Source organism: Leptolyngbya sp. CCNP1308 (assembly GCF_034932455.1).
In the GTDB taxonomy this organism is placed as follows: domain Bacteria; phylum Cyanobacteriota; class Cyanobacteriia; order Phormidesmidales; family Phormidesmidaceae; genus Nodosilinea.
On the sequence record NZ_JAYGIH010000111.1, the window covers coordinates 1 to 54,914 of the forward strand.

Here is a 54,914-nt window from a genome sequence, read left to right on the forward strand (position 1 = left end):
CGAGTGTAGATAGATTGGTGAGCTGGGTAATTTCCGCCGGCAGACCGCTGAGTTGGTTCCCGCTGATGTCGAGCGTAGATAGATTGGTGAGCTGGGTAATTTCCGCCGGCAGGCCGCTGAATTGGTTCCCGCTGAGGACGAGTGTAGATAGATTGGTGAGCTGGGTAATTTCCGCCGGCAGACCGCTGAGTTGGTTCCCGCTGAGGACGAGTGTAGATAGATTGGTGAGCTGGGCAACTTCCGCCGGCAGACCGCTGAGTTGGTTCCTGCTGAGGACGAGTGTAGATAGATTGGTGAGCTGGGCAACTTCCGCCGGCAGACCGCTGAATTGGTTCCTGCTGAGGTCGAGCGTAGATAGATTGGTGAGCTGGGCAATTTCTGCCGGCAGATCGCTGAGCTTGTTACCTCGTCTCAAAGTTCCCAAAGCCAACTTTTCGAGCTGGGTTAATTGGCCAATCTCTGGCGGCAGTTCCTCTAGGTTATTACCCGATAGATCTAGCTCGGTCACCCCGTCTCGGGCGGCTTGATCAATGATGTGCAGCAGCTCGTCTCGGGTCATAGTAGCGCCTCTGGGTTTGCCTCCCCCTTAGATAGCACAGGTCGCGCTACAGAGGGGTTTTGTGGCCAAGAAGCGTTCTTTTTTGGGGTCAAGGGCCGTTTACACCGTGCAGATTTCTCAGGTAGCCCAAATCGGCCCTTGCCCCCTCAGCTAGCCCTAAACCAACTGCCTATGCCGCAGTAGGTAGCTAAACACCTCCCCCTGCTTTGGGGTGATCAAAATCCCTGAGGCGGGGATGGTAAACAGGCGGCTCCACTCCAGACGCTCGGCGTAGTTCAGCAGATGCAGATGGTTAATGGCCCCCTGCACCCCCTCCGTCGAGCCAATCACCAGATGGCGCAATCGCTCTCTCCCTGGCTGGGCAGCCAGATTCGATAGCAGCAGCGGATTGATCGCCTCCCGGTTCTGGGCAGACGACACCAAATATGGCAAACACAACATAATTCAGGGATTCCTTTGCTAACGATGGGTAAGGAATCCCAAAAACTTGGCCGCCCCAGACATATGCAGTTCAGGACGGCCAGGTAAAATCACCTTAGCCTCCGAGACAGCGACTCCTGTCGACGGGGTTAGCCGCTGGTTGGTGTTGGTAGCACCTTCCAGTGGCGTTAGACCAAATTTTTGGGAAGCTCAGACTGCACGCATACAGCCTTAGCCCAGTAAGGTATCCTATTCGGCTACCGGAATCAAGTCAAAATCGCTACAGAGCCTAGAACGCCAGTTCAGTATTCGCTATCCCCTCGTTTCCATGCTCCGTCTGGGCACCCGAGTGGGGGTGGTTATTGAGTCAGCACGTTAAACCCCCTGCCTCTGCTCTGGTGCGATCGCCTATTGCAGCATCCCACCGCTTTATTGTCAGGGCTGCATCATCTAGTGTGAGGCCGCAACGCTTTAGTGCGAAAGCCCAACATTCGATTGCGAGGCCGCAATGCTTTAATGCGACAGCTCAACATTCGATTGTCAGGCCGCAACATCTTAAGTTGCAGCGCGACAATGCTGCTGCGATCGCGCAACCTCTTAAGTAGTCAATACACAATGCTTCTGTCATAGAGCAACTTCGAATAGTCGCCCGCTGCACTCTTACCTGCTCAATGCACAGTGCTGCTGTCATTGCTGCAAATCAATCATTCTAGTTTGACACCACGATTGTTGCGCCACACCTTGCTTCGACCTGCTGCAACATTCATTCAGGCTTCATCAAAACCGCTGGTGTTTGGTCACAATCTTTCAAATTGAGGCTGCAATAGGCTTCCTGCACCGGGCAATCTTGGCAATAGACGAGACAACGCCTCGCCTCAAACGTCGTCTCCGATCGCCTGACCTGAAAGCCTTCGTCGCTGCCCCAACTATCCGTTATCACTCCTGAAATTTCTTCAGGCAGGCTGGTTCAACCTGTCCGCTATAAACCCATTACTACAAGGTGTATCCACCATGCCCATTGTTAATATCACCCGTCGTCTGCCCGTTAAAACGATCAGCAACGATATCGACTCCCTCAACGCCCTCGGCACCGTCGAAGGCTATCTCCCCGTTCGCATTGATGCGTCGCCCGAAGCCCTCAAGACAAATTTCAACACCATGTTGGCCATGCAGCAAAAAGAAACCGAGCTGCAAGTGATGGTCAAAGCCGCCGCCGATGCCGCCCGCCAGGCCGAATGGGAGTTTCACAACTCAGTTTTGGGCATGAAAGAAGCCGTGCGGGCTCAGTTTGGCCCCGACAGCAACGCCGCCCAGGCGATCGGCTACAAGAAAAAGTCTGAGCGCAAGCGCCCCCGCCGTCGCAGCGCCTAGCGATGCGTCTGTGTCGCTGCCACAGCGATCGCCAACAAGATGCCCTCCTAGAGACCTGTGGCCCAGCCATAGGTCTTTTTTGATCGCCTGTTACCTTTGGGCGCACCGCCTAGCAACATCGGTTGAGAGCACAGCGGGGCATACGCAACTTCTGAAAAACTTTCTCTCTACTGGTGGGCAATGCCCACCCTACGGTGGCTACAGTCGCCTGCTCACCATTGGTGTGGCCCTTGGTCTGGCTCCTATTACCGGCATTCCGCCGCTCTGGCTGAGCTATGGGCGATTGGCGCTGCTAAACATAGAGACACAGCGGCTAGTGCTCAATGCTAAACCCGTCAAAATCAGCTAATCCTGTAAAAGGTTCAGTCTCTACCTGGGTAACTCGGGCACCCACCGGTCCCTGATGAGCCCAGTGCAGTAGGGCCTTTAGCTGGTCGCTGGTACCCATTGCCACAATTTCGACGGTGCCATCTGGCTGGTTGCGTACAAAGCCTCTAACCTTTAGCTGTTGAGCTGTCTGGCAGGTGTGATAGCGAAACCCGACTCCCTGCACAGTCCCATGAATCACCGCTCGAATTTGTTCCATAGTCCCTGGTCTGTAGGTTGATCACGCCAAGATTTTCGCATAGTGCGTTTGCTCTACCCCATACCCCTCTGGCTCTGGCGATCGCAACCGCTGTCTAGGAATGCGCCCTCAGCCCACTCGACTGAGGGCCACAGATACCAAGATTGAGGCGATCGCCTCAAAATTCGGCCTAGTGGACTTCGCAATTTGCAATCATCGGTCAAAATAGAAATTCAGGTAAGGTTGAATATTCAACTTTCAGGTTGAATATCCGACTTTGGAAGTCAAGTTAAGTTCAGGTGAGGTTTATCATTCCCCCTGCCTTGAACACTTACTCTGGCTAAGATCCGCTAGATGGTGCATCGCGTTGCGGATGCACCCTACAGTTGACCACCCCCTTACCCATCCACCCACCTACTCACCCACCCTTTCCCCCGTTCCATGGCAAAGTCCCCCACCTCTTCCACTACGATGACCGGCGCTCAGATTCGCCAGACGTTTCTGGAGTTTTACGCGGCGCGGGGGCACGCCATCAAACCGAGCGCATCCCTGGTGCCCGAAGACCCGACGGTGCTGCTCACCATTGCGGGAATGCTGCCCTTCAAGCCAATCTTCCTTGGCCAGCGTCCGGCGGATGTCGATCGCGCCACCACCTCGCAAAAGTGCATTCGCACCAATGACATTGAGAATGTGGGCCGCACCGCGCGGCACCACACCTTCTTTGAGATGCTGGGGAATTTTAGCTTTGGGGATTATTTCAAGGAGCAGGCGATCGCCTGGGCCTGGGAGCTGTCTACCGAAGTCTTTAAGCTACCCGCCGATCGCCTGGTGGTGAGCGTCTTTCGCGAAGACGACGATGCCTTTGCCATCTGGCGCGACCAGGTTGGCATCCCCGCCCACCGCATCCAGCGCATGGATGAGGCCGACAACTTTTGGACCTCTGGCCCCACTGGCCCCTGCGGCCCCTGCTCAGAGATCTACTACGACTTTCACCCCGAGCTGGGCGACGACAAGATTGACCTCGAAGACGACTCGCGCTTCATCGAGTTCTACAACCTGGTGTTTATGCAGTACAACCGGGATGCTGAGGGCACCCTCACCCCGCTGCAAAACCAAAACATTGACACCGGCCTGGGCCTAGAGCGCATGGCCCAGATCCTCCAGCAGGTGCCCAACAACTACGAAACCGATCTGATCTTGCCGATTATCGACGCGGCGGCGGGGCTGGCAGGGCTGACCTATCAAGACTGCGACGAGAAAACCAAGGTATCGCTGAAGGTGATCGGTGACCATGTGCGGGCCGTTGTTCACATGATTGCCGATGGCATTACCGCCTCTAACGTGGGCCGAGGCTACATTCTGCGGCGGCTGATTCGTCGGGTGGCGCGCCACGGGCGGCTGATCGGCATTGAGGGCGCGTTCATTAGCAAGGTGGCTGAAAGCGCCATTCAGCTAGCGGAAGAACCTTTCCCCAACACGCGGCAGCGCGAGACGGTGATCAAAGCCGAACTCGACCGCGAAGAATCTCGCTTTCTCGAAACTCTGGAGCGGGGCGAAAAGCTGCTGGACGAGTTGATTAAGCGGGAGAGCGGGTCGAAAACCCAGCAGATTGCGGGTACCGACGCCTTCGTGCTCTACGACACCTACGGATTCCCCCTAGAGCTGACCCAGGAAATTGCCGAAGAGCAGGGGTTATCGGTGGATGCCGCCGGATTTGAAACTGCCATGGAAGAACAGCGCCAGCGCTCGAAGGATGCCCACGAAACCATTGACCTGACGGTGCAGGGCAGTTTAGATTCGCTGGCGGAACACATTCACTCGACGGAGTTTTTGGGCTACAAAGACACCAGCAGCACCAGTAAAGTAGAGGCGCTGCTGGTCGGCGGAAAATCTGTTGAGCGGATCGAGGCGGGCCAAGAGGGGCAGGTGGTGCTCAACCAGACCCCGTTCTATGCCGAGTCGGGGGGGCAGGTGGGCGATCGCGGCTACCTCTCAGGCGATGACCTGCTGATTCGCGTCCACGATGTCAAAAAAGACGGCGATTTCTTTGTTCACTTTGGCAAAGTTGAGCGGGGTTTCCTCAAAGTCGGCGATCAGGTGTCGGCCCAGATCGATCGCGCCTGCCGTCGCCGTGCCCAGGCCAACCACACCGCCACCCACCTGCTGCAAGCGGCACTGAAAAAGCTGGTCGATCCCGATATTTCCCAGGCTGGTTCTTTAGTGGCCTTCGATCGCCTGCGGTTTGACTTCAACTGCCCCCGCGCCCTCACCGCTGACGAAGTGCAGCAGGTGGAAGAGCAGGTGAACACCTGGATCGCCGAGGGCCACCAGGGCGAGATCACCGTGATGGCGCTGGAAGAGGCTAAGGCTAAGGGGGCGATCGCCATGTTTGGCGAAAAATACAGCGCGGAGGTACGGGTGATCGACTTCCCTGGTGTGTCGATGGAGCTGTGCGGCGGCACCCACGTCAGCAACACGGCAGAAATTGGCCTGTTCAAAATTATCTCTGAGGCCGGGGTGGCCTCGGGCACTCGCCGCATTGAGGCTGTCGCTGGCCCCGCCGTGCTGGAATACCTGAACGTGCGTAATGCTGTGGTGCGGGATCTGTCAGATCGCTTTAAGGCCAAGCCCGAGGAGTTGAGCGATCGCGTCACCACCCTGCAAACCGATCTCAAGACTGCCCAGAAGGAATTAGAGGCGCTGAAGTCTGAGCTGGCGGTGCTCAAGTCTGACCAACTGCTCGCCAGTGCCGAAGCCGTGGGCTCCCTCAAAGTGATTGTGGCCGAGCTAGAAGGCGTCAGCGCCGAAGCCCTCAAAACCGCCGCCGAGCGCCTGCTGCAAAAGCTGGGGGCTGGAGCCGTGGTGCTGGGTTCGGTGCCCGAACCAGAAAAAGTCAGCTTAGTAGCCGCGTTTAGTCCAGAAGTGATTGAGCAAAAGCTCCAGGCGGGTAAGTTCATCGGCGGCATCGCTAAGCTCACTGGCGGCGGCGGTGGCGGGCGGCCCAACCTGGCCCAAGCGGGCGGGCGCGACGCCAGCAAACTCCCCGAAGCGCTGGAGAGTGCTAAGGCACAGTTGCTAGAAGCCTTAGGGTAAGCATAAAAAAGGATAGGGGTAGTTGAAAAATGGTGGGTTGAGTCTGCTAGGGCAGTCTTTATCAACGAATCATTGGCATAAAAATACTGATAGCTAATAGGTTTTCAATCATGGCTAATCGAGAATTTAATGTGCTGATTGAGCGAGATAGGGATGGCTATCTCGTTGCCTCTGTGCCAAGTTTACCGGGATGTCATACCCAGGCTAAGTCTCTAGATGAGTTGATGGTTAGAGTTCAGGAAGCGATCGCCCTCTGCCTAGAGTTCGACCAAGAGGCTGAAGAGTCCTTAGATTTTGTAGGAGTTCAACGAGTTTTGGTACAGTATGAGTCCGCTGCCTAGTCTCACTGGCCGCGAGGTCATTGCAGCACTACAGAAAGTGGGCTTCAGCGTTGCCAGAGTAAGGGGTAGTCACCACATTTTGGTTCACATAGACGGAAGGCGAACTGTTGTGCCCGTTCATTCGGGGGAAACTATTGGTCGCGGTCTGTTACCTCAGAGGATGTTTGAGAAGTCCTATTTCTTGCAGCAAAAGTGGGGATCCCCCTTAATCCCCCTTAAAAAGGGGGACTCTTACCCCCCTTTTTAAGGGGGGCAGGGGGGATCACCAGGTGACTAAAGCTACAGCGACTCACTTTTCAAACGCCCTCTCAAATTTTGCGCGACTGTCAACTTAGCTGAGATGACTTCAGGGCACTTTTGTAAAGTGTAGTAAAAGAAATTTTGGAATACTACTGTGAACAAAAATAATAGCAAGGCCGATCCTGAGGCTAACCATTCTTTAGATCTTGAGCAAAATAAAAAGAAGTCTAAAGACAAAAAGAAGGCCAAGCAGCAGCGCAAGAAAGATCGTGCTAAGGGCTTAGAACCCCCTATCTTTCACCACATCTCTGAGTCGGAAGGCAGCTCTAAATTAAAGAGCAAATTTTACGAAAGCGAGCTGGCTCGCCTTCAGGTGGAGCTGGTAAAAATGCAGTACTGGGTCAAGCACACTGGCACCCGGATCGTGATTTTGTTTGAGGGGCGCGATGCGGCGGGCAAGGGTGGCACCATTAAGCGCCTGACCGAACCGCTGAACCCTCGCGGCTGCCGGGTGGTGGCGTTGGGGACGCCGAGCGATCGCGAAAAAACCGAGTGGTACTTTCAGCGCTATGTGGCCCACCTGCCCGCCGCTGGCGAGATCGTCTGCTTTGACCGCAGCTGGTACAACCGGGCTGGGGTCGAGCGGGTGATGGGCTTCTGCACCGACGAACAGTACGACGAATTTATGCACACCTGCCCCGAGTTCGAGCGTATGCTGGTGCGATCGGGCATTATTCTGCTGAAATACTGGTTTTCAGTCAGCGACGATGAGCAGGAGCGGCGGTTTCAGTCGCGCATTACTGACCCGGCCCGCCGCTGGAAGCTCAGCCCAATGGATCTCGAATCGCGCGATCGCTGGGTCGAGTATTCCCAGGCTAAAGATGCCATGTTTGCCCACACCAATATCCCCGAAGCGCCCTGGTTTACGGTCGAAGCCGACGACAAAAAACGGGCGCGGCTCAACTGCATTAGCCATGTGCTCAGCAAGATTGACTATGTGGATATGACACCCGCCCCCCTGGAGCTAACCCCGCGCCGCAGCGCCCCGAAGGACTATGAGCGCCCCCCCATCAACGAGCAGTTTTTTGTGCCCCAGCGCTACTGAGTGGTGCGGCTTTCTCCCTAAGGAAGACGCTGCGCGTTGGCGTTCGCGAAGCGAGTCACCGTAGGGTGGGCATTGCCCACCATTAGAGAAAAAGTTTTCCAGAAGTTACCTAAGAGAGGCGCTGCGCGTTGTCTGCGGGATGAATGAGTTCGCGTTCAGGGCTCCGACTCAGCTCAGCTACCGGTAGCTGAGCTGAGTCGGAGCGAGGCTACAGCTCGCTGAGCAGGGTTTTAATGTCGGGCACCTCAAAAAACGCGGTGGTGGAGTCGATCAGGCGATCGCCCCAGAGGTTGGTCTTCAAAAAATCGACGTCGGCATAGCGGCTGTCTTGCTCTAGGGCTTCGGTGCCCAGGCGTAGCGCCTCCTGGCAGGCGGCGCTGCTGGCTCTGACTACCGCTACGGCGCAGTTTTCCTGGGCATTCAGGGCCGCTGCGATCGCCAGTTTAGGCTCGGGCTCATTGGCCGCCAGCTCCAGGCTAGAGCGCCAGTATTCTACAGCCCGCTGCGTGTCGCCCTGCTCGTAGAGCACCAGGCCAATGTTGTTCACCGAGGGCCAAAACTCGGGTTCTGCCGCCACCGACTGCTCAAACCGGGCGATCGCCTGGGGATACTGACCCAGCTTGAAGTAGGTGTTGCCCAGGTCAAACAGGGCGCTGGGGTTGTTGGGCTCAATCTGTAGCCCTTGCTCTAGGTAGCTGGCCGCTAGCTGGTGGTTCTCTTGCTGGAGGTAGGCCGAGCCCAGGGCAAAGAGCACCCGCGCATTGTCGGGCAGCAGAGTACGGGCCTGCTCTAGCAGCGGTAGCGCCTTATCGACCTCGCTGTTTTGCAGGTAGAGCCCGCCCAGCAGGGCCAGCACCTGGCCGTCGTTAGGCGCTAGCTGCGCCGCTAGCTGCGCCAGGGCCAGCGCTCGCCCAAACTGCTGAAACTCTGCCAGCTGCTGGGCCTCATTGGCGAGAAACAGCCCCTGCTCGGTCATCAGGTCGTAGTCGAGGGGCAGCACGTAGGGGGTCAAAGCCTGGGAGCGGGCCGGCAGGGTAGTGCCGAGCAATCCACAGAGGGTGAGCAGGGGCAGGAGAGAGAGGCGTTTTAGCACGGCAAACTTCGCAGGTTAGGTAGCAGAACTATATAGAGTGTACGTTGGTTACGGGTCAGCGTTAGAGTCACCCGACCACTTCTGAGCGGCGCGGGCATTGCGCCGCCACATGGCCGGTTTAATGCGCCGCAGGGCCGAAGCCCGAAATCGGCTGTCCCAATCCGCTTCTGATAGGTTAGCTAAGTCGTCCAGGTTTGGGGCCAGGTTCTCGGGCCGAGGTTGAAAGTCATCGACGGTGGTGGGCTGGGCAAAGCGCTGGTTCCAGGGGCAGACATCCTGGCAAATGTCGCAGCCCGCCACCCAGTTTTGCAGGTGGGGCGCGATCGCCTCCGGTATCTTTTCACCCCGATTTTCGATGGTGTGGTAGGCAATGCAGCGGTTGGCATCCACCACGTAGGGCTGGGCGATCGCCCCGGTGGGGCAGGCCTCTAGGCAGCGAGTGCAGGTGCCGCAGTGGGCAGTGTGGGGCGCGTCTGGAACTAACGCCAGGGTGGTCACCAGCTCCCCCAAAAACACCCAGGAGCCGTACTGGCGAGTGATCAGATTGCCGTTCTTGGCCACCCACCCCAGGCCCGCCTGCTGCGCCCAGGCCTTGTCTTGCACCGGCCCAGTGTCGGCGTAGTAGCGCGCCTGAACCGTCCCCTGCCCAGCCGTGGTCAGCCAGTCGGCTAAGGCCTTGAGGCGCTTGTGCAGCACCCGGTGGTAGTCGCGCCCCCAGGCGTAGCGCGAGATCTTGCCGTGGCGAGGGTCTGGGGAATGGCGGTGGGGAGTGTAGTAGTTGAGGGCGACGCAGACGAGCGATCGCGCCCCCGGTAGCACCTGGCGAATGTTCTGCCGACGGGGATTCGCCATCCAGTCCATATCGGCCTGGTGGCCCTGGCCTAGCCAGGTTTGCAGGTGGCCCACGGCGGCGGTTTCAGCAGGGCTCGGCTCAGGCTCCACCGCAGCAATGCCCACCAAGTGGAACCCCAGGGATAGCGCCTGGTCGATTACCGCCTGGCGATCGGGCAAACCAGCCGCTTCAGCCATTTACAAGTTCATCCTCAAAATCCTAGATTCCTTTTAATATTAGCTACCGCTTAGTCCTACTACGGCTGGCTTGAGACTCAGCTCAGAGTAGCCTACCCAGGCTATCTCGGTTGCGAATCACGAACGCCCCTTGACAAGGCTAGGAACACAGCATAGTTTGTACCATGCTGTAGTTAGCGTTGGCATCGGGTGCTAACCCCCATATCTGCTATTGTCGGTTCAATTACCGTCAGCCCAACTCACCCAGGCAAGGGCGCTTATGTTTAAGCTTCTCACCAAGTTCGACTACCTGCTGCGCGAAACCTTCCTGGGGCTGCGACGCGGCGGCTGGATGAACTGGGCGGCCATCAGCACCATTACCGTGCTGCTGTTTTTATTTGGCATTAGCCTGCAATCGACCTGGCAGCTAGAGCGCCTGCTCAACCAGTTTGGCAGCCAGCTAGAGGTGTCGGCCTACCTGCAAAGCGGCTTTCAGGCCAGCGATTTAAAGCCGGTGGTAGAGGGCTTCCCCAACGTGGTGTCGGTTACTCCAGTGACAAAAGAGGCCGCCTGGGAATCTCTGGTGGTCGATCTGGGCCTGTCTGACATCGCCGGGGCCACCGACCAGCTCAAGGGCAACCCCCTGGTTGACGAACTCAAGGTCAAAGCGCAGGATTCTGAGGCGGTACCGGCGATCGCCGCTCAGCTCCAAAGTCTTGAGGGCATCGACGAAGTGCGCTACGTCGACGAAGCCGTCACCCGCCTAGCCCAGCTCAACGACGGCCTCAAGTGGACGAGCCTGTTTGTGATCACCATTCTCACTCTGACCGCCACCGCCGTCATCACCACCACGATTCGGCTGATTGTGCTGGCCCGCAAGCGCGAGATTGAAGTTATGCAGCTGGTGGGGGCCACCCGCATTTGGATCTACCTGCCCTTCATTTTGCAGGGAGCTGCCTTTGGCCTGGCCGGGGCCACCGTAGCCTGGGGGCTGCTGTTCGCCATTCAACGCTTTTTAACCGAGCTAGCCACCCAGCAGGCCGATTTTATTCAGTTTGTGGTGCAGGGACTGAGGCTGACACCTCAGCAGCTGATTCTGCTGCCTGCGGCACTGCTGGGGCTGGGTACCCTAGTGGGGTTGATCGGCAGCTTGCTGGCGGTTCGCAAGTTTTCGCTGCGATAGCTATCCTCTATTCCCTCTGAGATCCCTGTTTAAATAAAGTGTTAGAGTCACCCCAAATTGGCCATAATAGCTACGGAGCAATGGGCGGTCTGCATACCGTCAGCGAGGCATCGGTATGAGTACAGTGCTAATTGTAGATGACAGCTCAACCCTGCGAGAAATGATCGCCGGGCTGCTGATCAAAGCGGGCCTAACCGTAGTAGAAGCCAAAGACGGCGTAGAAGCCCAGGAAATGATCCAGGCCACCCTTCCCGATCTGGTGGTGCTCGATATTGTCATGCCCAACATGAACGGCTACGAGCTTTGCCGGTGGATCAAAAACACCGCGACTACCCAAAATATTCCGGTCATTATTTGCTCTAGCAAAGCCGAAGAATTTGACCGCTACTGGGGCATGAAGCAGGGGGCCGATGCCTACATCACCAAGCCCTTTCGCCCCGCCGATATGATCAGCACCGTCAAACAGCTGCTGCGCTAGGGCGCGATCACGTGTCCTCTAGGGAAATCTCTTCTTCAAGATTCTCCTTTAGCGCCTCCAGCACCGCCAGGGGATCGGTGGAGATTTGCATGATTGCGGCCTCGTGGTCGTAGCGCTGCACGATATCGGGCAGGTCTTCCCGCAGCTCTTCTAGCAGCGCAATGATTTTGGCAATTTTCTTTTCTGACAGCATGTTGAGCTGAAGCATCAGCTGGGTGCGCTGTTCGGCAAAGCTTTCCTGGCGGTTTTGGCGAATCAACACTCCGGTCGAAATCAGCAGCGCCGCCGCATCTAGCCCCTGATCTGCCCAGCTAAAGGTGGGTAACTCAAAGGGCAACAGGCTGGTGTGGTTGAGCGCATCGCCCCCGAGCCACAGGCCTAGACCTAGCAGCAGCAGGTACAAAAAAGCGGGTCGACTAAACCACGAGGCCACCACTTCTAAAATTTGCTCAGCGGCAGAGGCCTGTTCGGCCTCCTGGCGATGAATGGCAATGATCGCCTCAATATTTTCGGCAATGGGGTCGGGTAGAGGGGCGGTTAAAATGCGCTTTCGAAGGCGACGGTTAAACCACGCCTTGGAGGCTGGGGCGGCTGCCGCCTCGGTGGAGTTAGCCATGGGAAACAGGGTAAACAGCAGGGACAATCACGCCATAGGAGGTGTCTATCTCGATCGGGCGATTTTGTAGCCAGGCAAAAAAGGCGGCGGCACTGGTGAGTACCAGGGTGGTAGCCACGACCAGTTGCAGCATGATGCTATAGCGCATGGGGTTATTCTCTGCCGGGGTGGCTGTATTTTATCAGGGGGTGGCGGGGTGGATGAGTAGCTAGGGAGATAGGGATCTGGGGTGATATTTAGAAAATAGGATAAATCTGAATAGGCCGTTCGAGTAAGCTTGCAGTACTATTCCGTAGGTTGGAGCGGTGGCGTGGCGTCGTAAAACGAACATGGCCGCGTTGGTGCTGGTTTGTCTGGCCTCAAAAAAACCGGCCCGAAAAATTCTGGCAGACCGTTTGCTATAGGCTTTGGCCGCATCTCCTAAGGAGGATCTTCGATTGGCTAGCCCGATTGTGTTGGCGGTGTTTAACGGCAAGGGAGGGGTGGGCAAAACCACGACCGCCGTTAATTTGGCGGCAGTGTTTGCGGAGACGCGATCGGTGCTGCTGGTCGATGCTGACCCCCAGGGGTCGGCCCTGTGGTGGACGGGGCGTAGCCCGGTTGACCTGGGCTTTGAGATAAAGCCAGAAACCAACCCAGCTCGGCTAAAACGGCTGAGGCAGGAGCATGCCCATGACCTAATTGTGGTGGATACCCCGCCAGCGCTGGGGTCGGCGACGCTGGCGGCGGTGATTCCAGCGGCGGATTATTTGCTGCTGCCCACGCCCCCCGCACCGATGGATCTAGCCGTGCTGATTACTACAGTGAATGAAGCGGTATCGCCCAGCGGGGTATCCCATCGAGTATTGTTGACGAAGGTGGATTCCCGCAGCGTCGGCGAAGCCATTGAAGCCCAGAACACCCTGCTGGAGCTAAAAATTCCCGCCTGTAATGCGTTTATTCGGGCCTACAAAGCCCATGAGCGGGCCGCATTAGAGGGGCTGCCGGTGCTCAAGTGGCGCGGCAAAAACAGCCAGGAGGCCCGTTCTGACTACTGCCGAGTTGCCGAAGAACTACAGCGAGACTGGATTCAGCCATGACGAAAAAAAGCCTTTCCGACCTACTGAAAGAAGAAGTGAATAAGGCTGACGCCTCAGACCCTGCGGCTACTCCCCAGGCTGAATCTGACGAGGCCACCCCGGCGGCCCCTAAGGCCACCGCTAGCCGCCGCGCGTCTCGCTCTAGCTCATCTCGCCGCACCGCCACCAGCCGCCAATCGGCAAAGACGGCCAGCAAAGCGAAGACTGAACCTAAGGCAAAAGTCGAGGCAGAAGCTGCTCCGGCTAAGCCCAAGGCCGAAGCAACAGCGCTAGCCGTTGCCGATGCCGACCTCACCCAGCAGGTGGACGCTCTCGAAAAAGAATTGGCCGCAGCTCAGAAAGACAAGGCCCAGCTAGAAAAAACCGTTGCCGGGCTGCAAAAAGACTTAGAAACCCAGCAGGGGCGGCTGTTTGAGTTAAAAGACAGCCTAGACCAGGCGGAGGCGGACACTAAGGCCAAGGCTGAAGCGCTGGCTAAAACCCAGGCAGAGCTAAAGGAGGCGAAGGCAACCATTTTGAAGTTAGCGGAGGCCCCGGCCCCGGTGGCGGCACCGCCTGCCCGCCGCAGCTCTGGAGTGGACATTACCCCCCGCCGCCCGGCGGAGACTAAAGATAAGCCCACCTATCACCGAGGCGTGCCAGAGTTAACCCCGATGACAGGGCAGCCCAACCCCATGCTGACCGATGCCGACATTGGCTGGGTTGACTAGGCCGTTTTAGGAAGTGTAGTCGAACAGGGCATCGAGGTAGATGCGGTTGACATCGCGATCGCATTTACTATCCTGCATCAAAAACAGCGACAGCGCCGCGCAGAAGACGCGGTGCTGGTTCCAGGCGGGGTTGCCGTCTAGGTACACCTGAAGCGCGTTGAAGAGATCTTCGGGCACTTCGGCCATCAGACTAACCTTGGGGGTGGTCGTGTTGAGGGTCATGGGGCGATGCCTTGGTAAGGGGAGAGGGACTGTAGCGATCGCGGCGGGGCACAACAGCGTAGACCGGCACTTAGGCCAGTCGTTGGGGCGGGCAGCACCATAGCCGCCCGCAACCGCCGGGCGTGAGAGCCTCAACGCCCGCCGATGCAACATTTTGTCTAGTAAAAGAACACGGGAACTCACCTGGGCAAACCTCAGCCCAGGGCAAAGCGGCTGTACTACACGCTGACCTGTAAACCACCCAGAGACGGGCTTTTCAGGTCCGGAGGCGCGGTACTCAGCTCTGCCAGTCGCACTATTCTGCCGAACTCTCTGGATACTGTCAATCTTGCCCTATGGGCCTGATTGAGCTACCGGCAGTAGGGCACCGACGATGGCATAGGGGTTCTAGCGATCCCCAGGGGTAGGCGGGCGGGTCGGCACGGGACTGGGCGATCGCCCCTGGAATAGATGCCGTTTTCCCCAGGGTTGCCTCAGCCTGCGCCCCGGCGTAGGTGCCTGGGGAAAACCTGGGGAAAAGTCGGCTAAGCCTGGGGAAAACCTGGGGAAAACACCCCCGCAATATTTTGTTTTGTAACATCTTGCCGGAAGAGTGGTTGACAGTTTGCTGAGGTGCTGCTCTATCTGATGGCTGAGGCGTTTGGGCGATCGCGCCCAGTTAATCCTTTTTATCAATGGCGCGGCGTGCGGGCAGCGCCCCATCGAGGGCCAGGGGTGACGGCGGCACAGGCGGCCAGCGCACATCCCACAGTGCCCAGGTGGCGACTAGCAGCAGTAAGGCAATAGCCAGAGTTCGCCAGGGCAAGCCGCCGCCGGAGCTAGACCAGCTCAGGCGCGGGCTGCCCTCACCGTTCATAAACTGGCGTAGCTGCTCCTCTATAGCCGCCGCCGAAAGCGGCGTGCGCACCTCGGGCAGCGTGACCTGACGCGCGTTTCCTATCAGTGTCAGACGGTGGCAAAAGCGTACGCCGCCGCGCGGATTGTTGTCGCACAGCTCTGAGGTCATAGCAAAATCGTCGAGCAAAAAGCTCTGGCTTGGCAGCCAGGCCCAGGGGGGCGGTAGCGTGGCCCGGCAGTAGACTTGGCCCGGAGCGGTGCGATGGTCAGAGACCGGCACCAAGGGGCCAGCGCATACCACGGCACTGGGGCCGGGCCGAATGACCCACCCCAAGCCCCCCAGTACCAGGCAGAGCACTACCACCACCGGTATTTGCCGCAGTCTCAAGATCCAGTTGTCCATTGCGGTTTTTCCCTGCGCCCTATCCCTGAACTGGGCTGTGTCCCAAGTTCATTCCATCCTGCCATAGGGCCTGCCACAAGGCCTGCCGCTCGCCCCTTGCGCCTGTGGCCAGATTAGGGCATGCTCAGCCATAGTCGGGGCCGGGGTGCTCCGGTTGTACTGTCCTGCACATACTTTTGCACGCGTTATGGGCAAACATATCGTCATTACTGGGGTGAGCCAGGGGCTGGGTCAAGCGATGGTCGCAGGCTTTGTCGCGGCAGGCCACAGGGTATCGGGCTGTGCTCGCCGGGCCGAGGCGATCGCCGAGCTGTCGGCCCAGTACCCCGACCCCCACCAGTTCACGGCGGTCGATATCCGCGATGACGCAGCGGTGGCGGCCTGGGCTAAGGGGGCGATCGCCGCCAACGGACTGCCCGACCTGGTGATCAACAATGCCGGTCTGGTCAACCATCCGGCCCCGCTGTGGAGGGTGCCCGCTGAAGAGTTTGACGCTGTGGTGGCGGTCAATCTCAACGGCACCGTCAACGTCATTCGCCACTTTGCGCCGCCTATGGTCGAGCAGCGATCGGGCATTTTCGTCAACTTCAGCTCCGGCTGGGGGCGATCGACCTCCCCAGAGTTCGCCCCCTACTGTGCGACCAAGTGGGGCATTGAGGGGCTTACCCAGGCCTTCGCCCAGGAGCTACCCGCTGGCATGGCGGCGGTAGCCCTCAACCCCGGTATTATTCACACCGCCATGCTCGAAACCTGCTACGGCGACGATGCCGCCGCCTACACCCCGATCGCCACCTGGGTCAAGGCAGCGGTGCCCTACATTCTCAGCTTTCAGCCCTCGGATAACGGGCGGGCGTTGACGGTGCCGGGGTAAGCCGTTAGCGAGAGATGAGTCAGTATGGACGGATAATGCCCTATCTCCAGCCTGGAACTGACGGCCACCGGGCTGAGTCTGTGAAATTAATTGATCCGCACCCCTCCCTAGGCAGATGTCCTGGGAGCAAAAGATGGTGCTATATGATTAAGCCTTGGTGAGAGTGGAGAATGCAGGGTGAACCAAGTTTTACGCATCAACCGGGCTACGATGCTGGTGTTGCGGCCAGAGCCGCCGGGGCAGCTGGCCGCTAACGAAAAGGTGGCGATCGCGGCGGGCAGCGTCTATCCGCTGCAATCCTACGCTTATGCCGATATTGACGGTGGGTTTAATGGCCATATTAAAGTGGCCTTTCGCGACAGTGCCCCCAACGGCTTTAATACTTGGTTTGTGCCCAGCCGCGATGCCCAGGTTGAGGCCGGCGGCGTTGTGGTCTACCCCCACGAAGACCAGGAGGGGATGCCCGTGCTGTGGATTAACACTAGCACCCTGCTCAAGCGCCGCCCCCTTGACTCGGGCCTGCTCGACCCCAGCGAAACCGTAGCGGTGTCTCGGGGCCAGACCTACAATCTGCACTCCTACGCCTTTGCCGACAGCCAGGGCAACTTTAATAACCACATCAAAATTGCCATTCGCAACCCTGAAGACTTCGTCAATGGGTTGAGCACCTGGTTTGTGTATACCCCCCACGCCTTTGTCACCCTCGATGAGGATGTGGTGTTTCCGCGCCCAGACCCCAATGCTTTTGTGCTGCGGGTAACCGCCAGTACGCTGTTCAAGCGTCGCCCAGTGGATAGTGGCCAACTGGCCCCTATCGAGCGGGTCGCCGCCGCACCGGGCACCACAATCGTGCTCAGTGCCTACGCCTTTGCCGATGCCCAGGGGTCGTTTAACGGCCATATTCGTTTCACCATCAAGTACGTCAAAGACGACATTAATGGGCTGAATACCTGGTATGTGTTTCAGGGCCATGCGCGGGTCGAGCGGGCTGGAGTAGTTGTATATCCGCCCCCAACGGCACCGCCGCCGCCCCAGTACGTGGGCCGTCCCTTTCGCCTGCCGGGCAATACCTCGACGTTCTACACCGACCAGCCGATTATTCCCGGCGGCAGCTTTACCTGGGGCGAAGCCACGCGAGATGCCACCCGCATTCCCGAAACCCAGGCGATTGTTGACAACATCATTGGCCTAGCTCGAGCGCTTCAGGGGGCGCGCGATCGCCTCAACCGACCCTTTCAAATTACCTCCTGGTATCGGCCACCAGCGGTAAATGCGGCGGTGGGAGGGGCTTCCCGAAGCCAGCACCTGTTTGGCCGCGCCGCTGATATTCAGGTGCAGGGGCTGAGCGGTCGCCAGGTGGCCAACGCGCTGATGCTGAGCTGGCCGGGGGGCATGGGCATCTACGGCAATATTCCCAACATCATTCATCTCGATACCGGCCCCAAGCGCACCTGGGGGTTTTAATCAGTCTGGGACGCGCGTCTGCCTCGCTGCTCAGGTCGTCGCGATCGGCTCGGCAGCGGGCCTCTTTCTCTGGTTTATGATGAAAAGCAGCTCACTATTTTTATTTAACGTTCATGCCCCAGCCCAAACATACCCAGGCCCATCTATCGCGCACGGTGCCCAAGGATCAGTCTGAGTTTTTCAAAAAGCGCACCCGTGACTCGATGGAATACTACATGGGGGCCAAACTGCTAGAGGTGGGGGTGAATCCTAAAAACACCGTCTACCGCTGGACGTCGGAAATCAAGGGCGACCAGGAAGTGATTACCGTAAGCGCCTACTGGGGCGATTCGCGCGAAAAGCTTGAGGCGTCAGAATAACGGTTTTCTGAGGGTCGTATTAGACCTGCTGAAGCCTCACCATAAAGAACCCGTCCATGTTTTGGCGGTGGGGCCAAACGCGCACCCAGCCTGCGGGGGCAACCTCTAGCCCGTTCCCAAAGCCGGGTGTTGGCGGCTGCACCTGCCAGGTAGGATGGGCGCGGCAAAACGCTTCAATTACAGCCTCGTTTTCGGTGGGGTGCAGCGTGCAGGTGGCGTAGACCAGAGTGCCACCGGGTTTGACGCAGCGGGCGGCCTCAGCCAGCAGGGCGCTTTGCAGTGCGGCTAATGTTGCTATGCTGTCTAGATTCTGCCGCCAGCGGGCATCGGCGTGGCGGTGCAGGGTGCCCAGCCCCGAGCAGGGAGCGTCCACCAAGACCCGGTCGGCCTGACCGTGGAACTGGGTGAGGTCGGTGCTGTCGCCAGCGTGGGTGTGCAGGTTGGTGAGGCCCAGGCGGACGGCATTGGCGGTAATTTTTTTGAGGCGAGAGGGGGCGCGATCGCACGCCCACACCCTCCCGTGTTCTCCCACAATCTCTGCTATTTGGGTTGCCTTGCCTCCCGGAGCCGCACAGACATCTAGCACTGTTTCGCCCGGCTGTGGGTTGAGCAGTAGCCCCACTAGCTGAGCGCTGGCATCCTGCACGCTCCACCAGCCCGCCTCATAGCCGGGTAGGTCAGTGAGCGAACCCTGGTGGTTCACCAAACGCAGCCCAAAGGGAATCCCTGCCAAAGGGTTCACGGCAATGCCCGCCGCCTCAAAGGCAGTGTGTAACGCTGCGACGGTGGTGCGATCGCGGTTCACCCGCAGATCGATCGAGGGCACCTGGTTAAACCACTGGCACAGCTGGTCAGTTTCTTCTGCACCCAGCTGGTCGAGCCATAGATTAATCAACCAGTCGGGGTAGCTGTGGCGGATTCCTAGGGCGATTGTGGACTGGTCGGGCAACTGTAGGGGATCTGTACCCTTTTCTGCCTGGCGGATGTACTGGCGCAGCAGGCCATTTACCACCCCAGAAAGTTTGCCTAGCCCATTGGCCTTGGCCAGATCAACGCTGGTATTCACGGCCGCCGAGTCGGGTACGGCGGTGAGGTAGCGCAACTGATAAAGCCCCAGGTGCAGCAAGAGGCGCAGCACCGGGGGCTGTCTGTCTGCGGGGCGAGTGCCCAGCTGATCGATAAGGGCATCCAGGGTGCGCTGGCGGCGAACGGTGCCATAGACCAGTTCGGTGGCAAAGCCGCGATCGCTTTCGCTCAGCTCTGCCTGACCTAGGGTGCGGTGTAGGGCAACATCGGCATAGGCCCCTGCCTGCACCTGAAGTAGCACATTTAAGGCCAGTTGCCGTGCCCCAGCGGGGGCAGCAGCCCGAGTAGTCACGAGTTTAGCCAAGCTACGATTTTGCGCGGCGCTTGCCGATCTGCGGATCACGCTTAGCGGTCTGCTGGTCGTTTTTGCGGCGGCGGCGATCGCGCCAGTCGGCGGCGGTTAAATAAACCACGCCACCGGTCACCACGACCATTAGCACCAGGGCAATGGTGGCCAAAATACCAAAGGCTTGGGCTTGTACAGTTGCTTCCATAGCTTATAGACGCTGGGTTTAGAAACCGTTGCGACCCCAGATCACCATCGACAGAGAGAAGGTAAACACCACCAGCAGCGAAACCCAACCAAACGACAAAATATCCATAGGTGCTTTCTACGACTCAAGACGACACAGCTATTTTTATCATAATGCCACGGCGTTTCCCCGCTTCAACGTCTTGCTCGTCTAGGGGGAGAGATTTATGGTGAGGGATCCTCGCAGCCCTAGGCAGCTCTCGGCATCCCCATGAGGCAGCACAGCTTGTAGACCGCCCTGGCCCCCACGTTGCCATCCCACTCGCCGTCGCCCACCTCCGAGAGATCAAAGCCGATGATCTGCCGCCCGCTGCACACCACCTGGCGTAGTAGACAGAAGACTTCCTCCAGTTCCAGCCCACCGGGGACGGGAGTACCAGTGTTAGGACAGAGCTTGGGGTCGAGGCCATCGGCATCGAAGCTGACATAGACTTTCTCAGGCAGAGCCGCGACGATCGCTTCGCACTGGCTCATCCAGGGAATGCCTCGGTAGGTGTTCTCTTTCACCACCGAGTCGTAGTGGGTAACAATGCGGCCCTCAGAGTGTTTGATCAGCGACACCTCGTCGTGGCATAGGTCGCGAATACCGACCTGCACCAGCCTGCTCACCTGGGGCAGCTCTAGCAGGTTGTACATAATCGACGCGTGGGAGTAGCGAAAGCCCTGATAGGCGTGGCGCAGGTCGGCGTGGGCGTCGATGTGCAGTACGCCAAAATCGGGATGGCGATCGGCCAAGGCCTGCAGGTAGCCCAACGGCACGCTGTGGTCACCGCCAATCACCCCTACCCGTTTGCCAGCGTCAAGGGCGGCGGCGGTCTGGGCATAGAGCCAGCCGGTCATCTGTTCGCAGGCGTGGTTGACGTTGTCGAGGTCGGTTTGGAGGAGGGGCTGGGTGGCGATCGCCACGCCCTCCTCCGTTGCCTGAATGACGCGATTTGCCGCTTCCCGCACCTGCTGGTTGAGCTTAAGCAAATGCCGGGGAATTGGCGGCATGAAGATGCCCTGACGCCAGCCCTCGGGGTTGTCGCGATCGTACAGATCGAGCTGGGGAGAAGCCTGTAGCACCCGCTGAGGCCCCTGGGCGGTGCCCTGGTGGTACGACACCGTCACTTCCCAGGGCACGCCAAAGATGACGATGCCCGCCGTGTCGTAGTCGCAGGGCAGGCCGTAGAGGTTGCCGTTGTCAAGGCCGACACCATTGGGGTCAAAGGTTTGTAGATTGATGGTTGAAGTGGTCATAGAGCAGATACTAGCGATAGCGTAGGGTTAGCGGTACTGAACTTGCGGGAGAATTGTATGCAAGCGGTGGAATTTGAAACCAAGATTGAAAATGGCGCGATCGCAATCCCTCCTCAATACCAGCAAACCTTTGGCAACAGCACTCAGGTCAAAGTCATTCTGCTCATGCCAGAGCCCTTAGTCCTCGACGAGGAAGAAGATATGATTGCGAACTTGCTCGATCATCCCCTTGATATCGACAACTTCATGCCCCAAACCCGTGAAGACCTCTATGACCGGTGATGCGCTACAGCCTAACAACTGCTTTGTCGATTCCAATATTTGGCTCTATGCATTCAACCGCCGCCAAGATGAAGTTAAGCACCAGACCGCGAAAACTATTGTTGCAGAACCAGGCTTGTTAGTCAGCACTCAGGTAATTAACGAAGTCTGTAAAAATTTGCTTCAAAAAGCTAGCTTTAATGAAACTCAAATTTCAAAAGTCGTTACAGCGTTTTACAAGCGTTGTCAGGTAACGCATCTATCCAAAGAAATTTTGCTTCAGGCCTCAGCTTTAAGAACCCGATATCAGCTCTCCTTCTGGGATAGCCTCATTTGCGCTGCCGCAGTAGATTGTGGCGCAACGATTCTCTACAGCGAAGACATGCAGGATGGATTGATCATTGAGAATCATCTCACAGTTACCAATCCATTCAGCCAGAATTAACTGCTATTGGCAACGCAGAATCTAAGAGAAAAGATAGGAGAAGCTTGGCCTCTCCTATCTCCTACAAGTCTCGCTACCCCTTCAACATGTTTTGCACAAAAGTAGGCAGCGCAAAGGCCGCCTGGTGCATGCCCACGTTGTAGTACTGCAAGCTGTGCTCAGCAGCAAACGATTCGGACTTCGCTGCGTCCATGCCCTGGAGCGGGTGGGCCGCGCCCTTAGTAGCGTAATTAAAGCTCCACATGCCCGTTGGGTAGGTGGGGATAAACGCCAGATAGCAGTACACGTTATCGTCGCCAAAAATGCCCTCTAAACAGTGGTGAATATCCACAAAGGCATGCTGGTTAAACCGGGGCGACTCGCTTTGGGCCGTAATCGCCCCGCCGGGCTTAAGAATCCGATGCACCTGCTGATAAAACGCGGTGCTAAATAGCCCCTCTGAAGGCCCCACCGGGTCGGAGGAGTCGATCACAATTAGATCGTAGCTAGCATCGGGGGCGTTGGCTACAAAGGCGATGCCATCTTCAATGCGTAGGTCGAGCTTGGGGTCTTCGAGCGCGCCTGAGAGCGAAGGCAAAAATTCCTTCGAGGCTCGCACTACCGCTTCGTCAATTTCAACCATAGTGACCTTTTCCACCTGGGGATGGCGCAGAATTTCGCGCACGCTGCCGCCGTCGCCGCCGCCGATTACCAGCACATCTTTAAAGGCTGGGTTGAGCAGCATGGGCACGTGGATGATCATCTCGTGGTAGGCGTTTTCATCCTTTTCGCTGCACATCACCATGTTGTCGATGGTGAGCATTTTGCCGTAGGCAAAGGTGTCAAAAATTTCGACGGTTTGGTAGGGCGATTTTTCGCGAAAAATGCGATCGCCCTTGTGGCGAATCGACAGCGCAATGTCGTCATTTTTGTCGGTAAACCAGACGCTGCGGCTCTGTTTTGGGGTGACTAGCTTGTTGGTGGCCTCGTCGCGCAGTTCGCCTAGGTCAACGTCAATCCGCTCCAGCAGTTCGAGCTGACCCCGGTTCATCTCCAGGGCCGAACCGTAGTCGGCCTTAAACGCTGTCTTGAGCTTATCGAAGGAGATCCAGGGGTTGACGGTATCACCACAGGTAAATAAATCTACCGCAGCGTAGCGATACTCAGGCCAGGTGTGGATAGCCAGGTGACTTTCTTGAATCACCACTACCCCAGACACCCCAAAGGGTGAAAAATGGTGAAACACTGAGCTAATCACCGTGGCCCCGGCATCGGCAGCGGCCCCGACCATACTGCTCTCAATCAGCGGCACGTCGTTGAGAATGTCTGACGAACAGCCAAAGAACTCAACCAAAATATGTCGTCCGAGCGAATTCATGCGCCCTTTCCCCCTTAGAGTTGGCCCAAATCAAAGATCGATTACTGTATCACTGTTTCAGAGTCTATTTCCCTAGGTCATGGGCAGTGCCCTGCCTTAGGGATCTTGTAATGGTGTAGACCCCGAGGGTCGTTTTTGCATGTAGGGCAGATCACATTGGGGTAGGGGCGTAGGGGGAGGGGGCGATCGCAATCCGCCGACAACAGGTATACACTGGCTGACAGTTTACTGCATACCTCAAAGCGGGCTGGGTGCGGTGGTCTAAAGACCAGTCCAAGGGCGATCGCGCCGCCGCTGGGCCTAGGACTTTGCCTGCAACTCATCCAGCGTCGCCAGCACCTCTCGACTGTGAATCACCGGCTGCACCCCCAAAAAGCGGGCCTGCATGGTGCCATCGGGGCCAATGATGTAGGTGTGCCGCAGCGACATTGCCCCCAGCCACGATCCATAGGCCTTGCTCACCGCCCCTTTGGGGTCAGACAAGAGCGGAAACTCCAGCCCTTCAGAATCGCAAAACTCAGCATGGGACTCAACGCTGTCGGCGCTGATCCCAACAATCTGGGCATTGCGAGCCTTGTACTCGGCTATATCGCGCTCAAATCGCTGGGCCTCAATGGTGCAGCCTGAGGTGAAGTCGCGCGGATAAAAATACAGCACCACCCACTGATTGCGAAAATCAGCCAGAGAAATTTCCCCATCGCCCGCGTTAGTCGGCAACGTGAACTCAGGAGCCAACTCCCCAATCGGAATCTGGGTACCCCCCAGGGCCAGGGCCGGGGCTGGCGATATTATCCAGCTCAGCCAGGCGAGACAGAGACCCAGAGCGGCCCGCAGTAAACGACGGCGATTCATAGAGAACTGATCCTGTGAAATAGAGGGCGTAAGGGAAGGGCAAAACGGGAAACATCTGCCTTGAGGTCATCCGACCGATAGGGGTTTCTGAAAGCTTTTTAACCAAAGTTTACAATATTGCTGTCCCCTCCCCTCCAGCCAACGGCCCCTTCAAGGAACCTTTACTATGTCTCCTACTGCTGACCTACAGACCATTACCCTTGGCCCCGATGGCCCCACGGTACCAGCGCTGGGAGTGGGTACCTGGGCCTGGGGCGACTCCCTATTTTGGGATTACGGCAAAGCCTATAGCGACAGTGACCTGCACGCCGCCTTTGACGCCTGTCTCGACGCTGGGTTGACCCTGTTTGACACCGCTGAGATCTATGGGTTTGGCCAGTCGGAGCGGCTGCTGGGTCGATTTATGCAGCAGCGCCCTCAGCCGGCCGCCCAGGGCGCAATAGTGGCTACCAAGTACTTTCCGCTGCCCTGGCGATTTTCTAAGCAGTCGGTGGCCGATGCGTTAGCTGCCAGCCTCGATCGCCTCCAGGTAGCCTCAGTAGCCCTCTATCAGGTGCACTGGCCGCTGAGTTTTTTGCTCAGCCAAAAAGACCTCATGCAGGCCCTGGCTGCTGAGGTCAAGCGGGGCCGCATTGGGGCCGTGGGGGTGAGCAACTATTCAGCAAACCAGATGCGCGAAGCCCACGGCTACCTGGCCGAGCAGGGCGTGCCGCTGGCAGTAAACCAGGTGCAGTATTCATTGCTCAACCGCACACCTGAAACCAATGGCGTGATCGCTACAGCCCGAGAACTGGGGGTAACCATTCTGGCCTACAGCCCCCTGGCCCAGGGGTTGCTGACGGGCAAGTATACCCCAGAGGCCGACCTCAAGCCCGCCGGAGCGCGCTGGCTCGACCCGCGCTTTAGCCAAAGCGGCCTCACCAAACTGATGCCGGTAATTCAAGCGCTCCGAGACATGGGTGAAAAAAGAGACCGCACCCCCGCTCAGGTCGCCCTCAACTGGCTGGTGAGCCAGGGCAATGTGCTACCCATTCCTGGCGCTAAAAATGCCCACCAGGCCAGCCAAAATGCCGGTGCCCTCGGCTGGCAACTCACCCCTGAAGAAAAGGCTCAGCTTACCCAACTCACCCAGAGCCATTGCTAGACAACTTCAGGTCAAAATCTGTCTTTAGACAAGTGGCCTTAGCGACAATTTAGCGTAGCTAAGCTGTCGCTAAAGGGGCCAAAGCTAAGAGATCCTAAAAGGATTTCATACCGCGCTAAAAAGCCCAACGCAAAAGTACCTATACCAGCAGATAGAGCGGGTTATTCAAACTGAAATAATGGGTTAGAGAGTGCATGAACCTGCTTGACATTCTCCGTTACTTGCATCTAGACTTCATCTAATCGAACAAGTCAGCCTAGTCTATCGGCACTAAGTGCCCATAGAGCGGGGGAACCAGTAAAGGGGCTAATCTCCGAGTTCTAAATACCCAAATGAGGGTAATCGGAGAAGGACATCTCTCAGTCCTAGCCCGTCAGCTAACCTCGTCGGCATTGAGGGGAGATTGAATCGTCAGCATTTTTAGTAGTGCCTGGCTGTTTCAGTGTCCTAAGTCGTGTTAACACGGCTTGTTCGCTGTCCATGATTAACCTCTAGGAGGGTCTCATGCAGCGTAAGTTGCGCACTCGTGCGGTTGCCCGTTTGGGGCGGCCCGAATCTGTCAATCCACCATTGCGTCTGCCCTTAGAGCGAATTGTCTTGCCGGCGATCGCGTTTCTCGTCGTGCTGCTGGTCTGGTGGGTGATCGCCAGCTTTTTTACCACGCTGATGCCTACGCCCTGGGAGGCCTTCGTCGCCAACCTCGACTATATTTTCAACCCCTTTTTCCGGCGGGGGCCGGGCAATTTGGGCATTGGCTGGCTGCTGTTAGCCAGTTTGCGCCGGGTGCTGTTGGGGTTTTTGCTGGGAACTTTAGTGGCTATTCCAGTTGGCTTTTGGATTGGTCTTTCGCCCCGCGCCATGACGGCCATCAACCCCCTGGTGCAGCTGTTTCGTCCGGTGTCTCCGGTAGCCTGGTTGCCCATTGCCCTGTCGATTTTTAATCTGGCTAACCCATCGGCCATTTTCGTGATTTTTATCACCTCCCTGTGGCCCACAGTAATTAACACTGCCCTGGGTGTAGCCAGCGTTCCCAAAGATTATTTAGACGTGGCACAGGTGCTAGAAATGCCGCGCTGGCGGCAAATGACCAAGATTATTTGGCCCGCTAGTCTACCCTACATTTTCACGGGTTTGCGCCTGAGTTTAGGAATTGCCTGGCTAGTAATTGTGGCAGTTGAAATGCTCACGGGCGGCATTGGCATTGGCTTTTTTATCTGGGATGAATGGAACCGGCTCAGCCTCAGTTCGGTATTTCTGGCGGTGGTTGTTATTGGCCTTACCGGCCTGTTGTTGGACTACGCCATTACCCTGATCGAGCGATGGGTCACCCATCGCCCCACCAAAGCCGTATAGCCCTTAAGCTGGCTGGCAAAGCGGCTCAGGCCACTGCTGAGCAAAGCCTTTGCAAAGCAAATTTTGGGTCGGCAGTCAACCACTGCCGACCTGTCTAAATCACCTCGTGACACCTCACTGACAAAAGGATTAAAGCCATGACCAGGATCAATCGGCGATCGCTCTTGCAGGGGGCGGTTGGGTTTACGGCGGGGCTAGCGGCTTCGGCCTGTAGTCAGGCGCTGCGCCCCAGCGATCGCTCAAGCAGTCCACCCTCCAGCGGGGCGGCGCAGGCCGCCGACATCGAGCAGGTGGTTGACCCAGCCAGTTTAGAGCGATCGCAGATTAAAGTGGGCTACGTGCCCGTCAATGACTGCGCTCCCTTTGCGATCGCCCAGGCCAAAGGGTTTTTCTACAAATACGGGTTGACGGTCACCCTCAACCGCGAGGCCAGCTGGGGCACCTCCCGCGATGGCATCATCTTTGGGCGAGTCGATGCCGCCCCCGTAGTTTCTGGTGCGGTGACCAATGCCCGGGTTGGGGCTGAGGGTGCCCCCCAGGCTCCCATGTGTGCCGCCATGACCATTCACCGCCACGGCAACGCCATGACTATGAACCGTGCCATGTGGGACTATGGTCTGCGCCCCTGGCGAGAATACGAGGGCGACCTGGAGGCCTTTGGCCGCGACTTTCGGGGCTACTTTGACGGGCTGCCACCGACGCAAAAGGTGTGGGCCACGGTACTCAGTTCGGCCATCTACGAATACTTCATTCGCTACCTGTCGGCGGCGGCGGGGGTTGACCCCCTAGAGTCTTTTCGCATCATCATCAATCCGCCGCCGCAGATGGTGTCTAACGTGCGGATTGGGGCGATGCAGGCCTACATGGTGGCCGAGCCGTGGAATACTCGCGCCATCTCTGGCAACGAGGACGTGGGCTTTACCTTTGCCCACGGCAAAGAGATATGGCGGGGCCACCCCGACCGAGTACTGGCGGTAATGGAAGACTTTATCAATGAAAACCCCAACACCTACCGCTCCCTCGTCAAGGCGATGATCGAGGCCTGCCGCTACTGCGATGACCCAGCCAACCGCACCGAAGTAGCGGCAATTATCTCGGATCGATCGTTTACCGGGGCACCGCCCAAATTTACAGAACCCGGCCTGGTGGGCAACTACAACTACGGCGGTTTCGACGGCAAAAGCCGCAAAGTTCAAATACCAGACAGCACCATCTTTTTTGAACTACCCGAGGATCTACCCCATCCCCCTGGAGACCACTCCACCTTTATGTGGCAGTCTCAGTCGATCTGGCTAATGACTCAAGCGGCTCGCTGGGGGCAAATTGCCGAGTTTCCAGCCGATGCCGAGGCCAAAGCTCGCCAGGCCTGGCGCACCGATCTCTATCGAGACATTGCGGCTGAAATGGGCATCGACTGCCCAGCAGAAGACTACAAAGTAGAGCCTGGGGAACTGTTTATTGATGGTGTTGCCTACGACCCTAGCGACCCGGTGGGCTATCTGAATGGGTTTGAGATTCGCGCTAATCGTCCCCAGCGGATTTTTATGGGGTGAGGGTTGGTGGGTTAAAAAGTTGGCACGTTGGAAGGTTGAAAAGTTGGAAGGTTGAGAAATCCTAACCTTTCAACTTTCTAACCTTTAAACCATTTAACCCAACCCCTTTGCGGCGAAACAGTCTTCCGTTATTTAGATGCACTATTCAGGAGAAAACCATGGTTAAGTCAAGTCAATATTCGCAGCCCTCTGATCAACGGCAGGCTGAGTTTGAAACCGATTTTTTGGTCGTTCAAGACCTGGTGAAAGCCTACCCTAGCGCTGGCGGCGACCCCACGGTGGTGCTCGACAACATCAATCTCACCGTTGGAGCAAACGAGTTTATCGCCATTATTGGCCACTCGGGCTGCGGCAAATCGACGCTGCTCAAAATTGTCAGTGGGCTAGAGCAGGCTACCTCTGGCGGGGTGTTCTTGGAGGGTTCACCCATTAAAAAACCAGGGGCCGATCGCATGATGGTGTTTCAGCAATACTCGCTGCTGCCCTGGCTGACGGTGCGCGAAAACGTGCGGCTAGCGGTAAATGAGGTGTGCGATCAGCTCTCTCCCCGCGATCGCACCGACCTCGTCGAAGAACACCTGGCGATGGTGAACCTCACCGCCGCCGCCGAGAAATACCCCGATGAGCTGTCGGGCGGCATGAAGCAGCGGGTGGGCATTGCCCGTGCCCTGGCCATTCGGCCAAAAATGCTGCTGATGGATGAACCCTTTGGTGCCCTCGACGCCCTCACCCGCAGCCACCTCCAGCGCCAGGTGCTCGACATTTGGGAGCGCAACCCCCAGGCGGTGATGATGATTACCCACGATGTGGACGAGGCCATCTATATGGCCGATCGCATTGTGATGATGACCAACGGCCCCAATGCCCAGATTGGCGAAATTCTGACCGTGCCCTTTGACCACCCGCGCGATCGCACCGCCCTGCGGGAGTCGTCAGAATATTACGATCTGCGCAACCACGCCCTGGGGTTCCTCGACAGCTACTTTGAGCAAATGGCCAGCTAGCAGGCTTTTGTCAGGTCAGGCTTGCAGGCTACTGAGTAACAGCCAGGCAGGATTAGCCAGACTGGCCTACTGCACCTTAACCTAGCTGCCACCATAGCTATGGCTATGACCCGAAGGGGGAAAGAGGGTGGCGATCGCCGCCCTCTTTTTGGTTACTTTAGCAACCGCAAAATACCTCCAGCGGAAGATGTTTTTAGGGGAAACATGCCGACTAAAACATCTTTTTAGGCCAGCTCAAGGCCTTCTATTAGAGTCGAGAAATTTACCTAAAAAATAAAAATATTTTCTTCCTTGGACTATCTGTATCTAGCGATACAAATAGTCACATAACGCAAAGAATTCGTTGACGCTTTTCATTTTCCCCTTCTACAATTTAGGAGTCGAACAAGTCAGCCTAATCTAGTTGTCCCAACGGCTAGAGCGGGGGAACCAGTTAAAGGGGCGTGTTTCCGAGTTCTTAATACCCCATGGAGGGTAATCGGAAAAGGGTATCTCTCAACCCTAGCCCGTCAGCTAACCTCGTCGGCATTGAGGGAGACTGAATCTCACCATTTACGCCAGTGCGTTGGTTGTTTCAGTGTCCTAAGTCGTGTTAACACGGCTTGTTCGCTGTCTATGACTAGGCTCCAGGAGGGTCTTATGCAGCTCAAATCACGTGCCACTGCCCCATCAAGGCAGCCATTTTCGATTGTTCCTCAGGTTTCTCCCGAGGCGGCCATCAAGCCCATGATTATGCGGTTAGAGGCAGCCCTGGGTCGCCGCGATCTAGCGAAGAATATTGTTTTACTGCTGCGGCCTAAACCGCCTACTTTAGGCCCTAATGTAGACGAGCAAACAATCAACTTCGTCGTCGGCTACAGCGGTTCAGCCCACAGTCAGGCTGCCCTCGATTTGGCTTTGTGTGTAGCCCACCAAACCCGTTTAGCTAAGCCTAATCCGGTGATGGTGCACGTGGTTTACGTGGTTGATAAAACCCGCCCTAAAACCATTGCCAATGCCGATCGCATTCTTTGGCAGGCTCGCTGCCTGGCCAGCGAGTGGCGCGGGTCGCTCAACGCCCACCTGCGGGTAGGCCAAGTGGCGACCGAGCTCAGCCAGGTGGCTAAGGAGATTGGGGCTGAGGTGCTGCTAGTGGGTTGCCACACGGCCAAGCACCAGCTGGTGCGACAGCTAGATTCCCAAACTCCGTGCTCTGTGCTGGGGCTCCCCAAGTAACGGGGCTAGCGTCGTTTTTCTAGACGAGCGCTAATGAATACTGCAAAAGGTGCTCTACAGCACTAGGGGGTTACCCCGATTGGTAAAGATGACGGCCTCAATTTTCCAGTCAGGCTGGTTGATCAGGGTCTCGCGCAGACTGCCCAGCAGCGCCTTTTGCTCGCATACCGACAGCGAGTTGAGCACTCGGCGAGAGTTGCGGGCCACCCGTAGGTCGATGGTGACGGTTTTGGTCTCGGGGTCAAAGCTGGTGCGGTAGCCCGACAGGGTCAGATCCGGAATAGCCTGCTCGGCCATGATCAGAGCAACGGTGTTCTCCATGCTTTGGGAGCGGGGCACCTGAATGGCTTGGGTTTGGTAGCTTTCGCAGCGATCGTCGAGGGTATGGAGATCCACGGCGACTGGGTCGGCGGGCATCACTAGCCGCCGGGCACTGGCCTGCATGGAGCGGTTGGCGCTGACCAGGGCATCGGCGGGGTTGGGGGCTAACTCTAGGGATTGGAACAGGGGGGCGATCGCCGCTTCCGCAGAGTCCGCAGGTACCACTAAATCCGTCGCCTTGGGTATCGGCTCTACCTCAGTCCCTTTCCCAGAACAACTCCCCAGCAGCCCCAAAAGCGCCAGGAAAATCGCGCCCGAAATTATCCCTTGGCCTCCCAGCCAGGTATGGTGGGGACGGTATTTAACAGGGTTGAGACAACGGGCCATGGCGAGTGCTTCCTGGAATCGACGACACGTGCTGTCGCTGGCTGATTTTACGGCGGCGGAATTTGAAACGGTGATGGAGACGGCGGTGAGCTTTTGGCAGGTGCTGTCGCGCCGTACCCGTAAGGTGCCCGCCCTGCAAGGGTTGGTGGTTACCAACATGTTTTTTGAGCCCTCGACCCGCACCCGCAGCAGTTTTGAGCTGGCCGCCAAACGCCTGTCGGCGGATGTGCTCAATTTTGCCCCCGGCACCTCGTCGCTCACCAAAGGTGAAACTATTCTAGACACCGCCAAGACCTACCTGGCTATGGGCACCAACCTGATGGTGATTCGCCACCAGGAGGCGGGGGTGCCGGGAGCGATCGCCGCCGAAATGGATCGGCTAAATACCGGAGTCGGCGTGCTCAACGGCGGTGACGGGCTCCACGCCCACCCCTCCCAGGCCCTGCTCGATCTATTCACGCTGGGACTGACCCTCGATCCGGATCAACCCACGGCATCCCTAATAAAAGGCAAGAAAATTGCCCTGGTAGGCGATATTCTCCACTCCCGCGTGGCCCGCTCTAATCTCTGGTGCCTGACGGCCTGCGGCGCTGAGGTTCACCTGGCGGCCCCGCCCACCCTGCTACCCCCCGGCTTTGCCGACGCCTTTATTACCCAGTCGCCGATCGACATTCCCCGCGCCATTGTGCAGCACAGCACCCTGGCCCCAGCCTTAGAGGGGGCCGATTTTGTGATGACCCTGCGCCTACAAAAGGAACGCATGGCCCAGCACCTGCTGCCCAGCCTGCGGGAGTACCACCAAGGGTTTGGGGTGACGCGCGATCGCATCGCCCACTGCCAACCTACCGTCAAAATACTGCACCCCGGCCCGGTGAATCGCGGCGTCGAAATTAGCTCTGACCTGATGGATGACCCCGACCTGAGCCTAATTGGCGACCAGGTGACCAGTGGCGTCGCCGTGCGGATGGCTTTGCTGTACCTGATGGGGGTAGGGGATAAGGGTGCGGCGGGGTGAGGAGATGGATAAATTCAAAGTGCAAAATTTTGAATTTTCAATTTTGCACTTCCCCTCTCTCACCTTCCCCACTTTCTATCCCGCCCTCACCCCAAACCCTGGCTCCCCCGTTTTGCGTGCAAAATAGCGCCCCATCATGCCATAGCCGATCAATCCGGCCCATTCCCGCAGCACTAGGAATTGTCGTCCGCGATTGCCTAGGCTGCTGGGCACAGGGCTGGGGTGGGGAGTGACCTCAAAGCCTAGACTGCGGAAGGTGAGGAGCGATCGCGCCATATGGGGCGGGTCGGTGACCAAAATCAGCCGCCTGATGCCCTGGGGCTGTAGCATTGCCGCCGTAAACAATGCGTTTTCGTTGGTGGTGGCGGAGCAGGGTTCGCCGTCAATAGCGGCGGCAGGTACCCCAGCGGCCGCCAGCATCTGGCCAATTTCTGTAGCGTCGCCGCGACCGCTGGCAAAGATCAGGGGTGCCCGCTGCCGCCGCCACAGATCGGCGGCGACCTGCACGCGGCTGGGGCGAAAGTCTGGCCCACGACCCAGCACCACAATGGCATCGGCGGGCTGATCGCCATCCTGGGGAATTAGGAGGGCCAGGGCTTCTCCCCCCAGGTGAGTTCCTAGGGGAGAGATCCCCAAACCATAGATCAGCACGAGCAGCACCCCGGCCAGACTCATCCGACGCTTCCACCGTCGGGGGCGCACAATCCAGGGGGCGGCGATCATCGCGGCCAGCATGGGTAGCACAATGCCCGGCTGTAGGAGCACATTGAGCAGTCGCCAGAGCGATCGCGTCAGATCACCTGCCGACGTAATGTGGCCGGCCGATAGATTCACCACGGTATACCTCCAGCTTGGACTTCAGAAGCTGGGTCGCCCACCCTATAATGCAAGGCATTGGCCGCAGGGGATGTCGGCCCCAATGCCAGACAGGCTCGACCCTGGTGCATGACAGCTCGTTTAGGGATGGACTTTCCGCCCAGCGTAACCGTTCATCACGATAGACGAATTTTTGTAAAGCCTGTGCTGCCTTTGTTGTTGTTTATGGGTTCTTTATGCAGCTTGCTACACCTGGGCCTGTTGTAGCCTCCACCGCCGATAGTCTGCGGGTGACCTTTGCCTCCCTCTCTGTAGAGGAGGTCTATGGTTTGGCCGATGACTCCGCCAACGGAGCGGTGGTGGTGATGAGCGGCACGGTGCGCAACAACAGCGAGGGCAAAGCCGTCGTGGCGCTGGAATACCAGGCCTACGAACCCATGGCCCTAGAGGTGTTTAAGCAGATTGCCGCGCAAATTCGCGCCACCTGGGCGGAGGCCACCCGCGTCGTGATTCATCACCGCACGGGCAAGCTGGCCGTGGGCGAGATCAGCGTGCTAGTGGCGGTGGGCTGTCCCCACCGGGCCGAGGCGTTTGCGGCCTGTCAGTATGCGATCGACACTCTCAAGCACAATGCCCCGATCTGGAAGAAAGAATGGTGGGAGGATGGCTCGACAAGCTGGGTGAGTATTGGCAGTTGTGAAGATGAGCGAGAAGTATCGACAGTCGAGGTCTAATCGCTACAGACGACGCGGTTGCGTCCGGTCTGCTTGGCTTGGTAGAGCGCCCGGTCGGTGATGTCGATTAGGGTTTGGGGCGAGGTGCCGGCAGCAGGAATTTGGCAGGCCACTCCTACGCTCACGGTGACATAAACCGTCTCGGTGGCCGTCTCAAAATTCACGATATTGAGATTGCGAATGCTGTGGCGCAGGGTCTCGGCAATGGTGAGGGCACCCGCGAGATGGGTATTTGGCAAGACTACAGCAAACTCTTCCCCTCCGTAGCGGGCGACTAAATCGGTGGGGCGATTGACAATCCGCTGGCTAGTTTGAGCCACCGTGGTCAGGCAGTCATCTCCAGCCGGGTGCCCGTGGCGATCGTTGAATTGCTTGAAGTGATCGACATCAAACATGACCAGCGAGAGGGGCGACTGGCTGCGGCCCAGACGCTTCCACTCTTGGCGGAGTACGGTGTCAAAATGGCGACGGTTGGCGATTTTAGTCAGGGCATCCTGGCGGTTCAGTTCGTTGAGGCGTTGGTTAGCCTGCTCTAGGGCCTGGTTGGCCTCGGCCAGCCGTTCGGCTTGGCACTGTAGTCTCGCCAATAGATCGGCCTGCTGCACCGCGACCGCCAACTGATTGGCCACCTGCTCCAGCAGTTCGGCTTCCCCGGCGCGCCATTGGCGGTAGTCTTGACTGTTTTGAGCAATTACAACCCCCCAGAGCTGGGTCTCCGCTTCACCTTGCGACTGGAGCACTGGGGCAATCATTGCTGACTTGGCGGCGATCGCCCGCAGCCAGGGGCTGAGACACTGGTCTGCATCCTGCGTCTCCAGGTTAGAGATGGTGCTCACGGTGCCCTGGCCGTAGTGTTGGTAGCAGGTTGACCGCAGCCCTTGGGCCTGCCACTGGTGGGCGGCGGGGTCTATGGGGCAATCGGTTTGGGTCGTGAGCTGAATCACCCCGCCCCTATGGCTAGAGGTGAACTGAAAAATCAGCGTGCGATCGACGCGCAGATGACGCTGTAATTCTTCCGTGGCGGTGGCTAAAATGTCTTGCAGGTCTAGGGTTTGCCGAATGCGCTGGGTAATCTGCCAGAGGGTGCGATCTCGATCGGCTTTGCGCTCTAGGGCGAGTTCTGCCGCTTTGCGATCGCTCAGGTCTTGAACCAGGGCAAAGTAACCTTTCACTGCCCCTTCAAGGTCGCAGTCAGGGGCCAGGGTGGCCTGCACGTAGCGAATCCCCGCCGCATCATAGGGTAGGGTGGCTTCGTAGACCACCGTTTCCCCTGCTAACACTCGATCGATATAGGGTTTGGCCTTTGCGTAGGCGGCAGTGCCGATGACCGACTCTAGCGATCGACCATAGATATCCTCTGGCTTGATGCCAAACCAGGCGTGATACGTGACATTGACATACTGGTAACAGAGATTTTTGTCTACGTAGGAAACACAGGCGGGCAGCGCATCCACAATCTGTTGCAGCAGATGGAGCTGAGCATAGACCTGAATCTGCCGATTCACGGTCGCCTCGTGTCGCCACGCCGTCGAGGAGAGGTGCATCTCTGATGACTCTGGGGTAATTTCGTTCCAAAATCGGGGAGATTGTTGTTTATCTCTAGGCACCTTGGCCATAGAGAAAGTCCTCGAACGGTAGAGCGGGCATTAGAACGAAGGAACAAACGACAGAAACAAGTTATCCTCTGTGCAATGTTGTTCTAAGCCAAGTTAGCAAAAGCCCAGCTTGAATACGATCTGTCTAAGGGGTTAAATTATCGCCGCTTCGGTATGAGGGTCGAAGAGGTGCAGAGCTGTGATGTTCAGGACTAATTCTACCGTCTCACCCAGGGCTAGGGTTGAGCGGCGGTCAACCCTAGCCGCGCAGGTCTGCCCGTCGCCCAGGGTGAGGTAGACAATCACTTCATTGCCCATGCTTTCGGTGTGGCTAATGGTGCCTTTGAGCGGGGTGGTGACAATGGCGGGGGGCAGGTAGCGGGCATCGTGAATATCTTCGGGGCGAATGCCGCAGATCACCCGCTGGCCGATGTAGCGCTGGTACTGGGTCGGAGTCGGCAGAGCCAGTACCAGCGCGTCAGATTTAAACCAGAGCTGGTCGGCCATTTCCACCAGCGCTCCGTCGAAGAAATTCATCGCGGGGCTGCCGATAAATCCGGCCACAAACTTGTTTTTAGGGGTGCTGTAGACGGCCTGGGGCGTGTCGATCTGCTGTAAGACGCCCTGGTTCAAAATGGCGATGCGGGTGCCCATGGTCATGGCTTCGACCTGGTCGTGGGTAACGTAGATGAAGGTGCTCTGTAGATTGCGATGGAGGAGACTGATTTCGGTACGGGCCTGCACCCTCAGTTGGGCATCGAGGTTAGAGAGGGGTTCATCCATCAAAAACACCGCCGGGTCGCGGACGATCGCCCGACACACCGCCACCCGCTGCCGCTGCCCCCCCGATAAATCCTTGGGCTTGCGCTGGAGCAGGGCTTCGAGACCCATTTGCTGGGCCGCCCGCTGCACCCGCTGCTGAATGTCGCCTTTGCTGAGCCCCTGGAGTTCCAGGCTAAAGGCCATGTTGTCGTACACCGTCATGTGGGGGTACAGCGCGTAGGACTGAAACACCATAGCAATGTCGCGATCGCGGCTAGCCAGCTCATTCACCCGGCGATCGCCAATGTAGATATCGCCCGTGGTCACGCTATCTAACCCTGCCAGTAGCCGTAGGGTAGTGGTTTTGCCGCAGCCTGACGGGCCAACGAAGACAAGGAATTCGCGATCGCCAATCTCAATATCTAAATCGCGCAGAGCCACAAACTCGCCATAGCGCTTGGTAACAGACTTGAAAGTGACCGAGGCCATAGGGGTAAGGACGTGAGGGGGCTGTTTTTCCGTTTTCTATCTTCGCTTTTCAGTCTTCCTTTTTTCTGCTGTCCTATCCCTTCACCGAGCCCGCCAGCAGCCCGCGCACAAAGTACCGCTGGAGGGCAAAAAACACCAGCAGCGGTACCGTCATGGTAATGAAGGCCCCAGCGGTGAGCAGGTGCCAGTCTTGGCCCCGTGAGCCAACCAGGTTGGTGAGGGTAATTGTCAGAGGTGCGACGGTGGGGGTACCGCCCAGGAATACTAGAGCAATTAGCAGATCGTTCCACACCCAGAGAAACTGGAAGACCGCAAAGGAGGCGATCGCAGGCATCGACAGCGGTACCACCACCCGCGTAAAAATCTGGATGTGGGTGGCCCCATCCATCGCCGCCGCTTCGATGAGATCGCCAGGCAGCGCCCGGATGTAGTTGCACAGCAGATAAATGCCCAGGGGCAGACTGTAGCCCGTGTGGGCCAGCCACACCCCGGTAAAGGTGCCCGTCAAGCCCAGGTCGCGGTAGGCCCGCAGCAGGGGAATAAACGTCATCTGTAGCGGCACCACCAGCAGCGCCACGATCGCCAAAAACAACCACTGCCGCCCGGGGAACTCCATCCAGGCCAGGGCGTAGGCGGCAAAGGCGGCGATCGCGATCGGTATCACCGTCGCCGGAATGGCAATGGTAAAACTGTTCAGCAGCGCCTGCCCCATGCCCGCCGCGCCCAGCACCGCGCGGTAATTTTCGAGACTGTACTGGGTGAACTCAAAGGGATGCTGAAACACAGTCCACCAGCCCGTAGAAAGCACGTCAGCGGGCGGACGGATGGAGCTGATCAGCAGGCCCAAGCTGGGTAGCGTCCACAGCAGGGAGAGGGTGATTAGGGCGAGGTGGACAGGGGTGCGGGTGAGCCAGGAGGTGAGGCGGGGCATGGGGTGGGGAAGATGGGGAAGGTGAGGAAGGTGAGGAAGTGGGGGAGTTAGCGGGTGGCGTTTGGTTGGCGGAATTCGCGGATGTTGACGACCATGATAGGGATGACGGCGAGCAGCAGAATCACGGCGATCGCACTGCCCTGGCCGTAGTGGCGAAAGCTGAACATCTCCTTAAACATGCGGCTGGCGATTACCTCGGTGCCCTGGTTGCCCGCCGTCATCACGTACACAATGTCGAACACTTTGAGCACCAGCAGCACGGTGGTAGTCGAGACCACCAGAATAGTGGAGCGAATCATCGGCACGACAATACGCCAGAAAATCTGTATCTCGTTGGCCCCGTCCATACGTGCCGCCTCTAGAATTTCGTGGGGAATGCCCTTGACCGCCGCCGAGAGCAGCACCATACAAAAGCCCGTTTGCAGCCAAATCATAATGGCGATCAGGGCAAAGTTGTTGAGCGATCGCTCAACCAGCCAGCCCACCGGCTCAAAGCCCAGCGCGGTAATCACTCCATTGAGCAGGCCAATCTGGGCCGTCCCCGCCGGGCGAAAGGCGTAGATAAACTTCCAGATCACGCTGGCTCCCACAAAGGAGATCGCCATGGGCAAAAAGATCAGTGTCTTGGGCACTGCTTCGTAGCGCACCCGGTCGGCCAGCACCGCAATCAGCAGCCCCAGGCTGACGCTCACCCCCGTCACCCCCACCAGCCAGAGAATGTTGTTCCGAAAGGCCTCGCCCATACCCTTGTCGGTAACGAGGGAGATGTAGTTGCTGAGGCCGACGAAGGTTTGGGAGCGTGCGTCCAGCAAGCTGACATAAACCGTCAAAATTGTCGGTATGACCAGGTAGGCCAGCAGCAGCAGCAGGGCCGGAGCCAAAAAGACCCAGGGCAACAGGCGCTGCTTGAGCTTGCCTTGGGCAAGGCGCTCTACTAGCGCGATCGCCCCGTAAAATAGCGCGATTACTCCACCGCTACCGACCAAAATGGCCAGTACCGCCATTCCTATCCTTGAGAAAACAGCCATAGACTTGCGGGAGCTTTCGTTAGTTTTGACGTTACCTTGCCCTGGGCCTCATACCAAATCCGCATCATATAATCCCGATTCCCGACAGGCCAAACTATTGAACCGCCCGACACCCCTCAGAGAGGCTATGCTGAGGCTTGTTTTTATTTTGGGCAGGGCAATGGCGCGGCAGCGAGCATTTTCGGGCACTCCGTGGGAAGAAAAAGTCGGCTACTGCCGGGCACTGCGGGTGGGCCAGCAGATTTTTGTCTCGGGCACCGCCCCCAGCGATGGCCAGGGGGGTACCTTTGCCCCCGGCGATGCCTACGCCCAAACCAAGCGCTGCTTTGAAATCATCCAGCAGGCCTTAGCCGACCTGGATGCCAGCCTCAGCGACGTGGTGCGCACCCGCATCTACCTCACCGATATGAGCCGCTGGGAAGAGGTTGCCCAGGCCCACCACGAGCTATTTGCCGATCATCCCCCGGTCAATACCACCGTCGAAATTCCAGCCCTGATGAACCCCGATATGCTGGTCGAGATTGAGGTTGATGCTCTGTGTGAAGGGGCTCAGCCAGCGCCAGCGGCTCGCCCCCAGGCGATGATTCTAGGTCGTCCCGTTCAACCTGCGGCCTTTCCTTCGATGACGGGTACAGACCTAGATGAGGGCTGCCTGGACTAGCCAAACTCTAATCTTCGTAGGCCACCGGAATCAGCCCCTGGTCTGCCGCTTTCACCAGATACTCATAGTCTCGTTCGTTTTGGTCGGCGTAGGCTTCGGCAAAGGTGGTCATGGCTTTGGCCAGAACGTTGCCTTTGCCCACATAGCCCGAAAGCATGGCGGCATCCCCCGACTTAGCATGGGCCAGGGCTAAGGCCCAGCCGCAGAGGGCGCAGTAGTCAGGTAGGTTAGCCGCCTGAAATTTGCCGGGTTCTAGCTTAAAGCCGCCCTTCATATCGCGCAGCTGGCGAATGTAGTATTGAATTCCATCCAGCTCACCCCAGCCCAGAAAAATATCGGGAGAACCCTGGATCAGCTTTTGGCCAATCACCACCCGCCGTCCCTCGTGGTTGTCGGGTAGGCGATAGTCGCACAGCTCCTTTGAGTAGGGGGCCAGTACCGAACCTTGAGCCTCTTTGACCTGCAAAAAGAGGGGGTCGCTGGCGTCTTTGCCCTCTAGGTAAATCACCCAGCAGCGGGTGCCGACGCTGCCCACCCCAACGACCCGGCGAGCCACGTCGATCACCCGGTAGCGCGACAGCAAAAACCGGCGATCGCCACCCAGCGATTCAAAGTAGTCTTGCAGCAGTAGTTCTAGAGATGCCGCCATGGCCGACTCTTTTAGGGTTTCGGCCCGGACTACAAGCGGAGGGTCTTCAACAATGTGGTGGCGATCGTCCACCAGATCGGTCATCTGATCGAGCACTTGCAGGTGGTTGCGATCGCGGGCCTTGTCCAGCATGCGCTGGGTATATTTCTCGGCGCTGTCGGGCAGCTTTTGCAGCAGTTCCTCATCGGTAATGGTGTCGTACCACAGATCGAGGTAGCCCATATCGGCATAGGTACGCAGGTGTTCAGCGTAGGAGATTACCGTGGCCTGTACCGCCGCTTCGCAGAGAGGGCCATCACACCCCAGGTGACGTCCGGCCACCACGGCACTGGTCGCCAGTCGTTTCAAATCCCACTCCCAGGGGCCGGGGTAGGTGTCGTCGAAGTCATTGATGGCAAACACCAGGTTGCGCTCCGCCGAGGCAAACACCCCAAAGTTAGACACATGCATATCGCCACAGGTCTGAACCTGGATGCCCGTAGTGGGGGCCGAGGCAGTGTCTGCCATCATCACTGCGGCTGAACCCCGCAGATAGGCAAAGGGAGAAGCCAGCATGCGTCCGTGGCGAATGGGCACTAGATCTGGTACGCGATCTTTGGCCTGGGCTTTGAGTACACCGACCAGATCGGGGCGATTTTGGGGCGGCTCGTAGACCCCTAGCTCAGAGCGCTTAACCCGCTGTCGTAACGCTTTGCCAGCCGCTATGCGATCGGTCACCGACGGGTAGTCTTGGGCGGTTGTCTCAACCAAGGGCAGCGTAGCCGGTTTTTTGGCAACTGGCATAGGAGTGCAGCGACAAAGAGATAAGCCTAAAGGTTAGCACTGGAATATAGCCCACCACCGCCTCAGGAAAGATTTTGCCTATTCCCTCCTCCCGCCGAACAAACCAGCCTCAGCAGGAGCAGCAAGAGAATCCACTGGATCCCTCTAGAGAGACCCAACCGGCAAATCTACAGCGGTTTGAAAGGCATCCCAGGTCAAAATGTCGTGCAGCAGTGCCCGGTAGCCCGCCACATTGGGGTGCAGGCCGTCGGCAGAAAGCAGCGGCAGCCACCAGGGCTCCCCCCGGCCCAGCCAAAGGTTTAGCACATCGAGGTAGGGAATATTATGGCTGGTGCAGGCCAGGCGGGTGGCCTCGCGGTAGCGCCACTGGTCGCTGTGGGTGTAGTACAGCACCTCTGAGAAGGGCATGGCCTGCTCATTGACCGGCGTCATGCCCACAAACAGCACCGGGCACAGCCGCCGCGCCTGGTTCAGCAGGGCTTCCATCTGTTCTTGAAACTCGTCAAAGTCGGTGCGGTTGCGACCCAGGGTGTTGCCCACCCGAGCCGAGTCGTTGAGGCCCACCGACAGCACCAGCAAATCGGGCACTCGGTTACGCAGCTCACCCCGGTTGCGAAACTCATCGTCGAGGCGCCGTTTCACCTGGCTGACCCCATCCCCCCGCACGCCTAGGTTATAAAACACGGCCCCCTCACGGCCTGGGGCCATGGTCAACCGGCGCAGACGCTCAACCCAGCCGCCGCCTTCGGGGTCGCCAAAGCCGTACACCAGACTATCGCCCAGCACCAGCACCTTTTGGGGGTGGGGCTGCTTGAGAGTAATCCCTGAGGTGGGGCTGGGATGGGAAGCAAGCATAGGTTATGTAGCTTAGAGAATGAACTGAGCTAATTGGAGGTGACTGGGCTGGGTTTGTTTAAATTGTTTACATATTACCCTTTGGGGTGTCCAATGCCAGAGGCAATCTTGACCCCGCCAACAAAAAAGAGCGATCGCCCAAGTCTGAAATCCGCTGCTTTGCCTTAGGCTGTAGATGGCCGTAACGGCCGCGCCTCGATTGACCCTAGCCAACCCTAAGCAGACGTATGGAGTACGGTGTAGCCCACGGTGACGAGCCCATCGCCAAAAGCTGGCTAGCCCGCTGGTGGGAAGAGCTGAGCCCGATGGCACAGTCAGCCCTAGTGCTGCTGGCCACCCCGCTGCTCGTCCTCAATGTATGGGCGGTGTCGATTATTTTTGGCTATTTCCGCTCAATTTTAGTCACCGTGCTGATTGCGGGCCTGCTGGCATTTTTGCTCAGCTACCCCATGGGCCGTCTCGAAACCCTTGGCCTCAAGCGCGGCCTGGCTGCGGGCCTGGTGCTGGTGCTGGCCCTCGTTGGGTTTTCCGGGCTGGCCATCATTGTGCTGCCCTTTGTTATTGACCAGGGGCAGCAGCTCGTGGTGCGCCTGCCCGACTGGTTTGACTCGGGCAAAACCCAGCTCATGGTGCTCGACGGTCAGATGGCCGAATGGGGCTGGCCCATCAACCTCGACGGGCTGATTACGCAGACTAGCGATCGCCTCAAGCGCGAGATTCAGTCGATCGCTGGGGAAGCCCTCAACCTCACCATCAACGTGGCGGTGTTTACCGCCAACAAGCTGCTCGACGTCGTGCTGACCGTGGTGCTCACCTTCTACCTGCTTCAGCACGGCGAAGAGGTCTGGGGAGGGGTGGTGGGCCTGCTGCCCACCCGCCTGCAGCAGCCGTTTTCAGAGACGCTGCGCCAAAGCTTTCGCAACTACTTTTTAGGGCAGTTCATTGTCGCCAGCTGCTTTGGCACCGCCCTGACGATTATTTTTGGGCTGCTCAACGTGCCCTTTGGCTCACTGTTTGGCCTCACGGTGGGGCTGCTGGCGCTGGTGCCCTTTGGCGGCACCGTCGGGCTAATCATTGTCACCCTGCTGGTGGCCCTGCGGGATATCAAGATTGCCATCCCCATGCTGATTGCCGCCGTGATTGTGCAGCAGCTGGTCGAAAATGGCATTGCCCCTCGGGTGCTGGGTAGCGTTACCGGGCTCAACCCCTTCTGGGTTTTTATTGCCATTTTGTCGGGGGCTAGGGTTGGGGGGCTGCTGGGGGTAATTGTGGCCGTCCCCGCCGCCGTCATTATTAAAGAAGCGCTGGTGGCGCTGCGCAATTCTCGCCAAGCGATTCCAGAGGCTGAAACCGGCGTCAGCCCCGGCGCAGGCTCGACCCAGGCGGCAGCGCTGCCCTAGAGCACCCCGCGGCGACCGTTGGGCATTACCGTAGACCAGTTGGTGCGCGCCGACGCCAGCTGGTCGGCAGAGATCAGCGCTCCCGTCAGGTCGGCTCCGCAGAGGTTCGCCCCGCGCAGGTTAGCGTTTGACAGACAGGCGTGGGCCAGGTTCGCCCCGCGCAGGTCGGCTCCCTCCAGGTTGGCGTAGTGGAAGTAGGCCTTGACCAACTTGGCGTTGCGCAGGGTTGCTTTACACAGGTTGGCGCGGCCAAAGTTGGCGTTGCTGAGGTCAGAGCCCTGGAAGTTGGCGCTGGGCAGTTTCGACTGGTTGAAGTTGGCTTCGATCAGCAGGGTGCGCTGTAGATCGAGGTCTTTAAAGGTCTGCAGCGAAAAGTCGCGCCGCCCCTTGGTGTACTTTTGCTTGACGTCTTCGGACGACAGCGCGGCAGCGGCAGGGGTAGCTTTCCGCGGGGTGGGTGACCCGTTTTGAGTTGGCACTAGGGGAGCGACGCTCCTGGCTCCCGAATGCGATCGCTCCCGCCGGGCCCGAATGGCCGCCGCCATGCGAGACGACGGAGAGCCGCCCCCTGAGTTGCCGATAGCGGGAATCGAGGAGCCACTGACCGGCCCCTGGCCATTGCTGTACCCGCTGGTGGCCGGCCCCGATGACGTTGGAAAGGCCATGTTCTGGGCCAGGCTTTCCATGTAGGGTTCTAGGTCTAGATCCCGGTGGATGGCCTCAATGGTTTGGTAGCGATGCTTGACCGAAATCTCCAGCATCTTTTGCAGCACGCCCGCAAAGTGGTCGCTGATGTGGACATGCTCGCGCCACAGCAGCTCCCCGGTATTGGGGTCGTAGTTGAGGTCTTTAGGAGCCTTCGCCGCCAGCAGATAAATGCAAGTTACCCCCAGGGCATAGATGTCGCTGGCGTAGACGGGGCGCATGGCCATTTGCTCGGGCGGCGCGTAGCCGGGGGTGCCAATGGCGTAGGCGGTCAGGGCGGTCTGGTCAGAGTTGGCAGCCTGGATTGGATTGACTTTATCTTTTACCGCCCCAAAGTCAATCAGCACCAGTTTTTTATCCTGGTCGCGGCGGATGATGTTGGCGGGCTTAATGTCGCGGTGAATGACGTGGTTGTCGTGGACGTACTGCACCATCGCCAAGATTTCGCTGAGGAATTGCTTGACGCCAGCTTCGGTAAACGGGCCACCGCGCTTGACCTCCTGCTGAAGGGTGAGGCCGTTGATATATTCCTGCACCAGAAAAAACTCTGTCCCGCTCTCAAAGTAGTCGAGCAGGCGAGGCAGCTGGGGGTGGTTGCCGATCATCCCCAAGATTTTGGCTTCTCGTTTAAATAGATCGCGCGCCATCTCGAGCACGTGGGGCGCTTCGGCGGAGGGGCGCAGCTGCTTAATCACGCAGGGCGGTTTGCCCGGCAGCAGCTCGTCGCGGGCCAGAAAAGTTGCCCCAAAGCCACCCCGGCCCAGGGCGCGAATCATCCGGTAGCGGCCCCGCAGCAGGAGATCTGCCCCGCACGTTTGACATTGGTTAACCGTGGGGGGGTTCTTAGGCTTAGAACAATCAGGGTTGATGCAGTAGCTCATGCGGCCCAGAATGGTGGATATCTAGACGAGGCCCGAAGGCCACGGCAGGCGGTTAGTTAACCAGCAGCGGGGCAATGACAGGGAAGCCCCAAGGCCGCGATCGCGACGCTTGGGAGGGCCGACCCCTTTCGGTAATGCCACATTACCCCAATTATTCCCTGTTTCAGAGAGGGGTTATAGCATTCACCCAAAGGGATATATACTTTCGCCCGAAATCTAGGGGAAATGTAAAAAGTCGATGAACTCCTGATCCCCATTCTCAACAGTGAGCCAGGGTTGCAGCGGGGCGGTGGGTCACCCTTGGGTAGATGCAATGCCCACAGGGTAGAATGTTTGGGCAATAAACCACAGTCTTCTAGCTTTTTTAACGGTCAAGACAGCCCCACCATGCGCATATCCCTGAACTGGCTCAATGAATATGTCAATGTCCAGCTTTCTGCCGAAGAGCTGGCCGATGCCCTGACCATGGCCGGGTTCGAGGTTGAAGATATTGAAGATAGACGCACCTGGGCCGATGGTGTAGTCGTGGGCCGAGTGGTAGATCGCACCCCTCACCCCGATGCCGACAAACTCAGCGTCTGCCAGGTCGATATTGGCGAGGCCGATACTTCAACTATAGTGTGCGGGGCCGCCAACGTGCGAGCCGACATTTACGTGGCAGTGGCCACCGTAGACACCTACCTGCCGGTGGTTGATTTGACCATCAAGCCCCGCAAGCTGCGCGGTGTACCCTCCTCAGGAATGATCTGCTCCCTGGCGGAGCTGGGCTTGGCGAAGGATTCTGAGGGCATTCATATTTTTGAAGCCGACAGCCTGGAGCTGGGGCAAGACGTGCGCCCCCTGCTCGGTCTCGACGATGTGATTCTCGATGTCACCTCCACCGCTAACCGGGCCGACGCCCTGAGCATGGTGGGTATCGCCCGCGAAGTGGCGGCGATTACAGGGGCCGAGCTGCATCTGCCGGTGACCCAAGCGCCTGCGATCGCGAAAAGCACCACGGCTCCGGCGATCGCCCTACCCGACGAGAAAGCCTGCCCGATCTACATCGGCACGGTGCTGGAGAACATTGACCTCGGCCCGTCGCCCCAGTGGTTGCAGCAGCGGCTGGTGGCGGCGGGTACTCGCCCCATTAATAATGTGGTGGATGTGACGAACTACGTGCTGCTGGAGTGGGGCCAGCCCCTGCACGCCTTCGATCGCGATCGCCTGCTGACCACTGGAGACACCCTCAACCTCGGTGTTCGCTACGCCCAGCCCGGCGAAACTCTAGTGACCCTGGATAGCCAAAAACGCCAGCTTCAGCCCGAGACTCTATTAATTACCGCCAACGACCAGCCCGTGGCCCTGGCGGGGGTGATGGGCGGCGAAGCCACTGAAGTACACGAGGGCACCGTAGCGGTGATGCTAGAGGCGGCCTTTTTTGACGCGGCGGCGATTCGCAAGTCGGCACGCAGTCAGGGGTTGCGCACCGAGGCTTCGGCCCGCTACGAGCGCGGCGTCAACCCGGCGGAATTGGGGCTGGCCTGCGATCGCGCCCTGCAACTCCTGCAAGAACTGGCTGGAGCCACCGTCGTTGCCCAAACCACCGGCACCACTTCCCTCGGGGCAGCTATCCCCGAACGGGTGATCACCCTACGGCTAATCCGAGTAACCCAACTGCTGGGCCAGGTGATCAATCTGGGCGACCAACCCCAAGACCTACCTCCTGAAACCATTCAAAAGCTGCTAGAAACCCTGGGCTGCCAGGTCGCCCCAACCGACGAGACGGGTGTGTGGGCTGTAACTGTCCCCCCCTACCGCTACCGGGATCTGGAGCGTGAGGTGGACTTAATTGAAGAAGTGGCTCGCCTCTACGGCTACAACCACTTTGCCGATACCTTGCCCCACAAGGCGATCGGCGGCTTTTTGTCGGTCGAGGCGGGCCTGCGCCGCAAGGTGCGGGAGACGTTTCGGGCTGCTGGGCTGACGGAGCTGCTGCACTATTCGTTGACTAAACCGATTAGCGATCGCCAAGTCACCCTCGCCAACCCGCTTTTTCCTGAATACTCCGCGCTGCGCCAAGATTTGGTGGATGGGCTGATTGACGCCTACGAATTTAACCTTAACCAGGGCAACGGCCCCCTCAATGGCTTTGAGATCGGCCATATTTTCTGGCAAGACGAGAGCGGCATCCACGAGGCCGAAGCGGTGGGCGGCATTGTCGGCGGCGACGGGCGATCGAGCCAGTGGGTGACCAGCGGTCAAGATCAGCCCCTCACCTGGTACGAGGCCAAGGGCATTCTCGACGGGGTGTTTAATCGCCTCGGTCTGGCGGTTGACTACCGCGCCGACAGCACTGACCCGCGCTTTCACCCCGGTCGAACCGCATCGCTTTGGGTGCGAGGGCGCTTAGAGCTAGGCCGCTTTGGCCAGCTCCATCCCCAACTGCGGCAGCAGCGGCAGCTGCCCGCTGAGGTGTATGTGTTTCAGCTCAACTGGTCGGCGCTGGAGACCTGTCTGGTGCCGGTACTGCAAAAGTCGGTGAAGTTTGCGGCCTATTCCACCTTCCCGGCCAGCGATCGCGACCTGGCCTTCTATGCTCCCCTAGAGGTTTCCGTTGCTGACCTAACCACAACCATGACCAAAGCCGGGGGCAAATTGCTAGAGTCCGTCGCACTGTTCGATGAGTACCGGGGCGAAAGCGTGCCCCAGGGCCAGCGCAGCCTCGCCTTTCGCCTGGTCTACCGCTCCCCCGACCAAACCCTCACCGATGACGCCGTTGACCCGGTGCACAAAAAGGTGCGCGTTACCCTAGAGAAACAGTTTGGCGTCACCCTGCGGAGCTAGGAGGGCAATCGAGATGGCAAACGCTGACTTTCTGCTCTATGTTGATGCCCAGTTCATCAGCCCTTACGCGCTGTCGGCGTTTGTGGCACTGCACGAGAAGGGGATTGCCTTTGACATGCAGACGGTGAATCTGGCGGCGGCGGAGCATAGAGCACCGTCTTTTACGGCAGTTTCTCCTATACAGCGAGTTCCCACACTGGTGCAGCAGGGGTTTAGCCTGGCTGAGTCATCGGCGATCGCAGAATATCTCGAAGATCTGTTTCCAGACGATCCTATCTATCCCCGCGATTTGCGCGATCGCGCCCAGGCCAGACAGATTCAGGCGTGGCTGCGCAGCGACCTGATGGCCCTGCGGGCAGAACGGCCCACGGAGGTGGTTTTCTTGCAGCCCATCGAGACACCGCTGTCTGACCAGGCTAAGGCGGCGGCAGAAAAGCTGTTTGCGATCGCCGATACGCTGCTGCCTCACGACTCCCTAGCGCTATTTGGCGAATGGTGCATCGCCGATACCGATCTGGCTCTGATGCTCAACCGGCTCGTTTTCAACGGCGACCCGGTGCCAGAACGGTTGGCCGACTATGCCAGGCACCAGTGGCAACGACCCTCGGTTCAAACCTGGGTCAACCGCCAGTGCTGAGCATTGGCTTCGAATCAGCGCAGAGCCTAATATTCTCGTTAGCGCGTCTGAACCTGCCAATGTTTCAACGTGCCAACGAGTGATTCAGCCGAAGTATCCCCCTTACCCCGACCAGACTAACCATTCTCGGCGTCAGCGGTCTCTGGCCTTACGGTGTGGTGGTGCCACAGCCGATAGCCGCCGTAGCCGAGCGCTGCCAACAGCACCCAATAGGGGCTAAAGGCCAGCAGCCAGAGTCCCAGCTTTAGCCCGCTAACGGTAAACGCTTTCACCGACTGAGTTGCCGATTCCCAGGTGTTGCCTAGGGTTTCTCCGACAGGCCGCAGCGGGGTTACTTGCGTCACGGGGCTTTGCAGGGTGAGGTAAATCTGTGAAAAGGCCACCTGCCGCTTGAGGTTTTGCTGCTGAGCAGCCATGCGCTCGATCGCCTCGCGCACAGTGCTAAGCTCCCGCGCTACCTCTAAAACGTGGGAGATTTCGCCCGATCGCTCCATAATTTTCAGCAGCGCCGCTTCCGACTGGCGCAGATTCTTCAGCCGAGCGTCGAGATCCACCAGCTGGCTCGACACATCTTCAGCGGTGAGCGACTGCTGCTGCACAGTACCTAGGGGGCGAAGGGCATTGAGCACATTGTCTAGCTCTGCCTGAGGTACTCGCAGTGTCAGCGACACCTGCTGGGCAGTCCCTTCGGGAGAACGGTTGTCTTGCAGGCTCAGCATATCTCCCTGGGCCTGCCGAAGAATGGTTTGTACCTGGTCTACGGCAGCGTCAATATCTGTCAGTACCAGCACTAGGCTGGCCTGCTTCACCAGCTGAGGCGCAGGCTGCCCGATGTCGTTGGGGGCTGGTTCAATAATGCCACCACCCCTCGCCACATCAGAAGCCGCTGATTCTGCCTCGGGGGCGATCGCCTGGTTGGCAGGCGCTCCAGCATCGCCCAACACTGCGCCAGATTCTGGGGCCATAGCCTCTGGCTGGCTGGCCATATTGGGCGCGCTGGCGCAGCCACCTACCAGGGCAGCCCCCAGGGCGATCGCTAAAAACTGAGCACGGTGAGCGCGGAGAAAGGTAGAACAGGTCATCGGGTCGCCTAAGCCAAACTCGGATGGCTTTACTATGGCCTAGACATTTAGAGGCCAGGGCCGAGGTTACCAATAGTGAAACCAACTGGGAACGCTATGGTCTGTCGCCCTGCAAGCCGGGGTACTTTGGCTTAAAATTTGAACTATAACAGGAGCGCCCATGACCACAACCCCTGACAGAGAGCTCACCTTAGCTGATATCGCTCAACAGATAAGCGACCTACAGGCCGATATGGAACAGCGGTTTGAGCAAAGTCGCCAGGAGCTAAAAACCGAGGTGCAGCGCTGGGATGAGCGGTTCTTTCAGTTTCAGCGGGATAATTTGACCACGGCGCGCACCATCATCATTACGGCGGGGAGTGTGGTCATTTTGTCGCCAGTACTCCAGGCTCTTGCCCCGGCGATTCAAACGGTAGTTTCTCGCCTGGCTGGCGGGGACATGGCTCAGTAGCCCACGGCAGGATTTTAGGATTTCATGGATAGGAGCGATCGCCCCCAGTGCCAAACGCCATTACCGTAACCGTCAAGCTCTTTGCTATTTACCAGGAAGCCTACGGCCAGCCTGAGGTGCAGTGGCAGCTTCCTGAAGAGGCTACAGTTGGAGCCGTACGCGATCGCGCCCTAGCCGAGCACCCAAAGCTGGAACCCTGGCGCGATCGCACTCGCCTGGGCCTCAACCTTCAGTTCGTGGCCGACGATACCCCACTGCACGACGGCGACGAAGTGGTGCTGATTCCTCCAGTGAGCGGCGGCTAACGCCAGTACAAACGCTCTAAAGCAAAAGTTCTGTTTCGCGCAGAAAACTTAAAGAAACGTTAGAGTCGCTGCATCACAGGAAGGGCAGGCGATCCCCAATTTTTTTGTTTTTAAAGGATTGCAAAAGCTCCCAAAAGGTTCATTACACTCCGGACATTTCCATACCCATGGCGTAGAGTTGATTGTGTTGGCCCCATATCTAGCGTTTGTGTTGGAGCGCCCGCTATGGACTGGTTTCCTCGCCGCCATGCCGTTGTCTTAGCCCGCAGCAGCCCCGGTCGTCTCGCCTACCTGGAAAAAACCGGCATCATCGTGCCCCAGCGAGTGGGAGACTCGCCCCGGACAGAGGTGCTCTACTCTTGGGAGCAAATTCTCGAAATTCGCGCAATTAGCCGCCTGCGCCTGCATTTGTCATTTCAAACTATTCGCAAGATTCTACAGTACTTTGACGACCACGGCGTGGGCCGAACCCTACGTGATAAGCACCTAATCATCAACCACCATGGGGTCAGCTGGGTACAACCGGGGACGGCGGTGGCTCCTCAGGTGATTCATCTGGTGGGTCACGGGTGCAGCTTTATGGGTCAGTTTGTGCTGATGCCCGTTGAGGCTAACGCTTCAGAACTGGGGTTGGCTACCGGTCTAGCTAGCTCCGCTGCTCCTAAAGTGGTGGATATCGAGCATTTTAGGCAAAAGGTGCGCCCGCGCTAGCTCCTAGTTGAGGCCGGTAGACCGATCCCTATCGGTCTATGGGTATGTTAGGGAAGCTATCTGTTCACTGGTCAAGCGATGGAAAAGCCTGAGCTACCTAAAGGCATGCGATCGCGCACCTACCGATGGGTCACCGCTATGGTTGGCCTGTTGTTTATCGTCTTAGCGATCGCCATACTTGCCACCGCTGAGGGCGATCGCAAACTGGGAGCCACGTTGGCCGCTGTTGTCGTCGGAGGCCTCGGCGTCGATGCTGTGGTCAGCGCCGCCCGCAACCGTCTATCGATCCTGGCGCGCATTGGCCCCCTGCCCTAAGACTTTCGGCCAATTTAAGCTGCTGGATAGAAAAAAGCCGCTGGATCGATTAGATCCAGCGGCCTTCGCTTAGCTCACCATTTCGCCAGTTTCTTGGAGCACATGCAGGCGGTGGTAGATGCCACCGTGGGCCAGCAGTTGTTCGTGGTTACCCACTTCGGCAATGCGGCCCTCCTCTAGCACCACGATCTTGTCGGCTTCGCGCACCGTACTCAGGCGGTGGGCAATGATGATCGTGGTGCGGGTGCCCAAGATAGAGCGCATCGCTAGCTGAATCGATCGCTCCGACTCGTAGTCAAGGCTAGAGGTCGCCTCGTCAAACACCAGCACGTCGGGGTTGACCAGCAGGGCGCGGGCAATGCCCAACCGCTGTCGCTGACCGCCCGAGAGCCGCACCCCCCGCTCACCCACCACGGTGTAGTATCCCTTGGGCAGGCGATGAATGAACTCATCGACCCGAGCGATGCGGCAGGCTTCGTTGACCTGCTCCATGGATGCGGTGGGGTTGCCGTACTTGAGGTTGTCGAGTAGGGTGCCATTAAACACGTCCACTTCCTGGTGAACGATCGCCAGCCGCTTCCGATACCCCGTCACATCCAGCTGGCGAATGTCTTCGCCATCGATCAAAATGCGGCCACTGTGGGGGTCAAAGTAGCGAAACAGCAGCTTCACCAGGGTTGACTTACCCGAACCCGATCGCCCCACCAGGGCCACCGTTTGGTAGGGCTCGATCAGCAGATCAATGCCTTGCAGCACCGGCTTTTCGGCATCGTAGCCAAAGCTCACCTGGTCAAAGTGCACCTTGCCGGTGAACTGGTAGGTGGGCAGGCTTTCGGGGGCGTCGGTCAGGTTCACCGCGTCGGTACCCAGGGGCTCTTCCATAAATTCATGGAAGCGCAGCATTGAGGCGTAGCGGCGGGCAAAGACCTCGCCAAGGTTGCTAATCGGCTCTAGTTCGGAATAGGCCATGCTCGACACCGTCAGGGTGGTGATAAAGTGCCCCAGGGAAATGTGCCCCCGCAGGGTGGCCAGCAGGGTGAGCACCAGCAGACCAAACACGCAGCTTTGAATGATGAAATCCTGCCAGGTGCCCAGAATGACATAGCCCTTGTGAATCACCCGAATCACCACAGCGAACTCGCGCTGCAAGCGCTGGCTCTGCCGCCGCAGTTCATTCCCCTCCGCCGCGAAGGCCTTCACCGTTTTGATGTTGGTGATGATCTCCGAGGTGCGGCTTTCGGTGTTTTCCATGTAGGTGTCGAGGGCCTGCTCTTTTTTGTTCAGGCGAATCAGATCCTTCAGGCTGAAGCTGAGAATGCCGATGAACGATACCAGAAAGATCAGCGCGATCCGCCAGTCAATCCACCAGATGATCACGAAAATGCCCGTAATGCGCACCAGCTTAGGAATCAGCTGTCCGGCAATTTCAGGATAGGTCCAGGTGTGGTTAGACAGCCCCCGCGCCACCCGTCCGGAAATGCGACCGGGGTTGTGCAGGTCGTAGTACCCCAGGGGCAGGGTCAGCAGCTTGCGAATCACCGAGTGGCTGTGGTCGCGCCGGGTGCGCAGGGCAATATCCCAGTGGAACCAGTCGGCCAGCCAGGGCTGGATGGGGGCGCGGATTACGGTGGCCAAAAAGATAATGGCTAGAAAGAGGGCGATCGCCAGTCCTGGCCCAGCCGGATACCTCACCACTGCCGCTACCCGATCGACCATGCCCTGACTCAGGGGGTCAATGGGCTGGTCTGAGAGCACGTTGAGCAACTGGCCAATGCTGTAGGGCACCGCCAAATCCACCACCTGAAACAGGCTGCTGGCGGTAATGCTCCAGATCGCAGCCCGGTGGTAGCGACTGTAGTATCGAAGCACGTGTTGAAAGGAAGCCATGACGGTAACCGTCCTGCGGGCGAGTATTTTGTAGTATACATACTACAACACAGGATTCCGGATTCTGCAAGGCTTTTGTGATCAGAGATTCGCTTCGGCCTTGCGCTTGAGATTGTTTAACCAAGCCACTAGGGAGGTGTCGAGGGTGGTTTGCATCATGCCCTTGGTTAACCGCACCAGCCAGCCCTCAAAGGATTCTGCGGTTGTCACCACCACAGCATCGCCCATGGGCTCTAGATCCCAGGTGTGGATGGCATGGGTGCCGATGACTTTACCCGTCCAGCTCAGGTGGCGGTGGGGCTCAACCGTTTGCAGGGTTGAAAAAATTCCGGTCCCGTTGGCCTTCCAGCGAAAGGTGGAGCCGGGTTGTATTGGCCCCGCCAGGGTAGCCGCAGAAATATGAGCGTTCCAGGTTGGCCACTGTTCGATGTCGGTCAAGATTTGCCAGACAGTCTCAATGGGAGCATTGATAGTGATCTGGTGGCGGGCGCTGACGGGGGCGTTGGGGTTGATATCCATGGGTGCTTCACTTGCAACATCCCCATAGTAGGAAGCTCCTCACCCGGCGCGCCTTGACGTGGGTTAAGGCTTTGACTGTTCAGCTAGTCGCCGCTCGTACACCCGACGCTTAAGGCGGCTGAGCGATTCGGGCTCTAGGCCCAGATACGAGGCGATGTAGTGCTGGGGCACCCGCTGCAACAGGTCGGGCTCCGCCTCCATCATCGCTAGGTAGCGCTGCTCTGGGGTATCGCGATAGAGCGACAGCAGGCGATCGCGCAGCCGAAAGGCCAAAAATTCCACCACTCGCCGCATCAGCTGTGGCCCTTCAGGGGCGTTCTCCAACACGGCCAACACCTGTCGGTTCAGCATCAGCACGTCAGAGTCTTCGATCGCCTGGCAGGAAAAAATCGCGGGTCGCTGTAGCCGCAGATTTTGGTAGTCGCCCAGGGGAAAACCCTCTGGGCAAAAAAACAGCGTCAGCTCTTTGCCGTCCTTCAAAAAGAACATTCTCAGACAGCCGTGCAGGGTCAATCCCACAAAGTCGCAGGGGTCGCCTTCTTGTAGCAAAAAATCGCCTTTTTTGAGCGATCGCTTCTCCAAATACGGCTCCACCAGCGACCAATCCATGGTGAACTGGGGAAAGATGTTGTGAATAAATAGACCTAGTGGCTCACGCATGAGGCAGGGGTTTCAAAACTGCTATTGCACAACGTTCTGCTGACTAACCGACGAGCGTTTTTCCTAAAAACAGCCAGGCCAACCAGGCAATGTAGTGAATGACAACAATCGCCCAAAACTCGGCTTGGTAAGACGGTTTTTGGCTCTTATGACGCAGTACTTGCTGAGCGACAAACCCGCCAGGCCAACCGCCAATCAATTCACAGAAATGCAGTGTTTGTTCAGAGGTTCGCCAAACTTTTTTCTTAGCCCGTGTCTTGTCGTCGGCATAGACAAAATAGGTGACGATACTCATCAGAGGATAGAGCACCAGCGGCAGCGGGTTACCTGTTAGCCCAGCAAAATGAGCTGCACCCGCCAAAGGAAACGCCAACAGCAGCAGTAGCTCAGCGATTGGCAGGCGTGAGTATGACCTTTCGCTTGGCTTGTCATTGCCCTTAGCGGCAGCCCTTGGCGAAGTCCCCGATGGCCCTTTTGCCCCGGCAATAAACGCATTGACAGCGCGGGGCTTGCCCTCTGAGTTAAGCACGCAGTAGTAGCAGATCGTGTCATTTTCCCGAGGGCGGCGGGTTGTATTTTTTAGCTCAGAAACATGGAGAAAAACATCTTTACCGCCGCCAGCCGGTTGAATGAACCCAAATCCGCGATCGTCATTCCATTGAGTGAGTTTTCCGCTGCAAAGGTTAGATCTCATAGGTGAATTCTAACCTTCAGGAACCATCCCTTGAAACTGCTACGCAGAGCCACGTTGCACCAGCGTTGCGATCGCCTCAACCAGCTGGGCCGACTCCATGGGTTTGGGCAAATGCTTTTGAAACCCGGCAGCTAACACCTTTTGCTGGTCGATCTCGCTAGTGTAGGAGGTCAGGGCGATCGCCGGAATTTGCTGGGTACGGGTCACCGCTCGAATTTGCTGCATCAGCATGTAGCCATCCATGCCGGGCATGCCAATGTCGCTAATTAAAATGTCGGGTTTCATCTGAGAGAGGGCCGTAATCGCAGCGGCAGCTGAGGGCAGAGCCGTTACCTGAGCGCCCAATTGCTGAAGCGTCGTGGTGATTAAATCGCGGCTGTCGGCGTCATCCTCAACGATTAAAACGTGAATGTTTTGCAAGTTGCCCATCACCACGGGAGGGCCAGTCTCCGCTGGCATATCTACCGCATCAACCATGACTGGGAACCGCACCGTAAAGGTGGCCCCCTGATTTTCGCCGGGGCTGGCGGCCTGAATGGTGCCGTGGTGCAGATCTACAATCTGGTGGGCGATCGCCAGCCCCAGCCCCAGCCCGCCAAAATCTCGGGTGGTGGTGCTGTCGGCCTGCCTGAAGCGATCGAATACATGGGGGAGAAACTCAGGGGCAATGCCTTTGCCAGTATCGCTCACCTGAATCTGCGCCCAGCTGTCTCCATAGTCTAGCCGCACTGTGACGTGCCCGCCCTGAGGCGTAAAC

The 54,914-nt window shown here is 58.0% G+C and carries 59 protein-coding genes and 2 riboswitches (1 of these 61 running past the window's edge); of the genes, 29 read left to right on the plus strand and 30 right to left on the minus strand.

What is annotated here, in order from left to right; translation table 11 throughout:
* Together VB780_RS28840 and VB780_RS28845 are read right to left on the minus strand one after the other, a co-directional pair.
* The coding region (locus VB780_RS28840; RefSeq protein ID WP_323354642.1) for a leucine-rich repeat domain-containing protein at positions 1-559 on the minus strand (559 nt) is incomplete at its 3' end.
* A 156-nt stretch (positions 560-715) separates the two neighbouring features.
* A complete protein-coding gene (locus VB780_RS28845; RefSeq protein WP_323354643.1) occupies positions 716-1,000 on the minus strand; it encodes a hypothetical protein in 285 nt (94 codons plus the stop codon).
* A 990-nt stretch (positions 1,001-1,990) separates the two neighbouring features.
* Here VB780_RS28845 and VB780_RS28850 point away from each other — a divergent pair.
* The gene (locus VB780_RS28850) at positions 1,991-2,350 is read left to right on the plus strand and encodes a hypothetical protein (RefSeq protein WP_323354644.1); all 360 of its coding nucleotides are present in this window, start codon (positions 1,991-1,993) and stop codon (positions 2,348-2,350) included.
* A 313-nt stretch (positions 2,351-2,663) separates the two neighbouring features.
* Here VB780_RS28850 and VB780_RS28855 read toward each other — a convergent pair whose 3' ends face one another.
* Positions 2,664-2,936: an acylphosphatase gene (locus tag VB780_RS28855; RefSeq protein WP_323354645.1), complete on the minus strand. Its 273-nt coding sequence runs from the start codon at positions 2,934-2,936 to the stop codon at positions 2,664-2,666.
* A gap of 420 nt (positions 2,937-3,356) precedes the next feature.
* Here VB780_RS28855 and alaS point away from each other — a divergent pair, with 420 nt between their 5' ends.
* The 4 genes from alaS (at position 3,357) to ppk2 (ending at position 7,694) form a co-directional block, all read left to right on the plus strand.
* On the plus strand, positions 3,357-6,008 hold the full coding sequence (alaS, locus tag VB780_RS28860; RefSeq protein ID WP_323354646.1) for an alanine--tRNA ligase: 2,652 nt from the start codon (positions 3,357-3,359) through the stop codon (positions 6,006-6,008).
* A 110-nt stretch (positions 6,009-6,118) separates the two neighbouring features.
* Positions 6,119-6,349 carry a type II toxin-antitoxin system HicB family antitoxin gene (locus tag VB780_RS28865; RefSeq protein ID WP_323354647.1) on the plus strand — a complete coding sequence of 77 codons (231 nt, stop codon included), beginning with the start codon at positions 6,119-6,121 and terminating at the stop codon, positions 6,347-6,349.
* On the plus strand, positions 6,333-6,596 hold the full coding sequence (locus VB780_RS31540) for a type II toxin-antitoxin system HicA family toxin (protein WP_416349276.1): 264 nt from the start codon (positions 6,333-6,335) through the stop codon (positions 6,594-6,596). The genes VB780_RS28865 and VB780_RS31540 overlap by 17 nt, the downstream gene beginning before the upstream one ends.
* Positions 6,597-6,743: 147 nt before the next feature.
* Positions 6,744-7,694: a polyphosphate kinase 2 gene (gene ppk2 / locus VB780_RS28870; protein WP_323354648.1), complete on the plus strand. Its 951-nt coding sequence runs from the start codon at positions 6,744-6,746 to the stop codon at positions 7,692-7,694.
* A gap of 208 nt (positions 7,695-7,902) precedes the next feature.
* Here the strand turns inward: ppk2 and VB780_RS28875 are convergent, their stop codons facing one another.
* Both VB780_RS28875 and queG read right to left on the minus strand, forming a co-directional pair.
* Positions 7,903-8,787, minus strand: a complete 885-nt coding sequence (locus VB780_RS28875) for a tetratricopeptide repeat protein (RefSeq protein WP_323354649.1) — start codon at positions 8,785-8,787, stop codon at positions 7,903-7,905.
* Positions 8,788-8,835: 48 nt separating this feature from the next.
* Complete coding sequence (queG, locus tag VB780_RS28880) at positions 8,836-9,816, minus strand: tRNA epoxyqueuosine(34) reductase QueG (protein ID WP_323354650.1); 981 nt, start codon at positions 9,814-9,816, stop codon at positions 8,836-8,838.
* A 259-nt stretch (positions 9,817-10,075) separates the two neighbouring features.
* Between queG and VB780_RS28885 the strand changes: the two genes are divergently transcribed.
* Together VB780_RS28885 and VB780_RS28890 are read left to right on the plus strand one after the other, a co-directional pair.
* Complete coding sequence (locus VB780_RS28885) at positions 10,076-10,978, plus strand: ABC transporter permease (protein WP_323354651.1); 903 nt, start codon at positions 10,076-10,078, stop codon at positions 10,976-10,978.
* A gap of 115 nt (positions 10,979-11,093) precedes the next feature.
* Complete coding sequence (locus VB780_RS28890) at positions 11,094-11,456, plus strand: response regulator transcription factor (protein WP_323354652.1); 363 nt, start codon at positions 11,094-11,096, stop codon at positions 11,454-11,456.
* 7 nt (positions 11,457-11,463) lie between these two features.
* On the opposite strand, the gene VB780_RS28895 is transcribed toward VB780_RS28890, so the two are convergent.
* Entirely contained in the window at positions 11,464-12,072 is a 609-nt protein-coding gene (locus VB780_RS28895; protein WP_323354653.1) for a DUF1003 domain-containing protein, read from the minus strand.
* The gene (locus tag VB780_RS28900) at positions 12,065-12,220 is read right to left on the minus strand and encodes a hypothetical protein (RefSeq protein WP_323354654.1); all 156 of its coding nucleotides are present in this window, start codon (positions 12,218-12,220) and stop codon (positions 12,065-12,067) included. The genes VB780_RS28895 and VB780_RS28900 overlap by 8 nt, the downstream gene beginning before the upstream one ends.
* Positions 12,221-12,509: 289 nt before the next feature.
* On the opposite strand from VB780_RS28900, the gene VB780_RS28905 reads away from it, so the two are divergent.
* Together VB780_RS28905 and VB780_RS28910 are read left to right on the plus strand one after the other, a co-directional pair.
* The gene (locus VB780_RS28905) at positions 12,510-13,151 is read left to right on the plus strand and encodes a ParA family protein (RefSeq protein ID WP_323354655.1); all 642 of its coding nucleotides are present in this window, start codon (positions 12,510-12,512) and stop codon (positions 13,149-13,151) included.
* The gene (locus VB780_RS28910; RefSeq protein WP_323354656.1) at positions 13,148-13,861 is read left to right on the plus strand and encodes a hypothetical protein; all 714 of its coding nucleotides are present in this window, start codon (positions 13,148-13,150) and stop codon (positions 13,859-13,861) included. Before VB780_RS28905 ends, VB780_RS28910 begins: the two co-directional genes overlap by 4 nt.
* 6 nt (positions 13,862-13,867) lie before the next feature.
* Here VB780_RS28910 and VB780_RS28915 read toward each other — a convergent pair whose 3' ends face one another.
* A complete protein-coding gene (locus VB780_RS28915; RefSeq protein WP_323354657.1) occupies positions 13,868-14,083 on the minus strand; it encodes a DUF2811 domain-containing protein in 216 nt (71 codons plus the stop codon).
* Between the two features lie 658 nt (positions 14,084-14,741).
* Positions 14,742-15,323 (minus strand): hypothetical protein, encoded by a 582-nt coding sequence (locus VB780_RS28920; RefSeq protein WP_323354658.1) that lies wholly within the window; start codon positions 15,321-15,323, stop codon positions 14,742-14,744.
* 187 nt (positions 15,324-15,510) lie between these two features.
* On the opposite strand from VB780_RS28920, the gene VB780_RS28925 reads away from it, so the two are divergent.
* From VB780_RS28925 to VB780_RS28935, 3 genes are all read left to right on the plus strand, one after another.
* On the plus strand, positions 15,511-16,194 hold the full coding sequence (locus VB780_RS28925; protein ID WP_323354659.1) for an SDR family oxidoreductase: 684 nt from the start codon (positions 15,511-15,513) through the stop codon (positions 16,192-16,194).
* A 177-nt stretch (positions 16,195-16,371) separates the two neighbouring features.
* A complete protein-coding gene (locus VB780_RS28930; RefSeq protein WP_323354660.1) occupies positions 16,372-17,658 on the plus strand; it encodes a YcbK family protein in 1,287 nt (428 codons plus the stop codon).
* Positions 17,659-17,771: 113 nt separating this feature from the next.
* The gene (locus VB780_RS28935) at positions 17,772-18,017 is read left to right on the plus strand and encodes a hypothetical protein (protein ID WP_323354661.1); all 246 of its coding nucleotides are present in this window, start codon (positions 17,772-17,774) and stop codon (positions 18,015-18,017) included.
* A gap of 19 nt (positions 18,018-18,036) precedes the next feature.
* Here VB780_RS28935 and VB780_RS28940 read toward each other — a convergent pair whose 3' ends face one another.
* The 4 genes from VB780_RS28940 to VB780_RS28955 form a co-directional block, all read right to left on the minus strand.
* A complete protein-coding gene (locus VB780_RS28940; protein ID WP_323354662.1) occupies positions 18,037-19,395 on the minus strand; it encodes a 16S rRNA (cytosine(967)-C(5))-methyltransferase in 1,359 nt (452 codons plus the stop codon).
* A gap of 13 nt (positions 19,396-19,408) precedes the next feature.
* On the minus strand, positions 19,409-19,597 hold the full coding sequence (locus VB780_RS28945; protein WP_323354663.1) for a hypothetical protein: 189 nt from the start codon (positions 19,595-19,597) through the stop codon (positions 19,409-19,411).
* Positions 19,598-19,615: 18 nt separating this feature from the next.
* On the minus strand, positions 19,616-19,705 hold the full coding sequence (petN, locus tag VB780_RS28950; RefSeq protein WP_073610575.1) for a cytochrome b6-f complex subunit PetN: 90 nt from the start codon (positions 19,703-19,705) through the stop codon (positions 19,616-19,618).
* Positions 19,706-19,824: 119 nt separating this feature from the next.
* Positions 19,825-20,874 (minus strand): agmatinase family protein, encoded by a 1,050-nt coding sequence (locus VB780_RS28955; protein WP_323354664.1) that lies wholly within the window; start codon positions 20,872-20,874, stop codon positions 19,825-19,827.
* A 57-nt stretch (positions 20,875-20,931) separates the two neighbouring features.
* Here VB780_RS28955 and VB780_RS28960 point away from each other — a divergent pair, with 57 nt between their 5' ends.
* Both VB780_RS28960 and VB780_RS28965 read left to right on the plus strand, forming a co-directional pair.
* The gene (locus VB780_RS28960) at positions 20,932-21,156 is read left to right on the plus strand and encodes a hypothetical protein (RefSeq protein ID WP_323354665.1); all 225 of its coding nucleotides are present in this window, start codon (positions 20,932-20,934) and stop codon (positions 21,154-21,156) included.
* Complete coding sequence (locus VB780_RS28965; protein ID WP_323354666.1) at positions 21,146-21,580, plus strand: PIN domain-containing protein; 435 nt, start codon at positions 21,146-21,148, stop codon at positions 21,578-21,580. Before VB780_RS28960 ends, VB780_RS28965 begins: the two co-directional genes overlap by 11 nt.
* A gap of 73 nt (positions 21,581-21,653) precedes the next feature.
* Here VB780_RS28965 and speE read toward each other — a convergent pair whose 3' ends face one another.
* Positions 21,654-22,937, minus strand: a complete 1,284-nt coding sequence (gene speE / locus VB780_RS28970) for a polyamine aminopropyltransferase (protein ID WP_323354667.1) — start codon at positions 22,935-22,937, stop codon at positions 21,654-21,656.
* A 300-nt stretch (positions 22,938-23,237) separates the two neighbouring features.
* Positions 23,238-23,789, minus strand: coding sequence for a peroxiredoxin (locus tag VB780_RS28975; RefSeq protein WP_323354668.1), 552 nt, complete (start codon positions 23,787-23,789; stop codon positions 23,238-23,240).
* 166 nt (positions 23,790-23,955) lie between these two features.
* Between VB780_RS28975 and VB780_RS28980 the strand changes: the two genes are divergently transcribed.
* The 5 genes from VB780_RS28980 (at position 23,956) to VB780_RS29000 (ending at position 30,058) form a co-directional block, all read left to right on the plus strand.
* Positions 23,956-24,933 (plus strand): aldo/keto reductase, encoded by a 978-nt coding sequence (locus tag VB780_RS28980; RefSeq protein WP_323354669.1) that lies wholly within the window; start codon positions 23,956-23,958, stop codon positions 24,931-24,933.
* A gap of 243 nt (positions 24,934-25,176) precedes the next feature.
* A riboswitch (cyclic di-AMP (ydaO/yuaA leader) is annotated at positions 25,177-25,340 on the plus strand.
* Between the two features lie 97 nt (positions 25,341-25,437).
* Positions 25,438-26,286, plus strand: a complete 849-nt coding sequence (ntrB, locus tag VB780_RS28985) for a nitrate ABC transporter permease (RefSeq protein WP_323354670.1) — start codon at positions 25,438-25,440, stop codon at positions 26,284-26,286.
* A 137-nt stretch (positions 26,287-26,423) separates the two neighbouring features.
* Entirely contained in the window at positions 26,424-27,839 is a 1,416-nt protein-coding gene (locus tag VB780_RS28990) for an ABC transporter substrate-binding protein (protein WP_323354671.1), read from the plus strand.
* Between the two features lie 158 nt (positions 27,840-27,997).
* Positions 27,998-28,843: an ABC transporter ATP-binding protein gene (locus tag VB780_RS28995; RefSeq protein WP_323354672.1), complete on the plus strand. Its 846-nt coding sequence runs from the start codon at positions 27,998-28,000 to the stop codon at positions 28,841-28,843.
* A gap of 381 nt (positions 28,844-29,224) precedes the next feature.
* Positions 29,225-29,385: riboswitch (cyclic di-AMP (ydaO/yuaA leader) on the plus strand.
* Positions 29,386-29,482: 97 nt separating this feature from the next.
* A complete protein-coding gene (locus VB780_RS29000; RefSeq protein ID WP_323354673.1) occupies positions 29,483-30,058 on the plus strand; it encodes a universal stress protein in 576 nt (191 codons plus the stop codon).
* 54 nt (positions 30,059-30,112) lie between these two features.
* Here the strand turns inward: VB780_RS29000 and VB780_RS29005 are convergent, their stop codons facing one another.
* Positions 30,113-30,766 carry a hypothetical protein gene (locus VB780_RS29005; RefSeq protein ID WP_323354674.1) on the minus strand — a complete coding sequence of 218 codons (654 nt, stop codon included), beginning with the start codon at positions 30,764-30,766 and terminating at the stop codon, positions 30,113-30,115.
* On the opposite strand from VB780_RS29005, the gene VB780_RS29010 reads away from it, so the two are divergent.
* Positions 30,765-31,781, plus strand: a complete 1,017-nt coding sequence (locus tag VB780_RS29010; protein ID WP_323354675.1) for an aspartate carbamoyltransferase catalytic subunit — start codon at positions 30,765-30,767, stop codon at positions 31,779-31,781. The genes VB780_RS29005 and VB780_RS29010 overlap by 2 nt on opposite strands.
* 75 nt (positions 31,782-31,856) lie before the next feature.
* On the opposite strand, the gene VB780_RS29015 is transcribed toward VB780_RS29010, so the two are convergent.
* On the minus strand, positions 31,857-32,618 hold the full coding sequence (locus VB780_RS29015) for a YdcF family protein (RefSeq protein WP_323354676.1): 762 nt from the start codon (positions 32,616-32,618) through the stop codon (positions 31,857-31,859).
* Positions 32,619-32,833: 215 nt separating this feature from the next.
* Between VB780_RS29015 and VB780_RS29020 the strand changes: the two genes are divergently transcribed.
* Positions 32,834-33,331 carry a molybdenum cofactor biosynthesis protein MoaE gene (locus tag VB780_RS29020; protein ID WP_323354677.1) on the plus strand — a complete coding sequence of 166 codons (498 nt, stop codon included), beginning with the start codon at positions 32,834-32,836 and terminating at the stop codon, positions 33,329-33,331.
* Here VB780_RS29020 and VB780_RS29025 read toward each other — a convergent pair.
* From VB780_RS29025 to VB780_RS29040, 4 genes are all read right to left on the minus strand, one after another.
* Positions 33,328-34,947, minus strand: coding sequence for a diguanylate cyclase (locus VB780_RS29025; protein ID WP_323354678.1), 1,620 nt, complete (start codon positions 34,945-34,947; stop codon positions 33,328-33,330). The genes VB780_RS29020 and VB780_RS29025 overlap by 4 nt on opposite strands.
* Before the next feature lie 132 nt (positions 34,948-35,079).
* Positions 35,080-36,177: an ABC transporter ATP-binding protein gene (locus VB780_RS29030; protein ID WP_323354679.1), complete on the minus strand. Its 1,098-nt coding sequence runs from the start codon at positions 36,175-36,177 to the stop codon at positions 35,080-35,082.
* A 73-nt stretch (positions 36,178-36,250) separates the two neighbouring features.
* On the minus strand, positions 36,251-37,108 hold the full coding sequence (locus tag VB780_RS29035; RefSeq protein ID WP_323354680.1) for a carbohydrate ABC transporter permease: 858 nt from the start codon (positions 37,106-37,108) through the stop codon (positions 36,251-36,253).
* A gap of 47 nt (positions 37,109-37,155) precedes the next feature.
* Positions 37,156-38,136 (minus strand): sugar ABC transporter permease, encoded by a 981-nt coding sequence (locus VB780_RS29040; RefSeq protein ID WP_323354681.1) that lies wholly within the window; start codon positions 38,134-38,136, stop codon positions 37,156-37,158.
* Between the two features lie 127 nt (positions 38,137-38,263).
* Between VB780_RS29040 and VB780_RS29045 the strand changes: the two genes are divergently transcribed.
* The gene (locus VB780_RS29045; RefSeq protein ID WP_323354682.1) at positions 38,264-38,797 is read left to right on the plus strand and encodes a RidA family protein; all 534 of its coding nucleotides are present in this window, start codon (positions 38,264-38,266) and stop codon (positions 38,795-38,797) included.
* Positions 38,798-38,804: 7 nt separating this feature from the next.
* On the opposite strand, the gene VB780_RS29050 is transcribed toward VB780_RS29045, so the two are convergent.
* Entirely contained in the window at positions 38,805-40,229 is a 1,425-nt protein-coding gene (locus VB780_RS29050) for a DUF2252 domain-containing protein (RefSeq protein WP_323354683.1), read from the minus strand.
* Positions 40,230-40,373: 144 nt separating this feature from the next.
* Positions 40,374-41,084: a GDSL-type esterase/lipase family protein gene (locus tag VB780_RS29055; protein ID WP_323354684.1), complete on the minus strand. Its 711-nt coding sequence runs from the start codon at positions 41,082-41,084 to the stop codon at positions 40,374-40,376.
* A 227-nt stretch (positions 41,085-41,311) separates the two neighbouring features.
* On the opposite strand from VB780_RS29055, the gene VB780_RS29060 reads away from it, so the two are divergent.
* A complete protein-coding gene (locus VB780_RS29060; RefSeq protein ID WP_323354685.1) occupies positions 41,312-42,484 on the plus strand; it encodes an AI-2E family transporter in 1,173 nt (390 codons plus the stop codon).
* Here the strand turns inward: VB780_RS29060 and VB780_RS29065 are convergent.
* On the minus strand, positions 42,481-44,070 hold the full coding sequence (locus tag VB780_RS29065) for a serine/threonine-protein kinase (RefSeq protein ID WP_323354686.1): 1,590 nt from the start codon (positions 44,068-44,070) through the stop codon (positions 42,481-42,483). The genes VB780_RS29060 and VB780_RS29065 overlap by 4 nt on opposite strands.
* A 387-nt stretch (positions 44,071-44,457) precedes the next feature.
* Here VB780_RS29065 and pheT point away from each other — a divergent pair, with 387 nt between their 5' ends.
* Together pheT and yfcF are read left to right on the plus strand one after the other, a co-directional pair.
* Entirely contained in the window at positions 44,458-46,896 is a 2,439-nt protein-coding gene (gene pheT / locus VB780_RS29070) for a phenylalanine--tRNA ligase subunit beta (protein WP_323354687.1), read from the plus strand.
* Between the two features lie 13 nt (positions 46,897-46,909).
* Positions 46,910-47,533, plus strand: a complete 624-nt coding sequence (gene yfcF / locus VB780_RS29075; protein WP_323354688.1) for a glutathione transferase — start codon at positions 46,910-46,912, stop codon at positions 47,531-47,533.
* Positions 47,534-47,649: 116 nt separating this feature from the next.
* Here yfcF and VB780_RS29080 read toward each other — a convergent pair whose 3' ends face one another.
* A complete protein-coding gene (locus VB780_RS29080) occupies positions 47,650-48,615 on the minus strand; it encodes a DUF4349 domain-containing protein (protein ID WP_323354689.1) in 966 nt (321 codons plus the stop codon).
* Between the two features lie 160 nt (positions 48,616-48,775).
* Between VB780_RS29080 and VB780_RS29085 the strand changes: the two genes are divergently transcribed.
* From VB780_RS29085 to VB780_RS29100, 4 genes are all read left to right on the plus strand, one after another.
* Positions 48,776-49,066 carry a hypothetical protein gene (locus VB780_RS29085; RefSeq protein WP_323354690.1) on the plus strand — a complete coding sequence of 97 codons (291 nt, stop codon included), beginning with the start codon at positions 48,776-48,778 and terminating at the stop codon, positions 49,064-49,066.
* Positions 49,067-49,113: 47 nt separating this feature from the next.
* Complete coding sequence (locus VB780_RS29090) at positions 49,114-49,371, plus strand: MoaD/ThiS family protein (protein WP_323354691.1); 258 nt, start codon at positions 49,114-49,116, stop codon at positions 49,369-49,371.
* 225 nt (positions 49,372-49,596) lie between these two features.
* Positions 49,597-50,082, plus strand: coding sequence for a hypothetical protein (locus VB780_RS29095; RefSeq protein WP_323354692.1), 486 nt, complete (start codon positions 49,597-49,599; stop codon positions 50,080-50,082).
* Between the two features lie 78 nt (positions 50,083-50,160).
* Positions 50,161-50,397 carry a hypothetical protein gene (locus tag VB780_RS29100; RefSeq protein ID WP_323354693.1) on the plus strand — a complete coding sequence of 79 codons (237 nt, stop codon included), beginning with the start codon at positions 50,161-50,163 and terminating at the stop codon, positions 50,395-50,397.
* 69 nt (positions 50,398-50,466) lie between these two features.
* Here VB780_RS29100 and VB780_RS29105 read toward each other — a convergent pair whose 3' ends face one another.
* The 5 genes from VB780_RS29105 to VB780_RS29130 all read right to left on the minus strand — a co-directional run.
* A complete protein-coding gene (locus VB780_RS29105) occupies positions 50,467-52,284 on the minus strand; it encodes an ABC transporter ATP-binding protein (protein ID WP_323354694.1) in 1,818 nt (605 codons plus the stop codon).
* An 81-nt stretch (positions 52,285-52,365) separates the two neighbouring features.
* The gene (locus VB780_RS29110) at positions 52,366-52,803 is read right to left on the minus strand and encodes an SRPBCC domain-containing protein (protein ID WP_323354695.1); all 438 of its coding nucleotides are present in this window, start codon (positions 52,801-52,803) and stop codon (positions 52,366-52,368) included.
* A 63-nt stretch (positions 52,804-52,866) separates the two neighbouring features.
* Positions 52,867-53,463, minus strand: a complete 597-nt coding sequence (locus VB780_RS29115; protein WP_323354696.1) for a Crp/Fnr family transcriptional regulator — start codon at positions 53,461-53,463, stop codon at positions 52,867-52,869.
* A gap of 43 nt (positions 53,464-53,506) precedes the next feature.
* Entirely contained in the window at positions 53,507-54,157 is a 651-nt protein-coding gene (locus VB780_RS31545; protein ID WP_416349277.1) for a DUF1294 domain-containing protein, read from the minus strand.
* Positions 54,158-54,196: 39 nt separating this feature from the next.
* On the minus strand, positions 54,197-54,914 hold the end of the coding sequence (locus tag VB780_RS29130) for a PAS domain S-box protein (RefSeq protein WP_323354697.1). 2,081 nt of this gene lie beyond the right edge of the window; 718 of the gene's 2,799 nt are visible here — the last part of the coding sequence; its start codon lies beyond the right edge, outside the window; the stop codon is at positions 54,197-54,199.

Excerpts from the sequence above, each read along its gene's own strand:
- VB780_RS28845 (WP_323354643.1), bottom strand. The coding sequence starts at position 1,000 with ATGTTGTGTTTGCCATATTTGGTGTCGTCTGCCCAGAACCGGGAGGCG.
- VB780_RS28850 (WP_323354644.1), top strand. The coding sequence starts at position 1,991 with ATGCCCATTGTTAATATCACCCGTCGTCTGCCCGTTAAAACGATCAGC.
- VB780_RS28855 (WP_323354645.1), bottom strand. The coding sequence starts at position 2,936 with ATGGAACAAATTCGAGCGGTGATTCATGGGACTGTGCAGGGAGTCGGG.
- alaS (WP_323354646.1), top strand. The coding sequence starts at position 3,357 with ATGGCAAAGTCCCCCACCTCTTCCACTACGATGACCGGCGCTCAGATT.
- VB780_RS28865 (WP_323354647.1), top strand. The coding sequence starts at position 6,119 with ATGGCTAATCGAGAATTTAATGTGCTGATTGAGCGAGATAGGGATGGC.
- VB780_RS31540 (WP_416349276.1), top strand. The coding sequence starts at position 6,333 with ATGAGTCCGCTGCCTAGTCTCACTGGCCGCGAGGTCATTGCAGCACTA.
- queG (WP_323354650.1), bottom strand. The coding sequence starts at position 9,816 with ATGGCTGAAGCGGCTGGTTTGCCCGATCGCCAGGCGGTAATCGACCAG.
- VB780_RS28885 (WP_323354651.1), top strand. The coding sequence starts at position 10,076 with ATGTTTAAGCTTCTCACCAAGTTCGACTACCTGCTGCGCGAAACCTTC.
- VB780_RS28890 (WP_323354652.1), top strand. The coding sequence starts at position 11,094 with ATGAGTACAGTGCTAATTGTAGATGACAGCTCAACCCTGCGAGAAATG.
- VB780_RS28895 (WP_323354653.1), bottom strand. The coding sequence starts at position 12,072 with ATGGCTAACTCCACCGAGGCGGCAGCCGCCCCAGCCTCCAAGGCGTGG.
- VB780_RS28900 (WP_323354654.1), bottom strand. The coding sequence starts at position 12,220 with ATGCGCTATAGCATCATGCTGCAACTGGTCGTGGCTACCACCCTGGTA.
- VB780_RS28910 (WP_323354656.1), top strand. The coding sequence starts at position 13,148 with ATGACGAAAAAAAGCCTTTCCGACCTACTGAAAGAAGAAGTGAATAAG.
- VB780_RS28915 (WP_323354657.1), bottom strand. The coding sequence starts at position 14,083 with ATGACCCTCAACACGACCACCCCCAAGGTTAGTCTGATGGCCGAAGTG.
- VB780_RS28920 (WP_323354658.1), bottom strand. The coding sequence starts at position 15,323 with ATGGACAACTGGATCTTGAGACTGCGGCAAATACCGGTGGTGGTAGTG.
- VB780_RS28925 (WP_323354659.1), top strand. The coding sequence starts at position 15,511 with ATGGGCAAACATATCGTCATTACTGGGGTGAGCCAGGGGCTGGGTCAA.
- VB780_RS28935 (WP_323354661.1), top strand. The coding sequence starts at position 17,772 with ATGCCCCAGCCCAAACATACCCAGGCCCATCTATCGCGCACGGTGCCC.
- VB780_RS28945 (WP_323354663.1), bottom strand. The coding sequence starts at position 19,597 with ATGGAAGCAACTGTACAAGCCCAAGCCTTTGGTATTTTGGCCACCATT.
- petN (WP_073610575.1), bottom strand. The coding sequence starts at position 19,705 with ATGGATATTTTGTCGTTTGGTTGGGTTTCGCTGCTGGTGGTGTTTACC.
- VB780_RS28955 (WP_323354664.1), bottom strand. The coding sequence starts at position 20,874 with ATGACCACTTCAACCATCAATCTACAAACCTTTGACCCCAATGGTGTC.
- VB780_RS28960 (WP_323354665.1), top strand. The coding sequence starts at position 20,932 with ATGCAAGCGGTGGAATTTGAAACCAAGATTGAAAATGGCGCGATCGCA.
- VB780_RS28965 (WP_323354666.1), top strand. The coding sequence starts at position 21,146 with ATGACCGGTGATGCGCTACAGCCTAACAACTGCTTTGTCGATTCCAAT.
- speE (WP_323354667.1), bottom strand. The coding sequence starts at position 22,937 with ATGAATTCGCTCGGACGACATATTTTGGTTGAGTTCTTTGGCTGTTCG.
- VB780_RS28975 (WP_323354668.1), bottom strand. The coding sequence starts at position 23,789 with ATGAATCGCCGTCGTTTACTGCGGGCCGCTCTGGGTCTCTGTCTCGCC.
- VB780_RS28980 (WP_323354669.1), top strand. The coding sequence starts at position 23,956 with ATGTCTCCTACTGCTGACCTACAGACCATTACCCTTGGCCCCGATGGC.
- ntrB (WP_323354670.1), top strand. The coding sequence starts at position 25,438 with ATGCAGCGTAAGTTGCGCACTCGTGCGGTTGCCCGTTTGGGGCGGCCC.
- VB780_RS28990 (WP_323354671.1), top strand. The coding sequence starts at position 26,424 with ATGACCAGGATCAATCGGCGATCGCTCTTGCAGGGGGCGGTTGGGTTT.
- VB780_RS28995 (WP_323354672.1), top strand. The coding sequence starts at position 27,998 with ATGGTTAAGTCAAGTCAATATTCGCAGCCCTCTGATCAACGGCAGGCT.
- VB780_RS29000 (WP_323354673.1), top strand. The coding sequence starts at position 29,483 with ATGCAGCTCAAATCACGTGCCACTGCCCCATCAAGGCAGCCATTTTCG.
- VB780_RS29010 (WP_323354675.1), top strand. The coding sequence starts at position 30,765 with ATGGCGAGTGCTTCCTGGAATCGACGACACGTGCTGTCGCTGGCTGAT.
- VB780_RS29005 (WP_323354674.1), bottom strand. The coding sequence starts at position 30,766 with ATGGCCCGTTGTCTCAACCCTGTTAAATACCGTCCCCACCATACCTGG.
- VB780_RS29020 (WP_323354677.1), top strand. The coding sequence starts at position 32,834 with ATGCAGCTTGCTACACCTGGGCCTGTTGTAGCCTCCACCGCCGATAGT.
- VB780_RS29025 (WP_323354678.1), bottom strand. The coding sequence starts at position 34,947 with ATGGCCAAGGTGCCTAGAGATAAACAACAATCTCCCCGATTTTGGAAC.
- VB780_RS29030 (WP_323354679.1), bottom strand. The coding sequence starts at position 36,177 with ATGGCCTCGGTCACTTTCAAGTCTGTTACCAAGCGCTATGGCGAGTTT.
- VB780_RS29035 (WP_323354680.1), bottom strand. The coding sequence starts at position 37,108 with ATGCCCCGCCTCACCTCCTGGCTCACCCGCACCCCTGTCCACCTCGCC.
- VB780_RS29040 (WP_323354681.1), bottom strand. The coding sequence starts at position 38,136 with ATGGCTGTTTTCTCAAGGATAGGAATGGCGGTACTGGCCATTTTGGTC.
- VB780_RS29045 (WP_323354682.1), top strand. The coding sequence starts at position 38,264 with ATGCTGAGGCTTGTTTTTATTTTGGGCAGGGCAATGGCGCGGCAGCGA.
- VB780_RS29050 (WP_323354683.1), bottom strand. The coding sequence starts at position 40,229 with ATGCCAGTTGCCAAAAAACCGGCTACGCTGCCCTTGGTTGAGACAACC.
- VB780_RS29055 (WP_323354684.1), bottom strand. The coding sequence starts at position 41,084 with ATGCTTGCTTCCCATCCCAGCCCCACCTCAGGGATTACTCTCAAGCAG.
- VB780_RS29060 (WP_323354685.1), top strand. The coding sequence starts at position 41,312 with ATGGAGTACGGTGTAGCCCACGGTGACGAGCCCATCGCCAAAAGCTGG.
- VB780_RS29065 (WP_323354686.1), bottom strand. The coding sequence starts at position 44,070 with ATGAGCTACTGCATCAACCCTGATTGTTCTAAGCCTAAGAACCCCCCC.
- pheT (WP_323354687.1), top strand. The coding sequence starts at position 44,458 with ATGCGCATATCCCTGAACTGGCTCAATGAATATGTCAATGTCCAGCTT.
- yfcF (WP_323354688.1), top strand. The coding sequence starts at position 46,910 with ATGGCAAACGCTGACTTTCTGCTCTATGTTGATGCCCAGTTCATCAGC.
- VB780_RS29080 (WP_323354689.1), bottom strand. The coding sequence starts at position 48,615 with ATGACCTGTTCTACCTTTCTCCGCGCTCACCGTGCTCAGTTTTTAGCG.
- VB780_RS29085 (WP_323354690.1), top strand. The coding sequence starts at position 48,776 with ATGACCACAACCCCTGACAGAGAGCTCACCTTAGCTGATATCGCTCAA.
- VB780_RS29095 (WP_323354692.1), top strand. The coding sequence starts at position 49,597 with ATGGACTGGTTTCCTCGCCGCCATGCCGTTGTCTTAGCCCGCAGCAGC.
- VB780_RS29100 (WP_323354693.1), top strand. The coding sequence starts at position 50,161 with ATGGAAAAGCCTGAGCTACCTAAAGGCATGCGATCGCGCACCTACCGA.
- VB780_RS29105 (WP_323354694.1), bottom strand. The coding sequence starts at position 52,284 with ATGGCTTCCTTTCAACACGTGCTTCGATACTACAGTCGCTACCACCGG.
- VB780_RS29110 (WP_323354695.1), bottom strand. The coding sequence starts at position 52,803 with ATGGATATCAACCCCAACGCCCCCGTCAGCGCCCGCCACCAGATCACT.
- VB780_RS29115 (WP_323354696.1), bottom strand. The coding sequence starts at position 53,463 with ATGCGTGAGCCACTAGGTCTATTTATTCACAACATCTTTCCCCAGTTC.
- VB780_RS31545 (WP_416349277.1), bottom strand. The coding sequence starts at position 54,157 with ATGAGATCTAACCTTTGCAGCGGAAAACTCACTCAATGGAATGACGAT.